The sequence below is a fragment of the Schumannella sp. 10F1B-5-1 genome, from assembly GCF_006517535.1.
Classification (GTDB): Bacteria; Actinomycetota; Actinomycetes; order Actinomycetales; family Microbacteriaceae; genus Schumannella.
This window is the reverse complement of record NZ_VHQH01000040.1, coordinates 164418-220473: the sequence shown is the minus strand read 5'-3', so window position 1 is coordinate 220473 and position 56056 is coordinate 164418. Positions and strand designations below refer to the sequence as shown.

Annotated in this window: 51 protein-coding genes (2 of these 51 only partly in view); 17 read left to right on the top strand and 34 right to left on the bottom strand. The window is 72.1% G+C overall.

The window, feature by feature from the left end; genetic code table 11:
• Window positions 1–468: the 5' end (the start) of a molecular chaperone DnaJ gene (gene dnaJ, locus FJ658_RS14520; RefSeq protein ID WP_141146100.1), read on the bottom strand. It extends 642 nt beyond the left edge of the window; 468 of the gene's 1110 nt are visible here — the first part of the coding sequence; it begins with the start codon at window positions 466–468; its stop codon lies beyond the left edge, outside the window.
• Between the two features lie 5 nt (window positions 469–473).
• Window positions 474–1508 carry a heat-inducible transcriptional repressor HrcA gene (gene hrcA, locus FJ658_RS14515; RefSeq protein WP_141146099.1) on the bottom strand — a complete coding sequence of 345 codons (1035 nt, stop codon included), beginning with the start codon at window positions 1506–1508 and terminating at the stop codon, window positions 474–476.
• Window positions 1509–1804: 296 nt separating this feature from the next.
• On the opposite strand from hrcA, the gene FJ658_RS14510 reads away from it, so the two are divergent.
• The gene (locus FJ658_RS14510) at window positions 1805–2389 is read left to right on the top strand and encodes a DUF4870 domain-containing protein (RefSeq protein WP_141146098.1); all 585 of its coding nucleotides are present in this window, start codon (window positions 1805–1807) and stop codon (window positions 2387–2389) included.
• A gap of 124 nt (window positions 2390–2513) precedes the next feature.
• A complete protein-coding gene (locus FJ658_RS16675) occupies window positions 2514–3038 on the top strand; it encodes a DUF4870 domain-containing protein (RefSeq protein WP_219995780.1) in 525 nt (174 codons plus the stop codon).
• 43 nt (window positions 3039–3081) lie between these two features.
• On the opposite strand, the gene hemW is transcribed toward FJ658_RS16675, so the two are convergent.
• The 6 genes from hemW to lepA form a co-directional block, all read right to left on the bottom strand.
• On the bottom strand, window positions 3082–4308 hold the full coding sequence (gene hemW, locus FJ658_RS14500) for a radical SAM family heme chaperone HemW (RefSeq protein WP_141146097.1): 1227 nt from the start codon (window positions 4306–4308) through the stop codon (window positions 3082–3084).
• The gene (locus FJ658_RS14495; protein WP_141146096.1) at window positions 4308–5012 is read right to left on the bottom strand and encodes a DUF1990 family protein; all 705 of its coding nucleotides are present in this window, start codon (window positions 5010–5012) and stop codon (window positions 4308–4310) included. Before FJ658_RS14495 ends, hemW begins: the two co-directional genes overlap by 1 nt.
• Window positions 5013–5129: 117 nt before the next feature.
• Window positions 5130–6575 carry a mechanosensitive ion channel domain-containing protein gene (locus FJ658_RS14490; protein WP_181408467.1) on the bottom strand — a complete coding sequence of 482 codons (1446 nt, stop codon included), beginning with the start codon at window positions 6573–6575 and terminating at the stop codon, window positions 5130–5132.
• Complete coding sequence (locus tag FJ658_RS14485; RefSeq protein ID WP_141146094.1) at window positions 6568–8802, bottom strand: adenylate/guanylate cyclase domain-containing protein; 2235 nt, start codon at window positions 8800–8802, stop codon at window positions 6568–6570. The genes FJ658_RS14490 and FJ658_RS14485 overlap by 8 nt, the downstream gene beginning before the upstream one ends.
• 160 nt (window positions 8803–8962) lie before the next feature.
• Window positions 8963–9406 carry an MmcQ/YjbR family DNA-binding protein gene (locus FJ658_RS14480; RefSeq protein WP_181408466.1) on the bottom strand — a complete coding sequence of 148 codons (444 nt, stop codon included), beginning with the start codon at window positions 9404–9406 and terminating at the stop codon, window positions 8963–8965.
• 55 nt (window positions 9407–9461) lie between these two features.
• Window positions 9462–11318, bottom strand: coding sequence for a translation elongation factor 4 (gene lepA / locus FJ658_RS14475; protein ID WP_141146093.1), 1857 nt, complete (start codon window positions 11316–11318; stop codon window positions 9462–9464).
• A 244-nt stretch (window positions 11319–11562) separates the two neighbouring features.
• On the opposite strand from lepA, the gene FJ658_RS14470 reads away from it, so the two are divergent.
• Both FJ658_RS14470 and FJ658_RS14465 read left to right on the top strand, forming a co-directional pair.
• The gene (locus FJ658_RS14470) at window positions 11563–12939 is read left to right on the top strand and encodes an LPXTG cell wall anchor domain-containing protein (protein ID WP_141146092.1); all 1377 of its coding nucleotides are present in this window, start codon (window positions 11563–11565) and stop codon (window positions 12937–12939) included.
• 171 nt (window positions 12940–13110) lie between these two features.
• The gene (locus FJ658_RS14465; RefSeq protein ID WP_141146091.1) at window positions 13111–15438 is read left to right on the top strand and encodes an FUSC family protein; all 2328 of its coding nucleotides are present in this window, start codon (window positions 13111–13113) and stop codon (window positions 15436–15438) included.
• 260 nt (window positions 15439–15698) lie between these two features.
• Here FJ658_RS14465 and FJ658_RS14460 read toward each other — a convergent pair whose 3' ends face one another.
• Window positions 15699–16646, bottom strand: coding sequence for a TIGR01777 family oxidoreductase (locus FJ658_RS14460; RefSeq protein WP_141146192.1), 948 nt, complete (start codon window positions 16644–16646; stop codon window positions 15699–15701).
• Window positions 16647–16711: 65 nt separating this feature from the next.
• Window positions 16712–17914 carry a pyridoxal phosphate-dependent aminotransferase gene (locus FJ658_RS14455; protein WP_141146090.1) on the bottom strand — a complete coding sequence of 401 codons (1203 nt, stop codon included), beginning with the start codon at window positions 17912–17914 and terminating at the stop codon, window positions 16712–16714.
• A 286-nt stretch (window positions 17915–18200) separates the two neighbouring features.
• On the opposite strand from FJ658_RS14455, the gene rpsT reads away from it, so the two are divergent.
• Window positions 18201–18461: a 30S ribosomal protein S20 gene (rpsT, locus tag FJ658_RS14450; RefSeq protein ID WP_141146089.1), complete on the top strand. Its 261-nt coding sequence runs from the start codon at window positions 18201–18203 to the stop codon at window positions 18459–18461.
• 108 nt (window positions 18462–18569) lie between these two features.
• Here rpsT and holA read toward each other — a convergent pair whose 3' ends face one another.
• From holA to FJ658_RS14420, 6 genes are all read right to left on the bottom strand, one after another.
• Window positions 18570–19595 carry a DNA polymerase III subunit delta gene (gene holA / locus FJ658_RS14445; RefSeq protein ID WP_141146088.1) on the bottom strand — a complete coding sequence of 342 codons (1026 nt, stop codon included), beginning with the start codon at window positions 19593–19595 and terminating at the stop codon, window positions 18570–18572.
• A gap of 119 nt (window positions 19596–19714) precedes the next feature.
• Window positions 19715–20920, bottom strand: coding sequence for an ADP-dependent glucokinase/phosphofructokinase (locus FJ658_RS14440; protein WP_141146087.1), 1206 nt, complete (start codon window positions 20918–20920; stop codon window positions 19715–19717).
• Between the two features lie 107 nt (window positions 20921–21027).
• On the bottom strand, window positions 21028–21894 hold the full coding sequence (locus tag FJ658_RS14435; RefSeq protein WP_141146086.1) for a ketose-bisphosphate aldolase: 867 nt from the start codon (window positions 21892–21894) through the stop codon (window positions 21028–21030).
• 95 nt (window positions 21895–21989) lie between these two features.
• Window positions 21990–22919, bottom strand: coding sequence for a carbohydrate ABC transporter permease (locus FJ658_RS14430; RefSeq protein WP_141146085.1), 930 nt, complete (start codon window positions 22917–22919; stop codon window positions 21990–21992).
• Window positions 22920–22922: 3 nt separating this feature from the next.
• The gene (locus FJ658_RS14425) at window positions 22923–23894 is read right to left on the bottom strand and encodes a carbohydrate ABC transporter permease (RefSeq protein WP_141146084.1); all 972 of its coding nucleotides are present in this window, start codon (window positions 23892–23894) and stop codon (window positions 22923–22925) included.
• 133 nt (window positions 23895–24027) lie between these two features.
• Window positions 24028–25308, bottom strand: a complete 1281-nt coding sequence (locus FJ658_RS14420) for a sugar ABC transporter substrate-binding protein (RefSeq protein ID WP_141146083.1) — start codon at window positions 25306–25308, stop codon at window positions 24028–24030.
• A 241-nt stretch (window positions 25309–25549) separates the two neighbouring features.
• Here FJ658_RS14420 and FJ658_RS14415 point away from each other — a divergent pair, with 241 nt between their 5' ends.
• From FJ658_RS14415 to FJ658_RS14405, 3 genes are read left to right on the top strand one after another with little or no spacing between them, the layout of a single operon-like run.
• Window positions 25550–26404: a DeoR/GlpR family DNA-binding transcription regulator gene (locus tag FJ658_RS14415; RefSeq protein ID WP_141146082.1), complete on the top strand. Its 855-nt coding sequence runs from the start codon at window positions 25550–25552 to the stop codon at window positions 26402–26404.
• 36 nt (window positions 26405–26440) lie between these two features.
• Window positions 26441–27430, top strand: coding sequence for a class I mannose-6-phosphate isomerase (locus FJ658_RS14410; protein ID WP_141146081.1), 990 nt, complete (start codon window positions 26441–26443; stop codon window positions 27428–27430).
• Between the two features lie 26 nt (window positions 27431–27456).
• Window positions 27457–28545 (top strand): DUF4432 family protein, encoded by a 1089-nt coding sequence (locus FJ658_RS14405; protein ID WP_181408465.1) that lies wholly within the window; start codon window positions 27457–27459, stop codon window positions 28543–28545.
• 19 nt (window positions 28546–28564) lie between these two features.
• Here FJ658_RS14405 and FJ658_RS14400 read toward each other — a convergent pair whose 3' ends face one another.
• The 4 genes from FJ658_RS14400 to FJ658_RS14385 all read right to left on the bottom strand — a co-directional run bounded on the left by FJ658_RS14400 (window position 28565) and on the right by FJ658_RS14385 (window position 36188).
• The gene (locus tag FJ658_RS14400; protein WP_141146079.1) at window positions 28565–30988 is read right to left on the bottom strand and encodes a ComEC/Rec2 family competence protein; all 2424 of its coding nucleotides are present in this window, start codon (window positions 30986–30988) and stop codon (window positions 28565–28567) included.
• Window positions 30989–31047: 59 nt separating this feature from the next.
• Window positions 31048–31776, bottom strand: coding sequence for a ComEA family DNA-binding protein (locus FJ658_RS14395; protein WP_141146078.1), 729 nt, complete (start codon window positions 31774–31776; stop codon window positions 31048–31050).
• Window positions 31777–31916: 140 nt separating this feature from the next.
• The gene (leuS, locus tag FJ658_RS14390; protein WP_141146077.1) at window positions 31917–34541 is read right to left on the bottom strand and encodes a leucine--tRNA ligase; all 2625 of its coding nucleotides are present in this window, start codon (window positions 34539–34541) and stop codon (window positions 31917–31919) included.
• Window positions 34542–34682: 141 nt separating this feature from the next.
• Entirely contained in the window at window positions 34683–36188 is a 1506-nt protein-coding gene (locus FJ658_RS14385; protein WP_255447753.1) for an anthranilate synthase component I family protein, read from the bottom strand.
• A 130-nt stretch (window positions 36189–36318) separates the two neighbouring features.
• On the opposite strand from FJ658_RS14385, the gene FJ658_RS14380 reads away from it, so the two are divergent.
• Window positions 36319–37248 (top strand): aminotransferase class IV, encoded by a 930-nt coding sequence (locus FJ658_RS14380; RefSeq protein WP_141146076.1) that lies wholly within the window; start codon window positions 36319–36321, stop codon window positions 37246–37248.
• Window positions 37248–37922 carry a DedA family protein gene (locus FJ658_RS14375; protein WP_141146075.1) on the top strand — a complete coding sequence of 225 codons (675 nt, stop codon included), beginning with the start codon at window positions 37248–37250 and terminating at the stop codon, window positions 37920–37922. Before FJ658_RS14380 ends, FJ658_RS14375 begins: the two co-directional genes overlap by 1 nt.
• 95 nt (window positions 37923–38017) lie before the next feature.
• On the opposite strand, the gene FJ658_RS14370 is transcribed toward FJ658_RS14375, so the two are convergent.
• From FJ658_RS14370 to FJ658_RS14350, 5 genes are all read right to left on the bottom strand, one after another.
• Window positions 38018–38926 carry an ABC transporter substrate-binding protein gene (locus FJ658_RS14370; protein ID WP_141146074.1) on the bottom strand — a complete coding sequence of 303 codons (909 nt, stop codon included), beginning with the start codon at window positions 38924–38926 and terminating at the stop codon, window positions 38018–38020.
• A 19-nt stretch (window positions 38927–38945) separates the two neighbouring features.
• Entirely contained in the window at window positions 38946–39671 is a 726-nt protein-coding gene (locus FJ658_RS14365; RefSeq protein WP_141146073.1) for an ABC transporter permease, read from the bottom strand.
• Complete coding sequence (locus FJ658_RS14360) at window positions 39668–40378, bottom strand: ABC transporter permease (RefSeq protein WP_141146072.1); 711 nt, start codon at window positions 40376–40378, stop codon at window positions 39668–39670. Before FJ658_RS14360 ends, FJ658_RS14365 begins: the two co-directional genes overlap by 4 nt.
• Window positions 40375–41235, bottom strand: a complete 861-nt coding sequence (locus tag FJ658_RS14355) for an ABC transporter ATP-binding protein (protein ID WP_141146071.1) — start codon at window positions 41233–41235, stop codon at window positions 40375–40377. Before FJ658_RS14355 ends, FJ658_RS14360 begins: the two co-directional genes overlap by 4 nt.
• Window positions 41236–41444: 209 nt before the next feature.
• Window positions 41445–42077: a TetR/AcrR family transcriptional regulator gene (locus tag FJ658_RS14350; protein WP_141146070.1), complete on the bottom strand. Its 633-nt coding sequence runs from the start codon at window positions 42075–42077 to the stop codon at window positions 41445–41447.
• A gap of 112 nt (window positions 42078–42189) precedes the next feature.
• Here FJ658_RS14350 and FJ658_RS14345 point away from each other — a divergent pair, with 112 nt between their 5' ends.
• The 3 genes from FJ658_RS14345 (at window position 42190) to FJ658_RS14335 (ending at window position 45701) form a co-directional block, all read left to right on the top strand.
• Window positions 42190–43224, top strand: a complete 1035-nt coding sequence (locus FJ658_RS14345) for an App1 family protein (RefSeq protein ID WP_141146069.1) — start codon at window positions 42190–42192, stop codon at window positions 43222–43224.
• Window positions 43225–43311: 87 nt separating this feature from the next.
• Window positions 43312–44082 carry a class I SAM-dependent methyltransferase gene (locus tag FJ658_RS14340; RefSeq protein WP_255447752.1) on the top strand — a complete coding sequence of 257 codons (771 nt, stop codon included), beginning with the start codon at window positions 43312–43314 and terminating at the stop codon, window positions 44080–44082.
• 515 nt (window positions 44083–44597) lie between these two features.
• A complete protein-coding gene (locus FJ658_RS14335; protein WP_181408464.1) occupies window positions 44598–45701 on the top strand; it encodes a winged helix DNA-binding domain-containing protein in 1104 nt (367 codons plus the stop codon).
• Window positions 45702–45728: 27 nt separating this feature from the next.
• Here FJ658_RS14335 and FJ658_RS14330 read toward each other — a convergent pair whose 3' ends face one another.
• Complete coding sequence (locus FJ658_RS14330; protein WP_141146066.1) at window positions 45729–46211, bottom strand: hypothetical protein; 483 nt, start codon at window positions 46209–46211, stop codon at window positions 45729–45731.
• A gap of 126 nt (window positions 46212–46337) precedes the next feature.
• Between FJ658_RS14330 and FJ658_RS14325 the strand changes: the two genes are divergently transcribed.
• Window positions 46338–47147: a UbiA family prenyltransferase gene (locus tag FJ658_RS14325; RefSeq protein WP_141146065.1), complete on the top strand. Its 810-nt coding sequence runs from the start codon at window positions 46338–46340 to the stop codon at window positions 47145–47147.
• Window positions 47148–47233: 86 nt separating this feature from the next.
• On the opposite strand, the gene FJ658_RS14320 is transcribed toward FJ658_RS14325, so the two are convergent.
• From FJ658_RS14320 to FJ658_RS14310, 3 genes are all read right to left on the bottom strand, one after another.
• Window positions 47234–48604 (bottom strand): DHA2 family efflux MFS transporter permease subunit, encoded by a 1371-nt coding sequence (locus FJ658_RS14320; protein ID WP_141146064.1) that lies wholly within the window; start codon window positions 48602–48604, stop codon window positions 47234–47236.
• Between the two features lie 44 nt (window positions 48605–48648).
• Complete coding sequence (locus tag FJ658_RS14315; RefSeq protein ID WP_141146063.1) at window positions 48649–49341, bottom strand: triacylglycerol lipase; 693 nt, start codon at window positions 49339–49341, stop codon at window positions 48649–48651.
• A gap of 70 nt (window positions 49342–49411) precedes the next feature.
• Entirely contained in the window at window positions 49412–50338 is a 927-nt protein-coding gene (locus tag FJ658_RS14310; protein WP_141146062.1) for an alpha/beta fold hydrolase, read from the bottom strand.
• A 69-nt stretch (window positions 50339–50407) separates the two neighbouring features.
• On the opposite strand from FJ658_RS14310, the gene FJ658_RS14305 reads away from it, so the two are divergent.
• Window positions 50408–51640 carry an FAD-binding protein gene (locus tag FJ658_RS14305; RefSeq protein WP_141146061.1) on the top strand — a complete coding sequence of 411 codons (1233 nt, stop codon included), beginning with the start codon at window positions 50408–50410 and terminating at the stop codon, window positions 51638–51640.
• Here the strand turns inward: FJ658_RS14305 and FJ658_RS14300 are convergent.
• Window positions 51633–52775: an LLM class flavin-dependent oxidoreductase gene (locus tag FJ658_RS14300; protein ID WP_141146060.1), complete on the bottom strand. Its 1143-nt coding sequence runs from the start codon at window positions 52773–52775 to the stop codon at window positions 51633–51635. The genes FJ658_RS14305 and FJ658_RS14300 overlap by 8 nt on opposite strands.
• 73 nt (window positions 52776–52848) lie before the next feature.
• Complete coding sequence (locus tag FJ658_RS14295; RefSeq protein ID WP_141146190.1) at window positions 52849–53730, bottom strand: EamA family transporter; 882 nt, start codon at window positions 53728–53730, stop codon at window positions 52849–52851.
• 53 nt (window positions 53731–53783) lie between these two features.
• Between FJ658_RS14295 and FJ658_RS14290 the strand changes: the two genes are divergently transcribed.
• Window positions 53784–54257: a MarR family winged helix-turn-helix transcriptional regulator gene (locus FJ658_RS14290; RefSeq protein ID WP_141146059.1), complete on the top strand. Its 474-nt coding sequence runs from the start codon at window positions 53784–53786 to the stop codon at window positions 54255–54257.
• A gap of 87 nt (window positions 54258–54344) precedes the next feature.
• On the opposite strand, the gene FJ658_RS14285 is transcribed toward FJ658_RS14290, so the two are convergent.
• The 3 genes from FJ658_RS14285 to FJ658_RS14275 form a co-directional block, all read right to left on the bottom strand.
• A complete protein-coding gene (locus FJ658_RS14285) occupies window positions 54345–54656 on the bottom strand; it encodes a YciI family protein (RefSeq protein WP_141146058.1) in 312 nt (103 codons plus the stop codon).
• A gap of 85 nt (window positions 54657–54741) precedes the next feature.
• Entirely contained in the window at window positions 54742–55356 is a 615-nt protein-coding gene (locus FJ658_RS14280) for a LysE family translocator (protein ID WP_141146057.1), read from the bottom strand.
• The gene (locus tag FJ658_RS14275) at window positions 55353–55793 is read right to left on the bottom strand and encodes a DUF4406 domain-containing protein (RefSeq protein WP_255447751.1); all 441 of its coding nucleotides are present in this window, start codon (window positions 55791–55793) and stop codon (window positions 55353–55355) included. The genes FJ658_RS14280 and FJ658_RS14275 overlap by 4 nt, the downstream gene beginning before the upstream one ends.
• Here FJ658_RS14275 and FJ658_RS14270 point away from each other — a divergent pair.
• Window positions 55792–56056, top strand: the 5' portion of a protein-coding gene (locus tag FJ658_RS14270; protein ID WP_141146056.1) for a DeoR/GlpR family DNA-binding transcription regulator. Its footprint extends 482 nt past the window's final position; only the first 265 of its 747 coding nucleotides appear in the window; it begins with the start codon at window positions 55792–55794; its stop codon lies beyond the right edge, outside the window. The two genes, FJ658_RS14275 and FJ658_RS14270, sit on opposite strands and share 2 nt — an antisense overlap.

Sequence of the window (56056 nt, the reverse complement as noted above, 5' to 3'; positions counted from 1 at the left end):
GCAGATGTCGCAGGTCTGGATGCTCGTGCCGGGCGCGGCGCACGCGCCGTCGCAGGTGGAGCAGCGCACGGCCGTGTCGATCTCGAGGTCGCGCGAGGTGCCGAAGACGACCTCGTCGAGGTCGACCTCGATGCGCAGCAGCGCGTCCTGTCCGCGCTCGGTGCGCGAGCGCGGGCCGCTCTGGCGCTGCGCCGCGTTGAAGAAGGTCTCGAAGATGTCGCCGAAGCCGCCACTGAACGCGCCCGAGCCGAACGACGCCGAGTCGCCCAGGTCGTAACGCTGCCGCTGCTGCGGGTCGCTCAGCACGTCGTAGGCGTGCGTCACCGACTTGAAGCGCTCGGCGGCGTCGTCACTCGGGTTGACGTCGGGGTGCAGCTCGCGCGCGAGCCGGCGGTACGCCTTCTTGATGTCCTCGGGCGAGGCGTCGCGGGCGACGCCCAGCACCTCGTAGTGGTCGGTCGTGGCCACGCGGGTCAGTCCTCTCCCAGCAGTCGCGACAGGTAGCGCGCCACCGCGCGCACCGCCGCCATGTTGTTCGAATAGTCCATGCGCGTCGGACCGAGCAGACCCACGTGCGCGAGGCTTCCGCCCGCGCTGTAGCCGCTCGAGACGACGCTCGTCTCCTCGAGGCCGGTTCCGGCGTTCTCGCGCCCGATGCGCACCGCCACCCCCGCCTCGTCGATCTCCATCTCGCCGAACAGCTTGAGCAGGGTGACCTGCTCCTCGATCGCCTCGAGCACCGGGAAGATGCTGCCGGTGAAGTCGCCCTCCGTGCGGGCGAGGTTCGCGGTGCCGGCCATGACCAGGCGGTCCTGCCTGCTGTCGGCCAGCTGCAGCGCGATGCCGCCGGCGATGCGCTGGGCGACCGCGCGGCGGGGCTCGGGGATGCTCTCGAGCAGCCTTCCGAGAACGCCCGGGGCCTCGCTCAGGGTCACGCCGATGAGCTCGGTGTTCAGCCGGGCGCGCAGCTCGGCCAGGTACTGCTCGTCGGCGGCGGCCTGCTCGCGCGGGTCGACGATCTCGATCAGCCGCTGGTCGACGCGGCCCGAGTCGGTGATGAGCACCGACATCAGGCGGCTCGGCGCGAGCGCCACGATCTCGACGTGCCGCACGCGCGACGAGCCGAAGAGCGGGTACTGCGCCAGGGCGACCTGATTGGTCAGCTGCGACAGCATCCGCACCGTGCGCGCGAGCACGTCGTCGAGGTCGGCCGCCTGGTCGAGGAAGGCCTCGATCGCGTGCCGCTGCGCTGAGCTGAGCGGGCGGAGGTCGGCGAGCTGGTCGACGAAGACGCGGTAGCCCTTGTCGGTGGGCACCCGGCCCGACGACGTGTGCGGGGCCGCGATCAGCTCCTCGTCTTCGAGCAAGGCCATGTCGTTGCGGATCGTCGCCGCCGAGACGCCGAAGGCGTGCCGCTCGACGATCGACTTCGAGCCGACCGGCTCGCGCGATTCGACGTAGTCCTGCACGATCGCGCGCAGCACCGCGAGGGAGCGTTCCGAGACCACGGGGCACCTTCCCTTCACGACGTCCTGATCAGCGCCGCGCTGCGCCCGAGACCCCGATGCTCGCGCGGCATCCCGACTCTCGCGGGGAGGCGCGCGGCGCGGGGCCCTGGCACTCCGGCACGACGACTGCCAAGTCTAACCGCCGCCACGCCGCCCTCGCCGTTGCACCGCCGCCGAGCGAGCCACTACCGTGAGTGCGCGCCCCGGCCCTCCAGTGTCATCTCAGGGCACGGGATGCGCACGACCCCATTCGGGGAGCCGCCCCCGCGTTCCCCCTGAGAAAGGCAGACGCCGCCATGACGGACCCCAACGCCCAGCCCGGTCAGCAGCCCCCCTACGGTCAGCCGCAGCAGCCCCAGCAGCCGCAGTACGGCGCCCCGCAGCAGCCCCAGCAGCCACAGTACGGCGCGCCCCAGCAGCCCCAGCAGCCACAGCAGCCCGCCTACGGCGCCCCCCAGGGCGGCTACGGCCAGCCCCAGCCCGGCCCGCAGTACGGCGCCCCGCAGCCGGCGCCCGTGCAGCCGCTCAGCCCGGCCGAAGACAAGCAGTGGGCCTCGTTCGCCCACCTCGGCGGCATCATCGGCTTCCTGCCCTCGCTGCTGATCTGGCTCATCCTCAAGGAGCGCGGACCGCTCGTCGCCCAGGAGGGCAAGGAGGCGCTCAACTTCCAGATCACGGTCGCCTTCGGCGGCGTCGCGGTCATCATCCTCGGCATCGTCTTCGGCATCCTGTCGGCGTTCGTGCCCTTCGTCGGATTCCTGCCGGGTCTGCTCTGGCTCGCGCTCTGGGTCGCCGACCTGATCTTCTCGATCCTCGGCTTCGTCAAGGTCAACGGCGGCGGCGCGTACCGCTACCCCTTCGCGATCCGACTCATCAAGTAGTCCTCGGGCGCCCTCGGGCGCCGCACGACGCAGGGCCGGCCTCCTTCGGGACGCCGGCCCTCTGTCATGGGTGGGCAGTCCTGCCCCTCGACGCCGTGCACCGGGGATGGTTCACTGGTTTTCCATGAGCGACGGTCAGACTCCTTCCCCCGCCGACGGCACGCCCGGATCCGTTCCGCCCGCCGGCCCCACGCCTCCGCCGCCCGCCGGCGGACCGACCCCGCCGCCGCCCGGCGGCCCCACGCCCCCGCCGCCCGGCGCCTACCCGCAGCAGGGCTACGCGCAGCCGCAGCCGGGCTACGGCCCGCCCCAGGCCGCGCCGCTGAGCCCCAGCGACGAGAAGATGTGGGCGATCCTGCTTCACCTCAGCCCGATCATCATCAGCTTCATCGGACCGCTGATCGGCTATTTCGTGCTGAAGGACCGCGGGCCGTTCATCCGCCACCACGCCATCCAGGCGCTGAACTTCACGATCACGATGGCGATCGGATACGCCATCTCGGTGGTGCTGATGTTCGTGGTCATCGGGATCTTCACCTACTTCGCCGTCGCGATCGTGAGCGTCGTGTTCGCGATCATCGCGGCGGTCAAGGCCAACCAGGGCGAGTACTACAAGTACCCCTTCGCGATCCAGTTCGTGAAGGCCTGACCAACAGCATCCCCCTCCACCGGATGCGCGGCCGCCGCATCGGTCAGTCGCCGAGCAGGCGGCGCACCACCGCATCCGCGAGCAGTCGTCCCGGCCGGGTCAGCACGACCCGGCCGGCGACGGCGGCCCGGCCCTCGACCAGGCCCTCCGCGATGAGGCCGGCGACCTCGCGTCGCCCCTCGGCGTCGAGCACCTCGGTCGGCAGGCCGTCGACGACGCGCGTCTCGAGCAGCACCCGCTCGACGCGGCGGGTCTCGGCATCCAGCGTCTCGCGTGCGTGCGCGGGCGAGATGCCCTCGGCGATGCGCCCCGCGTAGGCCGCGGGGTGCTTGACGTTCCACCAGCGCACGCCGCCGACGTGGCTGTGCGCGCCCGGGCCGATTCCCCACCAGTCCTGGCTCGTCCAGTAGGCGAGGTTGTGGCGCGAGCGACGTGCGGCGCCCTTCGAGAAGTTGCTGACCTCATACCAGTCGTAGCCGGCACCGGCGAAAGCGGCATCCGCCATGTCGTAGAAGTCGGCCTGCGCGTCGTCGGAGGGCTCGGGCACCTCGCCGCGCTTGATCTGCCGCGCGAGCTTCGTGCCCTCCTCGACGATGAGCGCGTAAGCGGAGATGTGACCGGGCTCCTCGGCGAGCACGGCGTCGAGGGTGCGCCGCCACTGGTCGGCGGTCTCGCCCGGCGAGCCGTAGATGACGTCGAGGCTGACCTCGAGGCCCGCCTCCCGCGCCCAGCGCACGACCTGCGGAACGCGGGCGGGGTCGTGCGTGCGCTCGAGCGTGGCGAGCACCTCGGGCACGGCCGACTGCACGCCGAAGCTCACCCGTGTGAAGCCCGCCTCGGCGAGCGCGGCGAGGTCGCGCGCATCCACGGAGTCGGGGTTGGCCTCGGTCGTGACCTCGGCCCCCGGCGCGAGCCCCCAGGTGTCGCGGATGCCGTGCAGCATCGCCGTCAGGTCGCTCACCGGCAGCAGGGTGGGCGTGCCGCCGCCGAAGAACACCGTCGACACGGGGCGTCCGCCGACGCCGGCACGGTCGAGAACGCCGCCGGCGAAGCGGATCTCGTCGAGCGCCTGGCCGGCGTAGTCCGACTGCTTCACGCCGCGGATCTCGCTGGCCGTGTAGGTGTTGAAGTCGCAGTAGCCGCAGCGCACGCGGCAGAACGGCACGTGCACGTAGACGCCGAGATCGCGCTCGGCGGCGCCCACGGCGGCGGAGCCCGGAAGCGATCCGTCGGCCGGTGCCGGGTCGCCCTCCGGGAGGATGCTCGGCATCAGCTCGGCTCTCGGGCCGGCCGGTCGGCCGTCGCGGCCGAGGTGGCGGTCAGCGGGCTCGACAGCGAACGCAGGTAGCGCGCCGTGTAGAAGCCCTGGGTGAGGCGCAGCACCGGGTTGACGAGCCACCAGAAGAATCCGCCGGGCCGCGAGAACGCGCGGATCGTGAGCCAGACCGAGCCGTCGTCGCTGCGCTCGACCACGAAGGCCTCCTCGCCGCGCTCGGCGTGACCGGGCAGCGTGCCGTAGGCGAAGCCACGGCGGTTGGGCTCGTCGACGACGTAGACCACGCGGGCCGGGAAGCCGAACCGCAGGGGGCCGAAGGGGATGCCGAGGCTGGCGGTGTCGCCGGGGCGCAGCAGCGGTCGTCCGTCGGCCGTGTAGACGCGCTCGCCGGCGTCGTCGACCGTCGCCGGTGCGACGGGGGCTCCGGTCTCGTCGAAGCCGACGGGCGTGTACGCCATGCGGTCGAACTCGGCCGGCGTCTCGACGACCTCCAGGTGGAACCCGGAGCGCTTCTGGATGCCCCAGGTCAACGTCTCGGTCCAGGCGTGCTCCCAGCGCGCATCCCCGTGACCGACGAGCGCGCGGCGCTCGAGCGGACGATAGCCCACCGGCGGATAGTCGAGCAGGTCGTCGGCGCGGGTCGCCCCGACGGCGGCGTAGCTGACGGCGCGCTCCCAGATCGGCGCGCGTCTCGACATGCCCGCCATGCTAACCCGGGCAGGGTCGCCCGGCCGATTCGCCGGAGCGCCGCTCGACGCGCCAGGGCGCAGCAGGTCGCTGCGCGGGAGCAGCGCCGGTCGTGGAACGGCGCCCGCTCAGCCGGCGAGGTCGCCGAGCTGCGTGAGCGCGTGCCCGCCGCGCGCCGACGACTCGGCCAGCACGGTGCGGGCGCGCTCCTTGCGCGCGTCGAAGATCGTGCCCAGGTCGCGGGCGAGCTGCGGGCGTCGACGCACGAGCTTCTCCAGCTCGTCGATCGGCAGCGACAGAACGGTCACGTCGTCGAGGGCCGTCGCATCCGAGGGATTGAGCTCCTGCGTGAGCGCCCCGATGCCGACCATCTCGCCCGCGTGCAGCACGCTCAGGGGCAGACTGCCGCTCCCGTCGATCGGCAGGGACAGCGCGACCGAGCCGACGGCGATCACGCGCAGCCCGGGCGAGGTCGTGCCCGCGTGCTGCAGCTTCTCCCCGGCGCCGAAGCGCTGCAGCACGACGCGGTCGGCGAAGGCCTCCGCCTCCTCCTGGGTGAGCCGCAGGCTCGGCGCGACCGACTTGAACAGCGCGAGCCGGCGCTCGGCCGTGTTGTAGTCGTCGGTCATGTCGCCGTCGAGATGCAGACCGGCGCGGCGCGCGGCGTACCAGAGCACCGTCTGGAAGGCGGCGACGGCCGTGCCCTCCGCGCCCGGCGAGGGCAGCGGCAGGTCGACCGTGTACTTGGCGCCGCCGACCGGGTAGGCGCTCGCGCGCTCCCCCTCGGCCAGCATCGGCAGATCGTCGGCGACCGCGCGCAGCAGGGCGAGGACCTCGTGCGGGGCGTCGTCGGTCGCGAACGGCAGGGTCAGCGAGACGACGTAGGCGCCGGGCGCCTTGCTCAGGTTGTCGAACGAGGCGCCGGCGAGCGTGCCGTTCGGGATGATGTGGATGCCGTTGCCGGTGTCGATGTGCACCGCGCGCCAGTTGACCTCGACCACGCGGCCGCGCACGCCGCCCGCGTTGAGCCAGTCCCCCAGCCGGAACGGCTGCTCGAACAGCAGGAACAGGCCCGACACGACGGGCCCGATCGCGTTCTGCAGCGCGAGGCCGATGACGATCGAGCTGACGCCGAGGGCCGTGAACAGGCCGCCCACGTCCGCATCCCACACCCAGGCGAACAGCACGCCGAGCCCGACCAGGATCAGCAGCAGCCGGAAGATGTCGATGAAGATCGACGGCATCCGCTCACGCCACGTGCCGGGCCGCGCCCGCGTGAACAGGGCCACATTGATGCCGTTGAGCACGACCAGGATGAGCGCGAAGCCGAAGAAGGTGGCCGCGACGCGCGTCCAGGTCACGTCCCTCTGACCGAGCTGCACCTGGCTGATCAGGATGAGCAGGGCCGCCAGGGGCACGAGGAAGTTGCGCACCAGCCGGATGACCTTGGCCGCCTGCGGGTGCCGGCGCGCCACGATCGCGTGCAGCTCGGTCAGCACGAGCAGCACGATCGGCAGGCCGATCACGACGCTCAGCGCGGGCCAGAACCACGGCTGGCCGAGCAGGTCAACCACGACGGGCCTCCAGGTCGACCTTCCAGACCCGCTCGTCGCCGAGCTGCTCGGCCTCGACCAGCGGGATCGTGTCGGGCAGCTGGTCGGCCACGCCCTGCGTGACGTAGATGCCCGACCCCTGGGCCGCATCCTGAACCCGGTGCGCCAGGTTCACGGCATCGCCCCACATGTCGTAGACCACGCTCGAGCGGCCGATGAGCCCGCTGGTCACGGTTCCGGAGTCGACGCCGGCGCGCAGCGTGAGGTGCGCGCCGTGCTGTGCGCCGAGCCGGTCGAGCACGCCCTGCATCTCGATCGCGAACTCGACCACGCGGCGGGCGTTGTCGACGCGCGGCACGATCAGGCCGCAGCTCGCCAGGTAGCCCTCGAGCCGGGTCGTGCGCACCCGCTCGACCCCGAGGCGGGTCGCCGCGTCGTCGAAGCCGCGCACGATGTCGTTCAGCAGAGCCAGGCTCTGCGCCGAGTCCATGCCGCGGCTGAAGTCGTCGAAGCCGACGATGTCGCCGAAGATGACCGTCACGTCCTGGTGGTCCTCGGCGATGGTCTCGTCGCCCTGCCGGTAGCGCTTCGCCACGGTCTCGGGCATGACGGTGTGCAGCAGCCGGTCGTATTCGGCGCGCTCCGCATCCAGCAGCTCGGCCTTGATCTCGAGGCTGCGGCTCATGTCGTTGAACGCGACGCCGAGGTCGGCGACCTCGTCGCGCGAGCCGGTGTCGACCTGCACGCCGAGCTCGCCCGCCGAGACGCGCTGCACCGCCGTCTGCAGTCGTCGCAGCGGACGCAGGAAGATCTGCGCGAGCAGCAGCGAGAGCAGACTCACCAGCAGCGCGATGGCCGCGGTCGAGAGCACCAGGTTGCGCGTGAACTCGGCCGCGGGCGCGTACGCCTCGGCGGTCGTGATGCGCGCCACGATCACCCAGTTGAGCCCCTCGATCTGCAGCGGGGCATAGGCCGCGAGCGACTGCCCGCCGACGTAGCTGGGCGCCTCGTTCGTCCCCGTCCTGCCCCGCAGCGCCTGCGTCACCGAGTCGTTGCGCAGCGGCTGCAGCAGGATCGTGGTCTTCTCGGCGACGACCTCCTTCGCCGTGCTCGACGGCGTGCCGGCCGCGATCGCGTCGCGCTCGTACTGCTTCGGATGCTGCACGAGCTCGCGCGAGATCGACCGCATGGTGCGGTCGTCGCCGGCCAGGTACACCTCGCCGGTGCCGCCGAGCCCCTGCTTCGACCAGCCCTGATCGCCCGTCATGACGTCGTTGATCGTGTCGGCCGGGATCTGCAAAGCGAGCACGCCCGTGACGCGGCCGTCGGCGTCGCCGATCGGCGACAGCGCCCACGCCGTCGGGCTGTTCAGCGACGGCACGTAGCGCTGGAAGTCGGTGAAGCGGGTCGCGTCGACGCTGTTCGTCGCGAGCACCTCGTCGTAGGCCTTCGCCAGGTCGGAGTCGCGGTACGGACCCGTGCGCAGGTTCGTGCCCAGGTCGGCGCCGAGGTAGGCCGAGTAGACGACGTCGCCGTCGGTGTCGAGCAGCAGGGCGTCCTCGAAGCCGATGCGCTCGACCAGGCTCGAGAAGAAGCCGTTGTACTCGGCGTTCGCCGCCGACCACGCGCTGCCGTCACCGGCATCCGCGAAGGCGAGCGCGCGGTCGTAGTCGAGGGCGAGCGGCGCCGTGTACTTCGCCTGAAGGTAGACGCCGGCCGGATCGGTCGGCGCGAAGGCGGTGTCGCTGAACTGCTCGCCCGAGCTCTTCTCGAGCGCGGGCACGAAGGTGTCGGAGTAGAAGTCGCCGACCGCCGACTCGTCGGCCGCGCTCGGCGTCTGCTGCTGCAGCTCGGCGAAGCCGGCGTTGAACGCCTCCGACGCGGCCACCGCGCTCTCGTTGCCCGAGGCGAGAATCGCCGTCGTGCGGATGTTCTCCATCGTGCGGGTGATCTCGGCTGCCCGAGCCCCGCGGATGCCGACCAGCTGGTCGAGCGCGGCCTCCTTCAGCGCTCCGGTCGCGCTGATGTAGCCGATCGCGCCGACGACGGCCGTCGACACGAGGCTCGTGGCGAGCAGCATGATGAGCAGCTTCGACTGGATGCTGATCCCCCGCCGCGCCCGGCCGCGCCGCGTGCCGATGGGCAGCCCAGTCGGCGGTGATCCCGTCGCACCGAGTGCAGGCGAGGCGGGCGCTGCCGCGTTCCCGTCGCCGTCGCCGTCGGTCGAACGGTTCGTCGTGTCGCTCATGCCGCCTCCCCTGGCCGCTGCCCGGCTCGACAGGCCTCAGCGGTGGGGTCAGCGGTTGGTGAGACTGTAGCCCCGCTTCAACCCGAGGTCGAGGGTTTCTCCGAAGCTCGCCGACCCGGGTAGACCGATCGGGTGCTCCGCCGGTGCCGCGGTCTGCCGATCAGGGGTGGGCGATGTCGCCGCCGAGCTCGGGATGCGCGTCCAGCCAGGCCCGTCGGGCCGTCGCCGGCGCGGTCGCCAGCCACGCCTCGATCACGAGCTCGCCGAGCAGCGCGGCGTCGAGCGCCTCGAGCACGCCGAGCACAGCCGGGAAGCCATCGAAGTGCTGGATCGTGAACAGCGCGCTCTCGCCGGCCAGCAGCGCGCGCTTCGTGTCGTCGTCGGCGACCCGGAACGCGACGATCGTGCCCTCGGGCGCCGGCCCGTCGCGTTGCACGTCGGCCTTCGAGAACGGGCGCACCCAGACGAAGCCGGTGCCGCCGGGCGCGGCGCGCCACACGACGTGACCGAACCGCACGCCCTCCTCGGCGCCGGGCATCTCGAGAGCGAGCGCTCGCAGCGCCGCGAGGCCGTCGCCTTCGGTCGCGCCATCGCCGCCGCTCATGCGCGGCAGGCTACTCCCCCGGTCGGCCGGCGCCACCGTCGACCGACGCCGACGGCTACTTCTTTTTGTCCTTCGACTCGACGTCGCCCGACAGCGCGGCGATGAACGCCTCCTGAGGGACCTCGACGCGCCCGACCATCTTCATGCGCTTCTTGCCCTCCTTCTGCTTCTCGAGCAGCTTGCGCTTGCGGGTGATGTCGCCGCCGTAGCACTTGGCCAGCACGTCTTTGCGCATCGCGCGGATGTTCTCGCGGGCGATGATGCGGGCGCCGATCGCGGCCTGGATCGGCACCTCGAACTGCTGGCGCGGGATGAGCTCGCGCAGGCGCGTCGCCATCATCGTGCCGTAGGCGTAGGCCTTGTCCTTGTGCACGATCGCGCTGAACGCATCCACCGTCTCGCCCTGCAGCAGGATGTCGACCTTCACCAGCTCGCCCGGCTCGTCGCCGGCGGGCTCGTAGTCGAGCGAGGCGTAGCCCTGGGTCTTCGACTTCAGCTGGTCGAAGAAGTCGAAGACGATCTCGCCGAGCGGCAGCACGTACTTCAGCTCGACGCGGTCCTCGCCGAGGTAGTCCATCGACTTCATCGTGCCGCGACGGCTCTGGCAGAGCTCCATGATGGCGCCGACGTAGTCCTTGGGGGCGAGGATCGAGGCCGACACCATCGGCTCGAGCACCTCGTGGATCTTCGCGCCGCTCGGGTACTCGCTCGGGTTCGTCACCGTGACCGTCTTCCGGTCCTCGGTCGTCACCTGGTAGGGTACGCTCGGCGCGGTCGTGATGAGGTCGAGGTCGAACTCGCGGCGCAGGCGCTCGGTGATGATCTCGAGGTGCAGCAGGCCGAGGAAGCCGCAGCGGAAGCCGAAGCCCAGCGCGACCGAGGTCTCGGGCTCGTACTGCAGTGCCGCATCCGAGAGCTTCAGCTTGTCGAGCGCCTCGCGCAGGTCGGGGTAGTCGCTGCCGTCGATCGGGTAGATGCCCGAGAACACCATCGGCAGCGGGTCGGTGTAGCCGGGCAGCGCGGCCGAGGCGGGCTTCGCCGCGTTGGTGACCGTGTCGCCGACCTTCGACTGGCGCACGTCCTTCACGCCCGTGATGAGGTAGCCGACCTCGCCGACGCCGAGACCCTTGGTGGGCTTGGGCTCGGGCGAGCTGACGCCGATCTCGAGGATCTCGTGACCCGCCTTGGTCGACATCATCTGGATGCGCTCGCGCGGGTTCAGCTTGCCGTCGACCATGCGCACGTAGGTGACGACGCCGCGGTAGCTGTCGTAGACCGAGTCGAAGATCATCGCGCGGGCCGGGGCGGCGGCATCGCCGACCGGCGCCGGAACCCGCTGCACGACCCGGTCGAGCAGATCCTCGACGCCCATGCCCGTCTTGCCCGAGACGCGCAGCACGTCATCCGGGTCGCCGCCGATCAGCTGGGCGAGCTCGCGGGCGTACTTGTCGGGGTCGGCCGCCGGCAGGTCGATCTTGTTCAGCACCGGGATGATCTCGAGGTCGTTGTCGAGAGCGAGGTAGAGGTTCGCGAGCGTCTGCGCCTCGATGCCCTGCGCCGCATCCACCAGCAGGATCGCGCCCTCGCACGCGGCGAGCGAGCGCGAGACCTCGTAGCTGAAGTCGACGTGACCGGGGGTGTCGATCATGTTGAGGGCGAAGGTCTCGCCGTCGAGCTGCCAGGGCATGCGAACGGCCTGGCTCTTGATCGTGATGCCGCGCTCGCGCTCGATGTCCATGCGGTCGAGGTACTGCGCGCGCATGTCGCGGTCGGCGACGATGCCCGTGATGCCGAGCATGCGGTCGGCGAGGGTCGACTTGCCGTGATCGATGTGCGCGATGATGCAGAAGTTGCGGATGCGCGCCGGATCGGTCGAGGCCGGCTCGAGTGGGGTCAGGGCGCGCGGGGACATCGCCGTCGATTCTCGCATCCCGCGCGGGTGCGCGCGGACAGGGTGTTCCGGGCGGCCGGCCGGGCAGATGACCCGGCCCGCCGGGCCAGCACGCACAGCCGCGCGGGATCGACCGCGCCGACCACCCCAGTCCGGGTGTCAAATCCTCAGGAAACGCTGTGCGACATCCGTCGGCTCGTTAGCTTGTGCGACGAGTGTCCTTGACGAGGACTGCTCACCACAGCCTCGACGAACGGAACCACGCGTGAAGATCACCCGCCTTCTCGCGGCCTCGACCGGGATCGCCATCGCCGGCGCCCTGGTCGCGACCGCGCTGCCCGCCACCGCCGCCCAGCCGGTGGGTGACGCCTACAAGCACAAGGCCGACATCGGCGCCGAGACCTCGCCGTACCCGACCTCCTGGTTCGCCGGGTCGCTCGGTTCGGGCAAGACGACCGACAGCGTCGCCGACACCGCCTCTGGCCTCACGGTCGTCGGCGACTACCAGCTGATGAACGGCGCGAACACCGGCGACGGCGCCGCGATCGCCGCGCTCGTCTCGAACGCCCGCGTCGTGGTGCCCCAGGGCGCCGCCGCGTTCCAGATCTCGCTGTTCGCCCACCCGGACGCCGCGACGGCTCAGGAGAAGGGCTTCACGACCCTGCGCCCGACCTCGTTCGCCGACCCGACGACGGCCTCGCTGCCCGCCCCGGATGCCGCCGGCGGCTGGACGACGAGCCAGAACATCGACGCGACCCACGTCAAGGACGGCGCCTACTCGCTGAACGAGCTGCTCGAGGCCATCGGACCCGACGCGCAGATCCTCGCGACGGGCGTCTTCCTCAACCGATCCACCGGTCCGAACTCGGTCGCCGCGATCACCTGGAACGGCCTCACGACCCGCTTCACGCCCGCCGGCACCGCGACGGTCGACAAGCCGAGCGTCTCGCAGAGCGAATTTGCCGCGACCGGCGTCACCTTCACCTTCAGCGGATTCGTTCCCGGTGAGAGCGTCTGGCTGACCAGCGACGGCGAGCGCAGCCCCGACGACTACCTGGCCGATGAAGACGGGATCGTCATCGTGACGCTCGGCGGCACCGGGGCGAGCGACGGACTCGTGGCGCCCGACACCTACTCGATCGACGCCGAGGGGATGCGCTCGGGCGTGGTCGAGGTCGTGAGCTTCACGATCACCGCCGACGAGAGCACCACTCCCGAGACCCCCGCCTACACGCCGACCGGTGACGAGAAGCTCGTGCTGAAGACCTCGGGCACGCTCACGGCCGGCAGCAAGCTGACGGTCGACGGTTCGGGCTTCCGCCCCGGCACCGTGGTCTCGTTCGAGCTGCACTCCGACCCGATCGCCCTCGGCAGCGCGGTCGCCGACCAGAACGGCGTGCTGAGCTTCGTGACGACCGTCCCTACCTCGGCCCCGGCCGGCTCGCACACGCTGGTCGCCCTCGTGAACGGACAGCAGATCGCGACCGCGGCGGTCCAGATCGCCGCCACGGCCCGCCCGGCCGCGCTGGCCGAGACCGGCGTCGAGGCGAACACCGGGCTGCTCGCCGCCGGCGCGCTCGTGCTCGCCGGTCTGACGATGGTGCTCGTGCGTCGCCGCGCGAACGCGATCGACGCCGCCTGATCCACCTGCCCCGGAACGGGTCGGCCGCCTCGTGCGGCCGGCCCGTTCGCTGCTTCCACGGCTGGTTCGCGGTGCCGCGATGACGTCGCTCGGGTCCCGGGCGCGAGATCGGCGTCGCCCGCCGCGAGTAGTCTGGCCCTCCACCGAGACGAGAGGATGGCGCGCGCCCGCATGGCTTCGCCGATGACGCAGGACGAGGCTCCGCGCATCCGCCCGCGCACCGCGCTCGCCCGTCTGGCCCAGCTGCTCGTCACCCGCGACATCGGCCTCACCCGCACTCTCGCGGGGCTGCGGGCGCTGGTCTGCTCCGGTGCCGGGATGCTCGTCGGCTGGCTGCTCGGCATGGCGCTCGGCCTCCCTCCCGTCGTCGGCGTGATGCTCGGCGCGCTGCCCGCGTTCCTCAGCTGCCTCGTCGTCTCCGACGCGCGCGCCCGCACCGAGGCCTGGCGCACGGCGCTCATGTTCGTGCCCTTCGTGGTGGCGCTGTTCCTCAGTCTCGAGCTGCACCGCTACCGCGTCGTCGAGCTCGTGCTGGTCGTCGTGCTGCTGGCGGGCCAGCTGCTGGCGCAGGGGCGCGGCGGCTGGGTCGCCGACGCGGGCGTCGGCGCGTTCGCCGCGTTCATCAGCGGACTGCTGCTGCCGTTGCCGGCGACCGACTTCATCGAGCTCGCGGCGCTGTTCGCGGCGTCGCTGGCGACGACGATCGTGCTGCGGCTGCTGTTCTTCCGCCCCGACGCGGCTCGGTCGCTGCAGCGCACGCGCGCCGCCGTCGGAGTGCTGGTCGACCAGGTCGTCGGCGGCACGGTCGAGCTGCTGCTGGCCTCCGCCGCGACCCGGCCCCGCCGCGAGCGCACGCTCCGCCGCCGCATCGACCGCCTGCAGGTGGCGGCGCTGCTGGCCGACGGGCTGATCTCCGAGGGAGGCCCCGGCGTGCGCGGCACGCTCGCGCACGCCCTGCACCGGGCGCTGTTCGACGTCGAGCTGGCGGTCGAGACGATCGCGGATGCGGCGGGCCGGCTCCCGGCAGCGCCGGCTGATGACGACGCCGCGGCCGACGGGCCCTCCCCCGCCGACCGCGCGAGCGCGGTCCTGCGCGGTCGCGTCGCCGCCGCGCTCGACGGCGCCGGCGCCGGGCCCTCCGCCGTCGTCGCCGCCGACCGTCTCGCCGCGCTGCGCGAAGACGGCTCGGCCGCGATCGCCGGCGACGCGGCGGCTCGCGAGCTGCGGCGCCTCGAGCTCGCCCTGCGCAACCTCGCCCGCGCGGTCGACGAGTGGCGCACGACGCAGCGCGACCTCGACCCCGAGGGCACCGCGATCCCGTTCGAGTCGGCCGTGAGCGTCATCAACGGCCGCATCTCGGGCCCGGGCGACCTGACCGACTCGGTCGTGGCCGATGCGACCGCGCGCGGCTTCTGGCGACGACTGCGGCTGACCGCCGCCGGGCGCACCGCCGTGCAGGGGCTCATCGCGGTCGCGATCGCCGAGCCGATCGCCGTGGTCATCGACCAGATCACGGGCGGCAACCGCTTCTACTGGGCTGTCATCGGGGTCGTCGTCGTGCTCTCGGGCACCACGACGACCCGCGAGCGCCTGCGCAAGACCTGGAGCCGCATCTGGGGCACCGCCGCCGGCGGCCTGATCGGCATCCCGCTGGCCGCGCTCACGGCGACCGCGCATCCCGCCTGGACCGTCGCGATCGTGCTGCTCTGTCTGGGGCTCGGCGTGTTCTTCATCTCGAGCGCCTATCCCGGCTGGGTCATCGCGCTCGTCGTGCTGCTCTGCCAGCTCTACTCCGCGACGCAGCAGCTGACGCCCGAGACGATCCCGCTGCGCCTGGTCGAGAACGGGCTCGGCGCGCTCGTCGCGGTCGGCGTGAGCGCCATCGTGCTGCCGCTGGGCACGACGTCGCTCGTGCGCCGGGCGGTGCGCGAGCTGCTCGAGGGCGTGGGCGGGTTCTCGGCGGCGCTGCGCGCCGGCGAGTCCGATCTGCGCACGTCGGCCCGCGCGGTCGACCAGGCGCTGTTCCGCGTCGAGGCGGTGCTCGGGCCGGTTCCGCGCTTCGCCGCCGGACGCGGGGACCGTCGGGACGGACGGCTGCGCCTGCTGGTCGACGCGATCGCGATCACCGTCGCGCGTCTCGCCGCGCAGACGGCGCCGCCCGAGGCTCCGAGCGGGGCCGACCGCCGCCGCACGGGCGAGGCGCTCGACGAGCTCGACGAGCGGGTGGATGCGCTGCAGACCTCGCTCGATGCGGCCGGGCATCGCGGAGCCCCGCCGACGCCGTCCGCCGCATCCGCCGCATCCACCGGCGGCGAGCAGGACCGCTCCCCCGAGCCCGACACCGTGACGGGACTGCTCAAGCTCGTCGTGCGCGAGAGTCCGCTCGAGGCCGACAGCCCCTGGACGCGCGCGCGCCTCGAGCTGATCGCCCGCCTCGACGCGGGTGTCGCCGCCGTCGGCCGCGAGCTGGTCGAGTCGCCGGGCGCCGCTCGCCGCTGACGCCGGACGCCCGCCGCCCGACGCGCCGCCCTCGAGCCCGCGCCGAGCATCCCGCGCCCCTGACGATGAGGTCGCCGCACGATCTCAGCGTCGCCGCGCCATATCGTGCGGCGAACCCAGGATCGCCGCGCGATCCGATCCCACGACCACCGAGACGAACACCGCGCCGACGAGGTCGCCGCACGATCTCGGCATCGCCGCGCCATATCGTGCGGCGAAACCAGGATCGCCGCGCGATCCCGCCGGAACGCGCGCCGCGCCTACGCGGCCGGCTTGTGCAGGATCTGCCGCAGCGCCGGCCCGAGGTGCGGGTAGTCGAACTCGAATCCGGCCTCGAGGAGCCGCTCGGGCAGCACCCAGCGGCTCTTGAGCACCAGCTCCGTCTCGGTGCGGATCAGCCGCGACCCGAGCTCGAGCATCCACCCGTAGAGCGGGATTCCGAACGGCACCCCGAGCACGCGGCGCAGCACCGCGGTGAACTCGCGGTTCGTCGACGGGAACGGCGAGCTCACGTTGACGGGGCCGTCGAGGTCGCTCTGCTCGAGGAAGCGGATCGCGCGGTACGCGTCGTCGAGGTGCACCCAGCTGAAGCGCTGGTTGCCGCCCGGGGTCTTGCCGCCGATGTTCGGCCCGCCGAGCCCGAGGCGCGCGAGCCGCACGAGCGGCTGCAGCGCCGAGCCGTCGCCGAGCGTGATCGCGGTGCGCAGCGCGACCTGACGCACGCCGGGCCGGGCCGCGGCGAAGAAGGTCTGCTCCCAGCTGGTGGCGACATCCACCGAGAAGCCCTCGCCGATGTCGCCCTCGCTCTCGGTCATCGGGCGGTCGTCGGCGTGACGGTAGATCGTGGCGGTCGAGGCGTTCATCCACACCGGCGGGGGCGTGGATGCGCGGCCCACCGCGGTTCCGAGCTCCGCCGTCGTCTCGAGCCGCGAGCGGAAGATCTCGGCCTTGTTGGCCTCGTTGTAGCGGCAGTTGACGCTCTTGCCGGCGAGGTTGAGCAGCAGGGCGCTGCCGTCGATCGCGCGCACGATGTTCTCGGTGTCGCCCCAGGTGACGTCGGCGCCGGCACGGCCGATCGTGACGACCCGGTCGCCCTCATCGCGGAACAGCTGCGCGAAGCGCCGACCCATGAAGCCGCTGGCTCCCGCGATCACGACCGTGCGACCGCTCGGCGGCACAGCGGCCGGCTCGAACGTCGGCGCGGCCATCGGCTGGGCCGTTCGCGCCGATTCGTCGGCCGACTCGGTCGCGGGCTCGGGGATCGTGGGGTCGCTCACGCGGTCTCCTCGGGTGTCGACTCGGCTGCCGGCGCGGCGGCGAGGTCGGAGGCGGGATCCGGCAGGCGCCCGATCCCCGTCAGCAGGTCGGCCTCGGTCGCGGCCAGGCACAGGCGGATCCAGCCCTCGCCGCTGCGTCCGAAGGCGCTGCCGGGGGCGACCGCGACTCGATGGTGCAGCAGCAGGCGCTCGGCCCAGCCGGCGACGTCGCCGTCGCTCGCGTAGCTCACATCCACCCACAGGTAGAAGGCGCCGCCGGGCGCGAGATAGCGGATGCCGCGCGCGTCGAGCGCGGACGTCACGACCTCGAGGTTCTGGCGATAGTGCGCCGCGGCGTCGGCGACGTGCTGCTGGTCGCCGGTCAGCGCGGCGATCGCGGCCCGCTGCGCGGGCGGCGCGACGCAGCTGATCGTCGCCTCCTGCAGCGTGCGCAGCGTCGCCGACAGGCCCGGCGGCGTCACGAGGTAGCCGACGCGGATGCCGGTCATGGCATAGGTCTTCGAGAAGCTGAAGGCGCTGAGCACGCGGTCGTCGCCCTGCTCGGCGGCGAGGGCGGCGATGCTGATGTGCGGGCCGGTCCAGGTGAAGGCCTCGTAGACTTCGTCGCTGAGGATCCAGAGGTCGTGCCGGCGCGCCAGGTCGAGCAGTTCACGCAGGGTCGACTCGGGGAACACCCGGCCGAGCGGGTTCGACGGCGAGTTGACGATCAGCACCCGGGTGCGGTCGGTGATCTGCGCCTCGAGCTCGTCGATCGAGGGCAGGAACTCGCGCTCGGGCGTGAGGGCGTAGGGCACCGGTACGGCGCCGAGCATGCAGGCGCCCATCGTGAACGTCGTGTAGCCGGGGTCGGGCACGAGCACCTCGTCGCCCGGCGCGAGCGTCAGCTGCATCGCCAGGTAGAGGGCCTGCGTGGCGCCGATCGTGACCCAGACCTGCTCGGTGTCGACGTGCATCCCGTTGCGCTCGGCGAGCTTGCCGACGATCGCGCGACGCAGGTCGAGCAGGCCGCCGTTCGGGTTGTAGTCGGTCTCGTCGCGCTGCCAGGCGGCGATCGCGGCGTCGCGGATGTGCGGGGCGATCGGCACGTCCGGTTCGCCGACACCCAGCGAGACGACATCGTCGAGCTCGGCCGCGATCTCGTAGATGCGGCGGATGCCCGAGCCCGGAACCGCGGGGATGTGAGGCGCGAGCGAGGGCACGGGTCCACGCTATCGCGGGTCGGCGCGCGAGCTCCGGATGCGGCGCGCGGCCGGGCTGCGCCGCGCGGGCGGGCGTCCCCCGGTCGCGGTTCTCGCGGGTCTCGCATCCGGCTGGATCGGCGGCGGCGAGCCTGGTAACGTAGACCCTTGGTTTTGCGTGTGGTTCCCACCACGCGACTCGCCGGTGCGCGTCCCTCTACCGCGGCGCCGGCAGCCGCTCCGGCGGCGGGCGTCGACCGGCGCCCTGACAGAACACACACGATCCCGTCAAGGAAAGAACACACGCATGGCGAACATCAAGTCGCAGATCAAGCGCATCGGCACCAACAAGAAGGCGCAGGAGCGCAACAAGGCCGTCAAGAGCCAGCTCAAGACCGCCGTCCGCAGCACCCGCGAGGCCATCGCCGCGGGCGACAAGGAGAAGGCCACCGCCGCTCTGCTCGTCGCGACCAAGCGTCTCGACAAGGCCGTCTCGAAGGGCGTCATCCACAAGAACCAGGCCGCGAACCGCAAGTCGGCCATCGCGTCGCAGGTCGCCGCGCTCTGAGCTGAGCCGGCTCTGGTCTGAACCAGATCGCACGAAGGCCCCGTCCGTTCGGACGGGGCCTTCGTCGTTCCCGGGGGCTTCAGCTCCCGGCCGGATTCCGCGGCTCGCTCAGTACCGCGGCTCGCCGCGGGCGGCGATGACCTCGATCATGCGCTCGAGCGCGTAGACGGGGTCGCGGCCGCCGCCCTTGACCTGCGCATCCGTCTCGGCCAGGAAGCGGATCGCGCGACCGAGGCCCTCGTCGCTCCAGGCCTGCACGTCGCGGCGCGCGCGGTCGACCTGCCACGGCGCCATGCCGAGCTTGCCGGCCAGCTCGCCCGACGAGCCGCGCACGCCCGAGACCCGGGCCATCGAGCGCAGCTTCATCGCGAAGGCTGCGACGACCGGCACGGGGTCGGCTCCCGAGGCGAGCGCGTGCCGCAGCAGGCGCAGGGCCTCGCCGTGGCGGCCGTCGATCGCCGCATCCGCGACCGCGAACGCCGTGGTCTCGACGCGGCCGCCGTAGTACTTGGCGACGACCTTCTCGTCGATGTCGCCGTCGGTGTCGACCAGCAGCTGCTGGCAGGCGGCGGCGAGCTCGCCGAGGTCGTCGGTGAAGGCGCCGACGAGCGCCCGCACACCGCCGGGCGTGATGCGCCGCTGCGCGGCGCGGAACTCGGCCGTCACGAAGTCGACCCGATCGGAATCGCGCTTGACGGCGGCGCAGACGATCTCGATCGCGCCCGCCGCTCCCCCGCGGATCGTGTCGAGCAGCTTCTTGCCGCGCGTGCCGCTGCTGTGGCGCAGCGCCAGATAGGTCTCGTCGGCCGGGGCCGCGAGGTAGGCCAGCGCCTCGTCGAGGAAGGCGTCAGTGCACTTCTCGACGTTCGAGACCCGGATGAGGCGCGGCTCGCCGAACAGCGAGGGGCTGGCGAGCGTCAGCAGCTCGCCGGGCGCGTAGGCGCCGGCGTCGATGTCGCTGACCTCGAGGCTCGGATCCTCGGCGCGCAGCACGTCGCGCAGCAGGCGCAGCGCGCGGTCGGCGAGCAGACTCTCGGGCCCCGAGATGAGCACGACCGCGGCGGGACGCACCGCATCCCAGCTCAGCTGCGGGATGGCGGTCTTCGCGCTGCGCGCGGCGGGCCTGGCCGGCATCCGCACCTCCGTTCGGTCGTCCCGAGTCTAGGTGCGGCCGCCGACGCGGGATGCCGTGGGCGTCCCCGCCGGAGGCGGCGACACGAACAGCGGGTCGCGGCGAGACCGCAGCCGCCGCCTCACCCGGCGAGCGCCGCCACGAACCCGCCGACGAAGGTGTCGCCGAGCCCGATCGTGGTCGGGTTCGGCACCTCGAGGCGGAACGCCGGAACCGCCACCCGCTCGAACCCCGGATGCGCATCCCTCGCCGCCGGCAACGCCGCGAGCTCGCGCGCGAACGCCGCGCCCTCGGCGTGCCGGGCCAGCTCCCGCGTCGCGGCGTAACGCTCGGGCGTGATGCCGTCGCCGAGCCGGAACCGAGTCGCGGCCATCGTCACGCCGCCGTCGAGCGCGGCGCGGAAGCGGCCCGCGCCGACCCCCGCGGCGGCGGCCCAGTACTTGGTGTGCACGAGCACGACCGGCGCGACGACGGCCGCGCGCACCTCGTCGAGCGCGCGCGCGACGTCGGCCGGGTCGAGCAGGTCGACGGGGCGGCCGATGTAGTCCTGCAGCTCGTCCTCGTTCATGCCGTGCACGGCCGCACGGCCCGCGAGCCGCGTGCGTACGAGGGCGCTCATGGCCGGCACGTGGAAGCCGGCGTCCTCGTAGAGCACGACGGCCTCGGCGGGCAGCCGGTCGAGGGCGGCGTCGAGGTCGTCGAGCCGCGCATCCAGCTCGCCCTCGTGCTGCATCGAGTTGAAGCCCGACACCAGGAACAGCGAGGCCGAGGCGAGCGCATCGCCCAGCTCGGGGCTAAGCACGAGGTGCCGGTTGGGCGGGTCGTTGGAGTAGATCAGCCGGTTGGGATGCGCGGCGACGACCTCTCCGTCGCCCACCCGCACGCGGGCCCCGGCCGGGAACTGCACGATCAGATGCGGGTCGAGCGTGTCGCGCTCGGCGCTGCAGACCCAGTCGATCTCGGGCGGCAGCAGGCGCCGCACGTTGTCGTCGATGCTCACCAGGTGCTGCGTCGACGGGATGCCGAGCCCCGCCATCGCGAGACCCGCCCGCACGCCGGTGCCGCCGAGCGTCACGCGCGTCGGGAAGTGCGCGGCGAAGTCGAGCACGACCTGCGACGACTCGACGAAGCGCTCCCCGCCTCCCCCGCCGCCGAGGAACGCCAGCACCGTCACGACCAGGTCGCGTTCGGTGCGGATCGGGATGCGCGCATCCAGCTCGTCGAGGGTGATCGCATAGTCGGCGGCCAGCCGCTCGAGCACCGCCGCATCCCAGTCGATCTCGTAGTCGACGGTGCCGCCGAGACCGAGCACGAGCGGATGGGTCATGGGCGGGTCACTCCGGTGTGATCGACGGGTGCCCCCGCAGGTGCGCCTGCGGGGCGGGAGGAACAGGGAGGCGGGCCGGCGTCACGCTGCCGGCCCGCCGGTCTGGATCAGTACAGCGCAGCCTTGCCGGCCGCGTCGAACAGGTCGATCTTCTGGGCGGCCGTGACCTTCATCGCGGCGATCGCCGCGGGCTGGATCGCGTTCGGCTCACGCAGCTTGCGGTCGGTGCCGAGGATGCCGCGCATGGCCTCGTGGTACGACACCTTGATGTCGCTCGAGATGTTGATCTTGTTGACGCCGAGCTTGACCGACTTGCCGATCTCGTCATCCGGGTTCGACGATCCGCCGTGCAGCACGAGCGGGATGCCGAGGGTCGCCTTGAGCTCCTCGAGCAGGTCGAGCTTGAGCGCGGGGCTCTTCTCGGCCGGGTAGAGGCCGTGCGAGGTGCCGATCGCGACGGCGAGGCTGTCGACGCCGGTCTCCTCGACGAAGCGCTTCGCGTCGGCAGGGTCGGTGTAGATGATCTCGGCCGCACCCGACTCGCCGTAGCTGTCGTTCGCGCCGATCGTGCCCAGCTCGCCCTCGACCGAGACGCCGACGGCGTGCGCGGTCTCGACGACCTTCTTGGTGATCGCGACGTTCTCCTCGAAGGGCAGCATCGACGCGTCGATCATGACCGAGGTGAAGCCGGCCTGGATGGCGGTGATCATCTGCTCGTAGGTGCCGCCGTGATCCCAGTGGATGACCACGGGCACGTGCGAGCGGTGGGCGCGGTGCGCGATCGCCGGGATCAGGTCGGTCGTGACGTGGCTGACCTCGTCGGGGTGGATCGCGATGATGACGGGAGCGTTCTTCTCCTCGCTGATGTCCATGATGCCGGTGAACATCGCCCAGTCGCTGATGTTGAAGGCGGGCACGGCGAAGTCGTTGTCGTTGGCGACCGCGAGCAGGTCCTTGCCGGTGATGAGAGGCACAGTTCTCCTTGTTTTCCTTGGTGGGGTCTGGATCGACCGTGGGGTCGGGGTCGACCGCGCGCACGACGACCGGGCGCGCGGGGGTCGGGCGCTGGTCAGCTCTTGACGGATCCGGCCGTGAGGCCGCCGATGAAGAAGCGCTGGAAGAAGAGGAACAGCAGGAGCACGGGGATGGACCCCAGGATGCTCATCGCCATCATCTCGTTCCACTCGTACGAGTGCTGACCCATGAGCAGCTGGATGCCGATGGGCACCGTGCGCATGTCGTTCGTGCGGGTGAGGGTGAGCGCGAAGAGGTACTCGTTCCACGCGATCATGAAGGTGTAGATGCCGACCGAGACGATGCCCGGGATCGAGATCGGCACCAGGATGCGCCACAGCGCGCCGAAGCTGGAGGAGCCGTCGACCTTCGCGGCCTCGTCGAGCTCCTTGGGCAGGGTGTTGAAGTAGCCCGTCATCATGATGATCGCGTAGGGCAGCGTGAACACCATGTAGGTGAGGATCAGCCCCGCGTAGGTGTTGTAGAGCCCGAGCGTGACCATGAGGCCGAAGTACGGGATCAGCAGCGTGATCGGCGGCACCGCCTGCACGCTGACGATGACCACATTGAGCGGCTTCTTGAACGGGAACTCGTAGCGGCTGAAGGCGTAGGCCGCCAGGATCGCGACGATCAGCGTCGCGATCGTGACCGCGAGCGACACCGCGTAGCTGTTGATGAAGAAGCGCACCTTCTCGGGGTCGGTCAGGATGCGCACGTAGGCGTCGAAGCTGAACCCGGCCGTGATGAACGACGGCGGCGAGGCGAAGATCTCGGGGTTCTTCTTGAACGAGCTCGACAGCATCCACAGAACCGGGAAGCCGGCGAAGACGGCGCCGAGGCAGAGGGCGATGATGACGCCGACCTTCTCGATGCGGCGGCGCACGGGTGAGCCGGCGTACTCGCTCGGGGCGTGGCTCTCGGCGCGGCGACGGCTCACGACCGTGCTGCGGGCGGCGCGGGATGCGCGGGGTGCGGTGGTGGTCATCTCTCAGTCCCTCGCTCGCTGGTGGCGCACGTAGAACACGGCCAGGATCATCGACAGCGCGAGCACGATCACGGCGCTCGTCGAGGCCATCGAGAACTCGTAGCGGCTGAACGCGAGCTTGTAGGTGAAGGTGCTCAGCATCTCGGTGACGTTGATGGGGCCGCCGCCGGTCGTCATCCAGATCAGGGCGAACTGCTGCGACGTCCAGATGAGGTCGAGCAGGCACATGCTGATGATGATCGGGCGCAGCTGCGGGATCGTGACGCTCCAGAACTGCTGCCAGCGGCTGGCGCCGTCGACGGTCGCGGCCTCGTAGAGGTCGCGCGGGATGCCCTGCAGACCGGCGAGCAGGCTGACCATGAAGAACGGGTAGCCGGCCCAGATGTTGATGAACGTGACCGCGGCGAGCGCGAGCGACGGGTCGGCGAGGAACTCGACGCCCTTGTCGCTGAGGCCCAGCGTGACGAGCACGTAGTTGATGACGCCGTTCGGGTTGAGCAGCAGGCGCCACAGCACCGCGACGATCGCGACGGTGAACAGCCACGGCAGGAAGTAGATGGTGCGGAAGACGGCCTTCGAGGCGTTCGACAGCAGCGGGGTGTTGAGCAGCATCGCGAAGACGAGGCCGAGCACGAGGTGGGCGGCGACGCTCGTGAGCGTGAAGATCAGGGTGTTGCCGAGGGCGGTGTGGAACCGCGGGTCGGTGAGCACGTCCACGTAGTTGTCGACGCCGACGAACTTCGGGTTGTGGTTGGTGATCACGTTGTTCATGAACGAGTAGCCGATGACCATCCCGATGGGGATGAGCATGAGCACGATCATGAGGATCGCCGTGGGCGAGATGAAGGCGTAGGGCTCGAGCCGGCGGAGGCCCGAGGAGCTGAACCCGCGGCGCCGGGGCGGGCGCGGGGCCGACCCGGCGGTGCGGGTGACGCGCTCGGTCGCCGCGGCGGCGATCGGAGGGGCGGAGGTCATGGGTGGCGCGACCTTTCGAGTGGACGGGGATGCGACGGGGTCGACGAGCGTCGACCGACGTCGGCGGGTGGGGTCGCGCCGCGGCGTGATGAGCCGCCGCGGCGCGACCGTTCGAGTCAGGGGTGCGGAGTTCCTAGAACTCCTGCTCCCAGCTCTTCTGCGTGGACTCGAGCGTCGTCTTGACGTTCTGATCGCCCGACAGCAGCTTCTGGAACTGCTCGTCGAACTGGCGCATCAGGTCCTCCGAGACGGGGAGTCCGACGAACTCGTTCGCCGGGGTGCCGGCCTTGTAGATCTCGAAGGCCTGCTCGAACAGCGGGTCGGAGTCCGAGAAGTCGGGCGTCGAGTCCGTGTTGCCGGGGAAGGCGTTCGCGAGCGTCGAGAGCTCGGAGTTCGTCTTCTTGCTCATCAGGAACTCGACGAGCTTGAAGGCCTCCTCCTTGTGCTTCGAGCTCTCGGAGACCCCGATACCCCACGAGGCGTAGGGGATGCCGCGCGGGCCGTCGTAGCCGTCGACCGCGGGCAGGGCCGAGATGCTGAACTTCAGGTCGGGGTTGTTCTGACGGATCAGGTTGATGTGCGCGAGCGAGTCGATCATCAGGCCGACGCGGCCATTCGTGAACTCCTCGACCTTGTCCTGCTCCTTCTGGGTGAAGGATCCCGGGGCGATCGAGCCGTCATCCCACATGCCCTTGATGAACTCGACCGCGCTCGTGACGTCCTTGTTGGTCACGTCGGGCTTGCCCTTCTTCAGCATGCTGCCGCCCGAGGCCCAGACCCACGACATGACGTCGTTCTGGATGCCGTTGGGCGCCTCGCTCGAGAGGGGCAGCACCCAGCCCGAGGTGTCGCCGCCGAGGTCGGAGACGGCCTTGGCCGCATCCGCGAACTCGGTGCGCGTGGTCGGCGGCGTGCTGACGCCGGCCTGCGCGAGCAGGTCGTCGTTGCTGAACATCGGGTAGACGAAGTTGACGACGGGGATCATGTAGGTCGAGCCGTCGATCTTGACCTGGCTGGCCAGCTTGCTGTCGTCGTAGTCGTAGTCCTTGAAGAGCTGCGTCAGGTCGGCGAGCGAGCCCTGCTTGGCGAAGTCGCTGACCCAGGCGCCGTCGAGGCCGACGACGTCGGACATCGTGCCCGCAGCCGAGCCGGCGAACAGCTGCTCCTTGGTCGAGGCGTAGGGGCCCGAGAGGAGCTTGACCGTGATGTTCGGGTTCTCCTTCTCGAACTCGTCGATCAGGCCCTGGAAGGCGCCGTCGGGGAGCTCGGGCTCCCACCACTGCGCGAGTTCGATCGTGACCTTGCCGTTGCTGTCGGCGGGGGCGCCCGACGAGCAGCCGGCGATCATCGAGACGGCGGCGACGGCGGCGATGCCGGTCGCGGCGACTCGACGGATGCGAGCGACGTTGCTCATGTTTCTCCGTTCGGAAAGCGGATTTCGCGGTGTTGGTGATGTGGGTGGTGCGGGATTCCGTGGTGCAGGAGTGCGGTTACCCGACACCCGTTGCAGGTTGGTGCGTTTGCTTGCGCTTTTCTGCGCGTTTCGGATGCTAGCCCGCCGTTCACCGTCCGTCAATGAGACGAATCCGGGAAGAAATCAGCATCGGATCGCACAACCCGGTCTCAAAGCCGCAGAAGTCTGCTAGAAAAGCCCCGTGACCACCACGACCCCCGATGCCGCGGGCGACGAGCAGCCCCGCCTGCCCGCCGGACGAAAGGCCCAGCTCGCCGCCTACGTGGCCGAGGTGGAGCAGGTCACGGTCGCCGCCCTCGCCGCGCGCTTCAACGTCTCGGCCGACACCATCCGCCGCGACCTCGACCAGCTCGATGCCGACGGACTCGTCGTGCGCACCCACGGCGGCGCGGTCAGCCCCAGCGCCGTGCGGGCCGTCGAGCAGAAGCTCGACATCCGCCTGCAGCTGCAGACCTCAGCCAAGGAGAAGATCGGCGCGCTCGCCGCGACCCTGGTCGAGAACGGCTCGGTCGTCATGATCAACGCCGGCACCACCACGCTCGCGCTCGCGCGGCATCTCGCCGACCACCGCGAGCTCACGATCGCGACCAACAACCTGCGCATCCCCGCCGAGATCAGCGACCGCGCCTGCCGCGACCTGTACTTCTTCGGCGGCGCCGTGCGTCTGCGCGGCCAGGCGACCGTCGGGCCGGTGTCGTTTCAGCTCGGCGCCGGCAACACCGAGATGGACCTGCGCTGCGACGTCGCCGTCGTCTCGGTCGGCGCCGTCTCCGCCGACGGCGGATTCTCGACCAGCAACCTCGCCGAGGCCTCGATGATGAGCGAGATGATCTCGCGCGCCTCGCGCGTCGTCATCCTCGCCGACGCCACCAAGTTCGACCGCACGCTGTTCGCGCAGGTCGCCGAGCTGCGCCGCGCCGACTACCTCGTCACCGACGAGGCGCCGCCGGCCGCGCTCGCGGCCGCCCTCGAGAAGGCCGGCGTGCGGGTCATCACGCCCGACTCGTCGAGCGGCGCGGTGCCGCGCATCCACTAGCTCGCGCCGTCCCCTCCTCCACAGAAAGCGACGACGATGACGCTCACGCCCCTGCGCCTCGCGGCCAACCAGCCGCGCGCCCGCTTCTACGACGGCGGTGCGCGCATCGCGCGCTTCCGCGGCGACGGGCCCGCCGAGCCCTACACGCCCGAGGACTGGGTCGGCTCGGTCACGAGCGTGCGCGGGGCGGCCCCGGTCGGGCAGACGCGCCTCGACGACGGCACGCTGCTCGCCGACGCGATAGCGGCCGACCCCGAGGGCTGGCTCGGCGCCGCGCACGTGAGCCGCTGGGGCGCCGACGCGAAGCTGCTGGTCAAGCTGCTCGACGCGGGTCAGCGCCTGCCCGTGCATGCGCATCCCTCGGGCGACTTCGCCGCGGCGCACCTCGGCGAGGCGCACGGCAAGGCCGAGGCCTGGTACATCCTCTCCCCCGGCACCGTCTACCTCGGGCTGCGCGACGACGCCGACCCGGCCCGGCTGCGCGAGCTCGTGGATGCGCAGCGCACGACCGAGCTGCTGCAGCTGCTCAACGCGATCGAGGTCGAGCCGCACGACACCGTCTACGTGCCGCCGGGCACCCTGCACGCGATCGGCGCGGGAATCCTGCTGGCCGAGGTGCAGGAGCCCGAGGACCTGTCGATCCTGCTCGAGTGGCACGGCTTCGAGCTCGACGGCGTCGCCGACGGACACCTCGGGCTGGGCTTCGATCGGGCGCTGAGCGCCGTGCGCACGGCCGGCGAGACGGCCGACGACCTCGCGCGCCTCGTGCGGCGCGACCACGATGCGACATCGAGTCTCGCGGCCGACGCCGCCGACTATTTCCGACTCGAGCGATTCGGCAACGGCGCCGAGCTCGAGTCGGGATTCAGCGTGCTGATCGCGCTGGAGGGCGAGCTGACGCTCACGACCGAGACCGGCGCGCTCGCGCTGCCGGCCGGGTCGACGACGCTCGTGCCGGCCGCGGCCGGCGTCGCGCGGCTCTCGGGGTCGGGACGGGTGCTCGCGGCGCGGCCGCCGAAGCCGTGAACTCGCGTGCTGGAGAGCCGCCGGCCGTGACTCGAGCCCGCCGGCTGCTCGATGCCGGACTGCTCGCGCACGACCGCGCGGCCGTCGCCGTGACCGAGCGGCTCGGGCTGCCCGGATCGGCGGACCCAGCCCGCGTGATCGGCGTGAAGCTGCTCGACGGCCTCGACCTCGAGGTGCTGCCTGATCGAGGTTTCGACGTCGGCGATGTGCGCCTCGGCGGTGCGCCCCTGTCGTGGATCTCCCCGGTCGCCGACGCGCGACCGCTTCCGGTGCCCGGCGGCGGCGCGTGGCTCGATCGCTTCACGGGCGGACTGATCGCGACCTGCGGACTGCGCAACATCGGCCCCGCCCGCGACGGCCAGGGCCTGCACGGCGACCTCGGCCAGCGCCCCGCCCGCGTTCTCGGCATCGAGCGCGGCGTGGATGCGGCTGCCGACGGCGGACGGGTCTGGGCCCGCCTGCGCGCCGAGATCGACGACGCCGCCGTGTTCGGCGCGTCGCTGCGGGTGCATCGCACTCTCACCGTGAGCAGCGCCGTCGGGGCCGACGGACGACCGGAGCACCGCGTCGAGCTGGTCGACGAGGTCGAGAACCTCGGCCCGGTCGCGACGCCGGTGAGCCTGCTCTACCACGTGAATGTCGGGGCGCCGGCGGTGCTGCCCGGCACGCGGATCGACGTGGCGGCGTCGCGTGCTGTCGCGCGGGACCCGCATCCCGAGGTGCCGGACTGGTCGACGCTGCCCGATCCGGTCGACGCGCTGACCGAGGCGGTGTTCGAGCATCATGAGGTCGAGGCCGACGACGAGGGCTTCGCGCACGCGCGGGTGCTCGCGGCCCCGGATGTGCTCGCGGCCCCGGAGGTGCACGGGCGACCGGGCGCTGATGACGCTCGCGCTGACGGCACCGCCGTGCGCGAGATCGACGTGGCCTGGAGCGCCGCGACGCTCCCCCGGCTGTTCCAGTGGGTGCTGCCGACCCGCGGACGCTGGGCTCTGGGCATCGAGCCGGCGAACGCGCCCCTCTTCGGCCCGGACCGCGACGTTCCCCACGCCGGCGCACCCGTCCTCGCCTCCGGCGAGCGCCGCCGTCACGAGCTGCGCATCACGTTCCGCTGATCAGGCCCGCAGCTCGCCCTCAGTCGTCGGGCGGGGCGCGCTGGGTCCAGACGCGCAGGTGGTCGCCCGAGCCGGCGAGCAGCACGAGGCCGGTCTGATCGCTGCGCAGGGGCAGCGTCCCGGCGTCGGCGAGCGTGCCGAGCAGCTCGGACGTCGGATGCCCGTAGTCGTTCTCGCCGACGCCGATCAGGCCGACGCGCGCCCGGATGCGGGCGTAGACGTCGGGGTCCTGGTCGGCCGAGCCGTGGTGCGCGACCTTGACCACGTCGTATCGGCCGGGATGCGCGACACCGCTCATGCGCGCCTGCGCCACCTCGCCGAGGTCGCCGAGCAGCAGCGCGCTGAGTCCCGCCGCCCCGTCGACCGGGCGCACCGACAGTGTGACGCTCGCGCCGTTGCCCGGCTCGACCCCGCGCTCGGGCGGCCAGAGCACCTCCCAGGCAAGGTCGCCGAGCCCCCCGCGCTCCCCGCGTTCGACCTGATCCACCTCGGCGCCGGCGTCCCTGAGGCGGGCGTCGAGCCGGTCGGCGTCAGCGCCGTCGGACGGCCCGACCAGCACGCGGTCGACCCGGCCGATCACCGCATCCGCGCCGCCGACGTGGTCGAGGTCGTAGTGGGTCAGCACGAGCAGCTGCAGCCGATCGACGCCGAGATCGGCGAGGCAGTGGTCGAGCAGCTCGGGGTCGGGTCCGGTGTCGACGAGCGCGACGGAGCCGGCGCTGCGAAGCACGGTCGCGTCGCCCTGGCCGACGTCGCAGAGCGCGACGCTCCAGTCGGCCGGGCGTCCGGCCCGCGCGGCGAGCGCCGCGCCGCCGACGCCCGCCGTCGCGAGCACGAGCGCCAGCACGGCGAGACCCGCGGCGGCCGAGCGCAGCCGCCCGCGGCCGAGCACGGCGACCAGCACGACGACGATCGCCACGGCCACGGCGATCGCGCCGATCGTTCCCGGAAGCCACGGCAGGCTCGCGGCGGGCAGGCTCGCGGCGAAGCGCGCGATCGCGGCGATCCAGGCCGACGGCACCCAGGCGAGCGCGCAGAGCAGGTCGCCGAGCGGCGGCGCGAAGGGCAGGACGAGGCAGGCGATCAGCCCCAGCACCGTCGCGATCGGCGCGGCCGGCTCGGTGAGCAGGTTGGCGGGCACGCCGTACAGCGGCAGCTCGGGCTGCAGCAGGATCAGCACCGGCTGGCAGAGCAGCTGCGCCGCGAGCGGCACCGCGACGGCGAGCGCCAGCGAGCGCGGCATCCACCGGGCCAGCCGTCGCGCGAGCGGCGGGGCCAGCACGAGCAGTCCGGCGGTGGCGAGAACCGAGAGCACGAAGCCGTAGCTGCGGGCGAGTGCGGGCTGCGCGACGACGAGCAGCAGCACGGCGGCGCCGAGCACCGGCAGCCCGCGCACGGGACGCCCCAGCGCGAGACTGAGCAGCACGATGCCGGCCATGACCGCCGCGCGCACGACGCTCGGCTCGGGCGTGACGAGCGCGACGAAGCCGAGCAGCGCGATGCCCGACCCGATCACGCGCAGCAGCCGCGAGGCCCCAAGGAGCCCGAGGAGCCCGAACACGAGCGCGACGACGACCGCGCAGTTCGCCCCCGAGACCGCCGTCAGGTGGGTGAGCGACGCGACCTTCATCGCCTCGTCGAGCCCCGGATCGAGCTCGGCCGTGTCGCCGATCGCCAGCCCGGGCAGCAGGCGGCCGCCGTCGCCCGGCATCCGCGCCGCGGACTCGCGGAAGCCCGCCCGCAGGCCGTCGAGCAGCTCGTCGCCGCCTGCCGGCGCTCCGAGCACCTCGGGCGAGCCCCGCGCGAACAGCAGCACCGCCGCGTCGTCGCCGGGCTCGGTCGAGGTCGCACGGGCGGTCACCGCGAGCGGGGTTCCGCGCGGCACGGCGTCGAGGTCGCGGGCGAACAGCACCGCCGTCGTGTCGAGGTGGATGCGCGCATCCCGCTGCTCGACCGACCGCACCTGCACGGCGACGCGCCCCTCGCTCACGGCTCCGCTGGTCTCGAGCGTCCACCGCGCGGTGGACTCGGAGTCGGCGATGACGGCGAGTTGCGGGGGCAGTCGATGCCGCTCGGCCAGCGACGCCGTGGTCGCGGCGAGCGCGCCGGCGCCGAGCGTGACCGCGGCGAGGACGAGCGCGGCCGAGGCGAGACCGCCGACGAACCGTCGTGCGGGCAGCGAGGTGCGTCGCGCAGTGCCCAGCGAGCCGGCGGCGACGTCAGCGGCCCGCTCGCGTCGTGACGCAAGCACGGCCGCGACCACGGCCGCGGCGAGCGCCGCCGCCGCTCCGACCGCGAGCACGCCCGCCAGCACGACAGCGCCGTCCGCGCCGAGCCCGGTCGCGACGATCGCCACGAGCCACGCGCCACCGGCGATGACCGGCAGACGCAGGTCGCCACGGCGCACGCGCCCCGCCTCGGCCAGCATCCCGCCGGCGCTCACGCTCGAGCCCGAACGCCCTCGGGCTGCAACGGTCGCGGAGTCGCGCAGCGTCGGCGCGCTCACACGGTCACCAGCGGCTCGAGCTGCGCGAAGGTCTTCTCGCCGATGCCGCTCACCTCGCGCAGGTCGTCGACCGACGCGAAGCGGCCGTTCTGCTCACGCCAGTCGAGGATGCGCTGCGCCAGCGCCGGGCCGATGCGCGGCAGGGTCTCGAGCTGCGCCTGATCGGCCGAGTTGAGGTTCACGATGCCACCGGCCGCGACGCCGCCCGAGCCGCCCGTCGATCCGCCGCCGGCGCTCGCGCCTCCCGCGCTCCCGCCGGCGGCGGGCGCCTCCCCGACGGCGGGCACGTGCAGCTGCTCGCCGTCGTCGACCCGGCGCGCCAGGTTGATCGCGGCGGCATCCGCCTCGGGCGTGAGTCCGCCTGCGGCGCCGACGACGTCGATCACGCGCGAATCCGGGGCTACGCGATACAGGCCGGGATGCGCGACCTGCCCGGTCACGTGCACGTAGAGCTCGGCCGTCCCGGTGTCAGAGCCCGCCGCATCCACCTCACTGCCGTCGCCGGCGCCGGATCCGCCCGCGGAGCCCGCATCCGATGAACCCGCAGAACTCGACGCCTCCTCGCCCGGCGCCCCGCTGGCCGCGAGCTCGACGGTCGCCCCGCCCGGAGTCAAGGCCGCCGCGGCGGCCGCCACGCCGCCCGCGAGCAGGAGCAGCACGAGCCCGGCCCCGATCCCGAGCCGCACGCGGGCGCTGCGCGGGCGCGGGTCGAGGGCCGGGCTCATGCCGACACGCTAGGAAGCGCGACGAGCATGCGAGACGGCCGCCGCCCGATCTGTGAACCGGGCGACGGCCGTCGCGTCTGGGGAGGAGAGTCGAAGCAAGCGAACCGGGAAACGGCGCGCCGAGAAAGCTCCGAGCTCCCCTAGCTCTGCGGCTTCGTCGCGATCGACACCACGCGCGGCGCGCGCACGACCACGTTGACGATCTCGCGGTCGCCCACCGAGCGCTGCACGGCGGCCGAGTCGCGGGCCAGCTTCTCGAGGTCGTCGGTCGAGATCGTGGGCGCCACCTCGAGGCGGTCGCGCACCTTGCCGTCAACCTGCACGACCGCGGTCACCGACTCCTCGACCAGCAGGTCGGGGTCCGCCTTGCGCAGACCGGCGAAGGCGACCGTCTTCTCGTAGCCGAGGCGGTGCCACATGTCCTCGGCCGTGTAGGGCGCGAAGAGGCTGAGCAGCACGGCGACGACCTCGGTCGCCTCGCGCACGGCGGGGTCGCCGGCGCCCGGGCCGTTGTCGATCGTCTTGCGGATGACGTTGACGAGCTCCATGAGGCGCGCGACGACGACGTTGAACTTGAACGCCTCGACCAGGCCGGGCGCGTCGGACAGCAGGCGGTGCGTGGCGCGACGCAGCGTCGCATCCCCGCCCTTCCACTCGACCTCGGGCGCGCTCGTGACCTCGCCCGACAGGCGCCAGGCGCGGGCCAGGAACTTCGCCGAGCCGGTCGGCGACACGTCGGCCCAGTCGATGTCGTCCTCCGGCGGGCCGGCGAACGCCATCGTGAGGCGGATCGCGTCGCTGCCGTACTGGTCGAGCTGCTCCGAGAGGCGCACGATGTTGCCGCGGCTCTTCGACATCGCCGAGCCCTCCATGATCACCATGCCCTGGTTCAGCAGCGCGCTGAACGGCTCGGTGAACGAGATGTAGCCCAGGTCGAACAGCACCTTCGTGATGAAGCGCGCATAGAGCAGGTGCAGGATCGCGTGGGTCACGCCGCCGACGTACTGGTCGACGGGCGCCCACTTCTCGGCCTCGGCCGGGTCGAAGGCCTGCGTGTCGTCGTTGGGCGACAGGAAGCGCAGCGGGTACCACGACGAATCGACGAAGGTGTCCATCGTGTCGGGGTCGCGGCGCGCGGGCGAGCCGTCGCGCGGGTCGGGCACGTTGACCCAGTCCTCGGCCGCGCCGAGCGGCGAGGTGCCCTTCGGCTGCAGGTCGAGTCCCTCGGTCGACGGCAGCTTCACCGGCAGCTGCTCCTGCGGAACCGGGATCAGCTCGCCGTCGGCGCCGTGGATGATCGGGATCGGCGTTCCCCAGAAGCGCTGGCGCGAGATCAGCCAGTCGCGCAGGCGGTAGGTCTTGGCCGCGCGGCCGGTCCCCGCATCCTCGAGCAGCTGGATCATGCGCCCGATCGCGTTGGTCTTGCTCAGACCGTCGAGCGGGCCCGAGTTGATCATCCGGCCGTCGCCCGACAGCGCCGTCCCGGTCGACGCGGGATCGAGCTGCGGGATGTCGCCCGACTCGAGCATCTCCTCGGTGATGACCGGGATGGCGCCCGTGACGGGCGCGTTCGTGTCGACGACCACGCGCACCGGCAGGCCGAACGTGATCGCGAAGTCGAGGTCGCGCTGGTCGTGGGCGGGCACGGCCATGACGGCGCCGTGGCCGTAGTCGGCCAGCACGTAGTCGGCGGCCCAGATCGGGATGCGCTCGCCGTTCACCGGGTTGATGGCGTAGCGGCCCAGCGGCACGCCGGTCTTCTCGCGCGTCGCATCCTGGCGGTCGATCTCGCTCGTGCGCTGCGTCCGCTCCAGGTAGTCCTGGAAGCGCATCCGGGTCTCGGCGTCGGCGCCGGCGGCCAGCTCGGCCGCCAGGTCGCCGTCGGGCGCGATGACCATGAAGGTCGCGCCGAACAGGGTGTCGGGGCGCGTGGTGAAGACGGTGACCTTGGCGTCACGGCCCTCGACGACGAAGTCGACCTCGGCGCCGCGCGAGCGGCCGATCCAGTTGCGCTGCATGGCCAGCACCTTCGACGGCCACGAGCCCTCGAGCTGGTTCAGGTCGTCGAGCAGGCGGTCGGCGTAGTCGGTGATCTTGAGGTACCACTGCGTCAGCTGCTTCTTGGTGACCAGGTTGTCGCAGCGCTCGCAGCGGCCGTCGACGACCTGCTCGTTCGCCAGCACGGTCTGGTCGAAGGGGCACCAGTTGACCCAGCTGGCCTTGCGGTAGGCGAGGCCCTTCTCGAACATCTTCAGGAACAGCCACTGGTTCCACTTGTAGTACTCGGGGTCGCTCGTGTGCAGCACGCGGTCCCAGTCGAAGCTGGCGCCCAGCCGCTTCATCGACTGCTTCTGCTGCTCGATGTTGGCGTAGGTCCACTCGCGCGGGTCGATGCCGCGCTTGATCGCGGCGCCCTCGGCGGGCAGGCCGAAGCTGTCCCAGCCGATCGGGTGCAGAACGCGGAATCCCTGCTGACGCCAGTAGCGCGCGATGACGTCGCCGAAGGTGTACGCCTCGGCGTGACCCATGTGCAGGTCGCCCGAGGGGTAGGGGAACATGTCGAGCACGTACTTGCGCGGACGCTTGTCGTCGGGGTCGTCCGTGCGGAACGGGCGCTGCTCCTCCCACACCGGAAGCCAGGTGGCCTCGATGCGGGCGAAGTCGTACTCGTTCTCGTCGGGCTGGGTCGCGCGGTCGTGCTGGGTCACGGAGCTCTCATTCGGTGGGGTGTCGGATGCGAGAGCGGCACACGAGGGCCTGGGCATCCGCCTTACAGAGTAGTCAACGCCCCGCACGCTCCTGCGCTTCCCCGGCAGGGGCGGGTGCGGGAGGCGGTCGGGCCCCTCGATCGGTCGGGCCCGGGATGCTCGGCCCAGGTCGGCTCAGGATGCTCGGGTCAGGTCGGCTCAGGCCGGCTCGGCCTGCTCGACCGCTCCGAGCGCGGCGAGCAGCGGCGCCGCCTTGACCCGGGTCTCGGCAAGCTCCTCGTCGGGGTCGGAGAGCGCCGTGATGCCGCCGCCCGTGCCGATGCGCACCGCGGTCCGGCCGGCCGCATCAGCGTCGGCCGCGTCCGTATCGGTCGCGTCGCCGCCCGCGTCCTCGATCACGATCGTGCGGATCGTCATCGCCAGGTCGGCGCCGCCGTCGACCCCGAGGTAGCCGAACGCGCCGGCGTAGGCGCCGCGGGCGCGCTGCTCGAGCGCGTCGAGGATCTCGGTCGCGCGCCGCTTCGGCGCCCCGGTCATCGACCCGGCCGGGAAGCAGCTCGCGAGCGCGTCGACCGCATCCAGCCCGGGCCGCAGCCGCGCCCGCACCGTGCTGACGAGCTGGTGCACCTGCGCATAGCTCTCGACCTCGAGCAGCGCGGTCACCTCGACCGAGCCGGGCTCGCCGATGCGCGTGAGGTCGTTGCGCATGAGGTCGACGATCATCAGGTTCTCGGCGCGCTCCTTGTCGCTCGCCAGCAGCTCGGCCGCGAGCCGCGCGTCGTCGGCCGGGTCGGCGGAGCGCGGGCGCGTTCCCTTGATCGGGCTCGTCGACACGACGCCGTCGGGCGTCACGTCGAGGAAGCGCTCGGGCGAGGCGCTCACGAGCGTCGTGCCGCCGACGCGCAGCAGGGCCCCGTGGTGCGTCGGACTCGCCGCGCGCACGCGGCGGTGCAGCTCGATCGGGTCGGGGCGCGCATCCACCCGCACCTCGGTCGTCAGGCACAGCTGATAGGCCTCGCCGTCGCGGATCGCCGCCTGGCAGGCGCGCACCTGGGCGAGGTAGTCGGCGTCGGAGGTCGCACGCACGGCGGTCGCCGGCGTCGGCCAGACAGGGCCGGGCAGTGGATGCGCGGCCGCCCGATCCGCGATCAGCTCGCCCGCGAGCGCATCGCGCCAGCGCGCGAGCTCGGGCGTCCAGGCGGCGCCGAGCGCCAGCAGCTCGGCCGTGCCGTCGGGATGCACGGCCACGGCGCGGTCGACACGGAGGAAACCGGCCGGCACCCCCGCGGCGGGGTCGGCGTGCGGCACGGCGGCGCCCGTGGTCTCGCCGCGCAGCTCGTAGCCGAGCCACCCGATCAGGCCGAGCGGGGTGCGCGATGCGGCATCGGGGCGCGAGCTCGACGCGCTCGACGCGGGCTCGTCGTCCGGGTCCTCCGCGCGGCTGATCTCGCCGCGGTCGAGGCCGACGCCGTGCCGCTCCCGCATCGCCGCCAGCTCGGCCGCCAGCTGAGGCAGCACCGGCGCGCCGGCGTCGAGCTCGACCCGCTCCCCCGCGGCGATCCAGGCCGGTCCGTCGGCGCCGCTGTCGAGCCAGACCCCGTCCGGCCGCTCCGCGATCGGCAGCCGCTCGCCGAGCACGAGGGCGGCGACCCGCTCGGGATCGAATCCGTCTCCGAGCGGATGCCGCAGGAGTCGGTCGCGCATACCGTGATCCTAGGGAGGCGAGGGCCGGACGACCGGGCGCGTGCGGCTCGCCGCGGCCCCCCGCCGCCGCCCACCCCGACTCCCGCCCCGCTCCCGACGCGCTCCCGATCTGCTCCCCTACGGTGAACCCATGACCACGACGTACCGCTGGCAGCGCGGCCCGCTCGCCCCGGCCGACGACTGCGACGTGGTGCCGAGCCGGGTGCTCGCCGCCGACTCCTGGCTTGTCGTCGACGGGCGCGTGCGCGGCCTCGGTCTGCACCGTTCGCGCTTCGCTGATGCGGTCGCCGCGGCGAGCGCGATCGACGCCGGCACCGCCGATGTCGACGCGGTGCTCACGGTCGTGCCGGATCCGCTGGTCGACGCGGCCGACCTCGACGACTTCTGGGATGCGGCGCTCGCGCTGATCCCCCGCGAGGGCTCGTGGTTCCCGCGCGTCGAGCTCGTGGGGCCCGCCGAGGGCAGCGAGCGCGCCCCGGAGCTGCGCTTCCGCCTGCGGCCGGCCCCCGAGCTGCGCTCGAGCGTCCGCCTCGTCACCGCGGCGCGCGACCCGCGCACGCAGCCGCGCGTGAAGGGCCCCGACCTCGCCGCGATGACCGCTCTGCGCGCGGCCGCGCAGGGTCTCGGCGCCGACGAGGCCGTCGTGCTCGAAGCCGACGGTGCGGTCGCCGAGGGCTCGACGACCTGCCTGCTGTGGTGGCGCGGCGACATGCTCTGCGTGCCCGAGGACGACATCGCGCGCGTCGACAGCGTGACGCTGCGCAGCATCCTCGCCCTGGCGACCGCGCTGGGCCTCGACGTGCTGCACGAGCGCGCGACGCCGAGCGAGCTCGACGGCCTCGAGATCTGGGCCGTCAACGCGGTGCACGGGGTGCGCATCGTGACCGAGTGGATCGACGGCCCCGCGCCCGCCGAGCTGCCGGGGCGCCGCGCCGAGTGGCAGGCGCGCCTCGACGCGCTGCGCCGCCCGCTGCCGCCCGCGCCCGTGCTCGATCGCGACGCCGAGCCCACCGACGCCGACGCCGACGCCGAGCCCACCGAGGCCGGAGCCGAGCGCTGATGCTCGCGCAGCTCGCCGTCGCCGCGGCCGCCGGATCGGGCGATCCCCTCAGCTGGATCCTCGACCTGGTGCAGTCGGTCGACCCGGTGCTGCGCATCCTGCTGTCGGCGGTCGCGATCTTCTGCGAGACGTCGATCCTGATCGGGCTCATCGTGCCCGGCGACTCGATCGTGCTCGTCTCGGGCACGGCGACCGGGAACACCGTCGAGTACCTCGCACTGCTCGTCGCGGTCATCGTCGGCTCGCTCGGCGGCGAGAGCGTGGGCTTCCTGCTCGGGCGGCTGTTCGGTCCGCGGCTGCGTCACTCGCGGCTCGGGCGTCGCGTCGGCGAGCGCAACTGGATGCGGGCCGAACGCTACCTCGAGCGCCGTGGCGGCCCGGCTGTGTTCCTGTCGCGGTTCCTGCCCGTGCTGCACTCGCTCGTGCCCGTCACGGTCGGCATGAGCGAGATGACCTACCGCCGCTTCCTGTCGTGGACGGCCCCCGCCTGCGTGCTGTGGGCCGGCGCCTACGTCACGGTCGGCTGGCTCGCCGCCGGCAGCTACCGTCAGCTCTCGGCGCAGCTGCACTGGGCCGGCTACCTCTTCGTCGGCGTGATCGTCGTGTTCGTGATCGCCGTCGCGGTCATCAAGAAGCTGATCGAGCGGGCCGAGCGCCGCCACCTCGGCGACTGAGCGGACGCCCGCCGCCACGGGGGCTCGCGCCGCCGCGAACGCGGAACGGCCGCACCCCGGGTGGGGCACGGCCGTTCGACGGGATGCGGCAGCGGCTACTTCAGGAAGCCGTTGTCGGTCAGCCACTTCTTGGCGATGTCGGCCGACGACTTCTTGTCGTCGACGCTCTCGACGTTGAGCGCCACCAGGCCCTCGGCGGTCAGCTTCGCGCTGATCGGGTCGATGACCTTCTTGATCGCGTCGGCCTTGTCGGCGTTGACGATCGGCACCACGTTCGACGACAGGAAGAGCCCGTCCGGGTCCTCCAGCGTCACGAGGTTCTTCGACTTGATCGACGGGTCGGCGCTGTAGATGTCGGCCACGTCGACCGTGCCGGCGACGAGCGCGTCGACCGTCGTGTCACCGGTCGGCTGGAAGGAGACGGTCACGTTGTAGACCGACTTGAGGCCCTCGGGACCGTAGGGGCGCTTCTCGAGCTCGGGCGCGCCGCCCAGCTTCACGTCGCTCACGTTCGCGAGGTCGGCGATGCTCGTCAGGTTGTTCGCCTTCGCGTAGTCGGCGGTCACGTTGTAGGAGTCCTGGTCGGTCGCGGGCGAGTACTGCAGCGCCTCGAGATTCTTCGGCAGCGCCTTCTGCAGCGCGGCGAAGACCTCGTCGGGCTTCGTCTCGGTCGCGTCCTTGTCGTAGTACTGCAGCAGGTTGCCGGTGTACTCGGGGAACAGGTCGAGCTCGCCGCTCTCGAGCGAGGGCATGTAGGCGTCGCGCTGGCCGATGTTGAACTGGCGCTTCACCTTCTGGCCGTCGGCCTCGAGGGCCTGGGCGTAGATCTCGGCGATGATCTCGTTCGAGTAGTAGGCCTGCGATCCGATGACGATCTCGTCGGAGTCGCCGCCCGATCCCGAAGAGAGCGGATCGCTCGAACCGCACCCTGCCAGGGCCAATGCCGCCCCGACCGCGACCGCCGCCAGAGCGGTCAGCCGGCCCTTCTTCCGTGCTGTGAACATGTCGATTCCTATCGGTGATTCAGGTGGTGGGGGTGTCCACCGCCGCGGCCGGGCGGGATGCCCGGGAGCGGGTCTTGCGCGTGTCGAGCCCCTTCGGCCGCACCGCGTTCGCGAGCAGGCCGAAGACGGCGTCGAGCAGGAAGGCGAGCACGATGATGAGGATCGCGCCGCCGAGGATCTGGGAGTAGTCGCGCAGCGGGATGCCCTGCACGATGAAGAAGCCGAGCCCGCCGAGGTTGACGTAGCCGGCGAGAGCGACGGTCGCGACGATCTGCAGCACCGCGCTGCGCAGGCCTCCGACGAGCAGCGGCAGCCCGAGCGGGATCTCGACCTTGGTCAGGATCTGCCACTCGCTCATGCCCACCGCGCGGGCCGCATCCACGGTGCGTCGATCGATCGCCTGCAGTCCCGAGTACGCGCCGGCGAGGATCGACGGGATGCCGAGGATCACGAAGGCGATGAAGGCGCCGACCGCCGTGCGGGTCACGCCGAGCACCAGCACGAGCAGCAGGATGAGACCGAACGACGGCAGCGCGCGCGCCGCGCCCGAGATGGCCACCGCCACCTCGCGTCCTCTGCCGGTGTGCCCGATCAGGTAGCCGACCGGGATCGCGATGGCCGACGCCACGAGCACCGACACGAAGGTGTAGTAGAGGTGCAGCAGGATCGCGCCGCCGATCGAGCTCGAGCCCTGCCAGTTGGCGGGGTCGAGGATCCAGCCGAAGGCCTCGCCGAAGAGGTTCATGAGCCGCCTCCGTCAGGGCTGATGCCGGTCGACACCGCGTTCGGCACCGGCGAGCGTCGCGAGACCTTCGTCGGATGCCCCCGGGTCCACGGCATGAGCGCCCGCCCGAGCAGCACGAGCAGGCCGTCGATCACGAGCGCGACGACCATCGTCATGACCACGCCGGCGAGGATCTCCTCGACGATGCGGCGCTGGAACCCGTTCGTGAACAGGTAGCCGAGGCTGTCGATGCCGAGCAGCGCACCGACCGTGACCAGCGCGATCGTGCTGACCGCGACGACCCGCAGGCCCGCGAGCAGCACGGGTCCGGCGAGCGGGAACTCGACGCCCCAGAAGCGACGCCAGGGCGAGTAGCCCATCGCCGTGGCCGACTGGCGCACCCCCGCATCCACCGAGCCGAAGGCGTCGGCGGCGGCGCGGGCCATGATCGCCACGGCGTAGATCGTGAGCGCGATCGTGACGTTCGACTCGCTGAGGAAGCTCGTGCCGATCAGCGGCGGCAGCAGCGCGAAGAGCGCGAGCGACGGGATCGTGTAGAGCAGCCCGGTGACGGTCAGGATGAGGCCGCGGGTCAGCTTGTAGCGCCAGGCCAGCCAGCCCAGCGGGATCGCCAGCACGAAGCCGACCACGATCGGCAGCACGCTGAGGCGCAGGTGCTCGAGGCTCAGCGATCCGATGAGCCCGAGGTTCTCGAGGACCCAGGTCATGAGCCGCCCGCCCCGGCGCCGCCGACGCCCGCGTTCGCGCCGGCGCTCTCGTCGAGCACGCCGGCCGGGTGCCCGTCGGCGTCGACCACGATGCGGCGCCCCTCGACCTCGCGCACGCTGAGGCGGCGCTTGCCGCGGTCGGCGCCGACGAAGGTGCGCACGAAGTCGTTCGCCGGGTTCGCCAGGATCTGCTCGGGCGCGCCCACCTGCACGATGCGGCCGCCCGGCTCGAGGATGACGACCCGGTCGCCCAGCAGGAACGCCTCGTCGATGTCGTGGGTGACGAACACGATCGTCTTGCCCAGCTCGCGCTGCAGGCGCAGCACCTCCTGCTGCAGCTCGTCGCGCACGATCGGGTCGACCGCGCCGAAGGGCTCGTCCATGAGCAGGATGTTCGGGTCGACGGCGAGGCCGCGCGCGACGCCGACGCGCTGCTGCTGCCCGCCCGAGAGCTGCGAGGGGTAGCGCTCGGCCATGTGCCGGTCGAGGCCCACCGTGTCCATGAGGGCGAGCGCCCGCTCGCGCGCCTCGCGCTTGGGCACGCCGTTCAGCAGCGGCACGGTGGCGATGTTGTCGACGACCTTGCGGTGCGGCAGCAGGCCCGAGTTCTGCATGACGTAGCCGATGCTGCGACGCAGCTTCACCGGCTCGATCGTCGCGACATCCTGCCCATCGATCTCGATCACGCCCGAGGTCGGGTCGACCATGCGGTTGATCATGCGCATGAGCGTCGTCTTGCCCGAGCCGCTCGAGCCCACCAGGACGGTGATCTCGCGCGCGGGGATCTGCAACGAGAAGCCGTCGACGGCGACCGTGCCATCCGGGAACTGCTTCACGACGTCGCGGAACTCGATCATCGGGTGTCTCCTCGCGTCGCGGGGCTCGCGGTGGTGCTCTCGGTGATGGTCATCGGCCCCGCCGACGCGGCGGACCCGACTTGAAGTCAAACACTAGTGACGACCACCGACACGGGCAGGATGCGCGAGAGACCCCGCACACAGCGAACGCGCAGGTGCCTGAGCACCCGCGCGTTCGCGAGGAGGTTCGCCCGAGACGGGCGCGAGGATCAGTGGCGCGGCGGCTCGACGATCGCGTGCAGCAGCTCGCGCGCGCGCTCGATCAGGGTCGCGTCGCCGGCCGGGTCGGCGATGAAGGCCCGCGCGACGAGCGCGTCGGTGACCTCGTATCCGGTCTGCACGGCGAGGCGCATGCGCTCGTCGACGACGACGTTCTCGAAGCGGGCGGCGAGGGCGTCGACGATCTGGTCGGCCACCACCGAGTTGACGGGCTCGCCCTCGGCGGGGCGCAGGTCGATCACGTCGCCCACGCGCAGCGAGGCGAAGCCGGGCTCGGTGCGCACCGCATCCACCATCGTGTCGAAGATCGCGTCGATCGCCGAGATCGAGTCGGCCGAGCCGTCGATCGCGGTCCTGATGCGCTCGACGACGCGCTCGAAATTGCGGGCGGCGAGGCTCTGCAGCACGGCGATGCGGTCAGGGAAGTAGCGGTAGACGGTGCCGATCGAGGCGCCCGCGCGCTCGGCCACCATGGCGGTGGTGAGGCGCTCGTAGCCGATCTCGTCGATGACCTCGGCGGCGGCGTCGAGCAGCGCGGCCAGGCGCGCGGTGCTGCGAGCCTGCACCGGCTCGTTGCGGATCAGGGTGGCGGTGCTGCGCGCCGCGGCAGTGGTCTGGGACATCGGAACTCCTCAAGCCGAGATGATTACTCGGAACTCCTAAGCTGAATCGCCGTCAGTGTAGCCACTGATGTGCGGCGAAAGCTCGACTTCCACCCCGTGACACACTGGGAATATGCCCGAATCGCCACTCCAGTCCGGGGGTGCTCGCCGCGTTCCACACCTCGCGGCGAGGGCAGAAGACGCGTTCCACGCGTTCCGCGAGCGCTGGGGCCGCCGCCGCGGCCTCGTGCCGCGCGTGATCCCCTTCGCCGGCTACGGCGGCGACGGCTGGGTGCGCGTGCTCGCCCGCGTCGTGCTCGCGAAGCCCGACAGCCCGCGCGGCGACCTCGTGCAGGGCGCGCGCGGCTGGCGCAGCTTCACCTCGATCCCGCTCTCGCACGCCGTCGTCACGGTCACGGCGGGCGGACGCACCCACACGCTCACGGCCGATCGCGGCGGCGTCGTCGACGACCGCATCCCCGTCGATCTGCCGCCCGGGCGCACGACGATCGGCATCGCCGCCGAGGGCGACCAGCCGATCGAGGCGACCGTCGCGATCATCGACTCCTCGGCGCGCTTCGGCATCGTCAGCGACGTCGACGACACCGTCATGGTCACGGCGCTGCCGCGCCCCTTCCTCGCCGCCTGGAACACCTTCGTGCTCAACGAGCACGCCCGGCGGCCGGTTCCCGGGATGTCGGTGCTCTACGAGCGGCTCACGAAGCAGCATCCCGGCGCGCCCGTCATCTACCTGTCCACGGGCGCCTGGAACGTCGCGCCGACGCTGACGCGCTTCCTCGGCCGCAACCTCTACCCGAAGGGCGCGCTGCTGCTCACCGACTGGGGGCCGACGCACGACCGCTGGTTCCGCAGCGGGCAGGCGCACAAGCGCGGCAGCCTGCGCCGGCTCGCCGAGGAGTTCCCGAACGTGCGCTGGCTGCTCGTCGGCGACGACGGCCAGCACGACGAGGAGCTCTATGCCGAGTTCGCGCGCGAGCACCCCGAGTCGGTCGCCGCGATCGCGATCCGCCAGCTCACCCCCGGCGAGGCGGTGCTCGCGGGCGGCCGCAGCGCCGCCGAGGAGCGCGGCACCGCCGCGCAGTGGATCTACTCCCCCGACGGCGCCGGTCTCAGCGATCAGCTGAGCGAACTCGGCATCCTGCGCTGAGACCCCGGATGCCGGCGGGGCGCGGTCCCGGATCCGATGCCGCGTCATACAGGCGTCGTTCACGGGCGCGCCCGCTACGGTGAGGCCGTGCCCCGTTTCTCCGACGGCTCCGCCGGCGACGCCGACTACGGCGTCATCGGCGCGGGCTACGCCACGATCCGCCAGCCCGACCCGCGCATCGAGGCGGTGATCTGGGAGGCGCTCGGCGACGCGCGCACCGTCATCGACGTCGGCGCCGGCGCCGGCTCGTACGAACCCCGCGACCGCTACGTCACCGCCGTCGAGCCCTCGGCGTCCATGCGCGCCGAGCGCCCGGCCGACCGCTCCCCCGCGATCGACGGCACCGCCGACCACCTCCCGTTCGACGACGACAGCTTCGACGCGGCCATGGCGACCGTCACCATCCACCAGTGGCCCGACCTCGAGGCCGGCCTCGCCGAGCTGCGTCGCGTGGCCCGCGGCCCGGTCGTGCTGCTCACCTTCACGCCCGAGGTGCCCGAGGACTGGTGGATGCCGCACTACGTGCCCGAGCTGTTCGCGGTCGAGGCCGCGCGCATGCCGGGCATCGACCGCATCGTCGCGGCCCTCGGCCCCAGCACCACGGCCGACATCGTGCCGGTGCCCAGCGACTGCATCGACGGCTTCGGCCAGGCCTTCTACGCGCGCCCCGAGCGTACCCTCGACCCCGAGATCCGCCGCGCGATGTCGGCGTGGACCTTCGTCGAACCCGAGGTCGCCCAGCGCTACACCGACACCCTCACGGCCGATCTCGCCTCGGGCGAGTGGGAGCGCACCTGGGGCGAGTTCCGGTCGAAGGCCGTGTTCGACGTCGGCCTGCGCCTCATCGTCGCCCGCTGACGCCGGGCGCCGCGGCGCGCCCGCCTGAGGCGCTCATGCGAGAGGCCTGACCGCGGGCCGGTAGACCCGTCTGTCCTCCTTGACGGGGATGCGATGCGCACGGTGTCATGGTGCGGTTCCGTCGATCCCCCCATCGGCGGACGCAGGCGCCGGATCTCGATCCGGTTGCTGCTCCTTCCCCCGAGAGGATCAGCCGTGCAGTGCTTCGTGCATCCCGGCTCCCCGTGCGCCGCGAGCGCGCAGGGAGCGCACGAAGACCAGGACGTCCTCGTCGGAGCTCCGCTCCGCGAGGGGTAGGACTCCACCCTCGGGCCGCCCATCCCCCCAACCGGCGGCCCGGGGGATGGAGGCCGCGACCCGTCGCGCTCACGATTCCACCCGCACGCCGGCGAATCCGCCCATCCCCCCAACCGGCGGCCCGGGGGATGGAGGCCGCGCCGTGCTTCGCATCACGCTCGGATGGTGGCCATGCCCCCTGCTCCCCCGCCGTCGGAGGCCGCGGCCATACTGACGGCATGAGCCTCACGAGCGATCGGCGCCGCATCGCGCAGTTGCGGGAGACCGCGCTCGGCCTCGGCTCACCGCGGCCGGCCACCGCATCCGCCGCCGTAGGAGACCTGCTCGCGATGCAAGCGCAGGACCTGCCCGGCGCGCTCTGGTCGATCGGCGTGCGCACGGGCCTCACGGCCGACGAGGTGCGCGCGGCGCACGAAGCCGGCGACCTGGTGCGCAGCTGGCCGATGCGCGGAACGCTGCACCTGCTGCGGCCGGCCGACCTGAGATGGATGCTCGCCCTCACGGGTGAGCGCCAGCATCGGTCGGCGGCGGCGCGGCATCGCGACCTCGGGCTCGACGAGGCGCAGTTCGCCCGCGCCGCCGAGATCGCGCGGGCCGAGCTGGAGGGCGGCGGGCGCCTCGACCGCGCCGACCTCCTGGCCGCGTTCGTCGCGGGCGGCGTTCCGATCGACGGCCAGCGCGGCGCGCACCTCATCGGCGCGCTCGCTCACCGGGTCGCGATCGTGCTGACCGGCCCGAGCGAGTTCGCGTGCGCCGACGACGTGCTGCCGGCCGCCGACCCGCTCGACCGCGACACCGCTCTCGCTCGATTGGCCGAGCTCTATCTCGCGGGCCACGGCCCCGCCGACGAGCGCGACCTCGCCTGGTGGGCGGGCATCCCCCTCGGCGACGCGCGCCGCGGAATCGCCGCCGCGCGGGAGCACCCCGAGTCGGTCGAGCTCGAGGAGATCGCGATCGGCGAGCGTCGGCTGCTCGCCCGCGTCGGGCTCGAGCCGGCCGCATCCACGCTGCGACTGCTGCCGGGATTCGACGAGCTGCTGCTCGGCTACACCGATCGCACCGCGACCCTGCACGAGCTGCCTCTCGAGGCGGTCGTGCCCGGGCGCAACGGGATGTTCCTGCCGACCGTGGTGATCGACGGCCGGGTCGTCGCCACGTGGAAGCGCACGGCGACTGCGCGGCGCGTGCGCGTGGCGGTCAGCGTGCTGACGAGCATCCCGAGCTCGAAGCGCGCCGCGCTCGAGCGTGCCGCGCGTGGCTACGTCGAGCATCTGGGCCGGCCGGCTGATCAGCTCGAGCTGACGGCGGTCGACGGCGGCTGAGATCGCCGGCGCGGACGCGCCCGGTGATCAGGCGGGGATGTGGTCGAGCCAGCTGAGGCTCGCGAACTCCTCGACCGTGATGCCGAGCTTGTCGAGGTCGGCCGCGACCTGGCTGCGCAGCTCGTCGATCTCGACGCCCTCGCGCACGAGCAGGTCGACGCCCGCCGGCGTGACGGCCGAGCGCTCGAAGCGCAGGGCGATGATGTCGCCGTCGATGCCGGTGACCTGCCAGCGGCTGCTGAGCAGGCCGAGAACGCCGCGCCCACGCCACACGAAGCCCTCGCCGCGCTGGCGATCGGTGCCGAGGATCGTGCGGGGCACGCCCTTGCGCTCGTCGCGGTAGTGCACGGTGTCGCGCAGCCGCAGCGGGTCGCTCGCGATGAGCTCGTACTCGAACACCGGATCGCGGTTCTCGGGCTTGAGCCACATCGGGAAGTTGGTCGCGCGGAGCGTCCAGCGCCCGGGCAGGGCGTCCGCCAGTTCGGCGGTGCTGGGAGCGTCGATCGTCATCGGGATTCAGAGTAGTCGCGCGGGGCTGAGCGACAGGTGAAGCCGCGCCCGGCGCGGGCCGAGTGCCGGCTGTGTCGCGCGCGCCGCTCGCGCCGCGAGATCGACCGCGCCGCCTACGCTGACCGCATGCCCGCCGCCGCCCCGCTCGCGCTGCTGCGGTCGAGCCATCCGGGCCCGACCGTCGTGGTCACCGCGGTGGCGGCAGGACTCGCGGCGGCCGCCGGAGCGGCACCGCTCGATGTCGGTCTCGTGGCGGCGACCGTGCTCGCGAACCAGCTGTCGATCGGCATCGCCAACGACGTCGTGGATGCGCCCCGCGACCGTGCCGCCGGCCGCCGCGACAAGCCGATCGCGGCCGGCGCCGTCGGCCGCCGCACGGCGCTGATCGTCGCGCTGGTGCTGGCTGCGGCATCCCTCGCCCTGGCGGCGCTCGTGTCGCCGCTCACGCTCCTCGCCGCCGGCGTGCTGCTCGTCGCGGGCTGGGCCTACGACCTGCTGCTCAAGGCGACCCCGGCGTCCCTGCTCTGCTATCTCGCCGGCTTCGCCGCTCTGCCGACGATCGCGACCGGCGCGCTCGCCGAGCCGCGGCTCGCCGCCTGGTGGGCCGGACTCGCGGCGGCGCTGCTCGGCGCGGCGGCGCATTTGGCGAACGTGCTGCCCGACCTCGACCACGATCGGGCGGCGGGGGTGCGCGGGCTCCCCCAGCGGCTCGGTCGGCGCGGCAGCCGGGTCGGCTGCGCCGTGCTGCTGGTCGCGACGGGGGCCGCGCTGCTGGGCGCCGGCGCGCATCCGGCCGTCATCGTGGCGATCGCGATCGCCCTGGTCGCGGCGCCCTTCGCGCTGACGCTGCCGGGGCGCGCGGCGTTCCGGCTCGTGATGGGCGTGGCGCTCGTGCTGGTGATCGCGCTCGTCGCGGCGGGCGCCGGGAGGCTCTGAGGTCGAGAACCCGACCAGGACGTCGACCGCGCCGCCCGCTCGACCTGCTCGACCTCGACCGACCTCGACCGACCTCCTCGACAGACCTACTCGACCGCGGCCGGCTTGCGGTCGCGGATGCCGATCGCCGACACGACCCCGCCGAGCGCGAGCAGCACGGCCGAGACGATCACCCCGCGGCGGAAGCCGTCGAAGTCGAGCTGGCCGCCGACGATGACCGAGAGCAGCGCGATCGCGACGAGGCCGGCGACGCGGGCGATCGCGTTGTTGACCGCCGAGGCGATGCCCGAGCGGCCGGGCTCGATCGCGCCGAGCACCGCCGAGGTGAGCGGCGACACGGTCAGCGTGAGGCCGATGCCGAACACGAGCACGCCCGGCAGCAGCTGCAGCCAGTAGTCGCGGCCGAAGTGGAAGTCGGGCGTGATGAGCAGATAGAGCAGCGTGCCGCCCGCGGCGAGGATCGGGCCCGCCGTCATGAACCAGCGCGAGCCCCAGCGGCCGGCGAGCGCGCCGACGCGTGAGCTCAGCGCGATCATGATGATCGTCGACGGCAGCGAGGCCAGACCGGCGAGCGTCGCCGCGACGCCGAGCCCCTGCTGCAGGTAGACGCCGATGAGGAAGCTGCTGAGCGAGAGCGCCGCGTAGATGAAGGTCGTCGCCAGGTTGCCCCAGGCGAAGTCACGCACCCGGAACAGCGAGGGCGGCATCATCGGCTGCTTCGCGCGGAACTGGTGCACCAGGAATCCGATGAACGCCGCGGCCCCGCCGATCGCGGTCACCAGGATGAGCGGGCTCCCCCAGCCCAGGTTCGGCTGCTCGATGAGCGCGAAGACGATGCCGGCCAGGCCGAGCGTGCCGAGCACGGCGCCCAGCACATCCACGTTCGCCTCGGGCGTGCGCTCGTCGCGCCGGTGCAGGCGCACGAGCAGCACGAAGACCACCGCGATCGGGATCACGTTGATGAGGAAGACGAGCCGCCAGCTGAGCAGGTCGACGAACACGCCGCCGATCACCGGTCCGGCGATCATCGCGACCGTCGTGAGGCCGGTCCACAGTCCGATCGCCCTCGACTGGGCCGCGCCGCTGAAGGTCGAGGTGATGAGCGCGAGCGAGCTCGGCACGAGCAGCGCGCCGCCCACGCCCTGCAGCGCGCGGGCCACGATGAGGAACTCGACCGTCGGCGCCGCGGCGATCGCGACCGAGGTCACGCCGAAGACGATCAGGCCGACCCAGAGCACCCGGATGCGGCCGTAGACGTCGCTGATCGAGCCGGCGACCAGGATGAGGGCGCCGAGCGTGATGAGGTACGCATCCACGATCCACTGCTGCGCCGCGAGCCCGCCGCCCAGCTCCTCGCGGATGTGCGCCAGGGCGACCGTGACGACGGTGCCGTCGAGGAAGGAGACGAACGACGCCAGCACGGCGATCGCCAGCACCAGCCGCTGCTCTCGGGTCATGCCCGCACACTATTGCGGGTCACCGACGTCGCGCTCGCCCGCGCTCAGACGTCGGGCCGCGCGGCGCCGTCGACCGCGTCGACCACGGCCTGGATGCCGCGCTCGTCGAACAGCAGCTGGAAGTGCCCGGCCATGCGCAGCGGCACGTTCACGGCGCCCTCGAGTCGGCTGCCCTCGGGCACGTGCGGGTCGACGACGGGGTAGATCGAGGTGATGCGGGCGTTGACGCGCGACTCCGCGGCGAGCGCGGTCAGCAGCGGGTCGCCGATGCGGAACTCCTGCAGCGCCCGCTGCGGCATGAACCGCGCCATGCGGGAACCGCCGAAGGGGCTCGCCATCGTCACCATCCGGTCGATGCGCTGCTCGGTGTCGTCGATCGCCAGCAGGTGCTTGCCGATGATGCCGCCCTTGGAATGCGCCACGAGGATGACGTCGCGCAGGTCGCGCTCGACGATCTCGCGCCAGACCTCGGTCGCCGTCTCGGGGATCGGGCCCGAGTTCCAGCGCAGCGAGGGCAGCGCGATGACCGGATGCCCGGCCCGGGCCAGGCGGTCGCCGACGGCCTCGAGGTAGTTCCACGTCTCGTAGACGCCGGGGATGAGCACGATCGGCGCGCGGTCGCCCTCGGCCCAGCGGCTCGGCACCGGCACGTGGAGTCCCCGCGCCCGCGCGCGCAGCGCCCAGGGGTAGTCGCGCAGCAGGAAGCGCACGCGGCGGCCGGGCGAGGCGGCGGTCATCGCGGGCGCACCGCCCACGAGCGCGCTGTCGACGGGACGCGCATCTCCTCGCCGCTCATCGACGTCGCCATCACCTCGCCCACTCCGCGATGTGCTTCGCGATCTGCCTCGGGTCGGTGTGCATGACCACGTGGGGGCCCTTGACCGTCCGGTACTCGCCGTCGCGCAGGCCCTCGGCGAACTTCTGCCCCCACGCGACGCTGACGATCACGTCGCGGTCGCCGCAGATGACGAGCACGCGGGCCCGAAGATCCGGCATCCGCAGCTCGGGCTCGTCGGCGAGCAGGTGCGGCGTCTGAGCGAGCATGTAGCGCAGGCCGCACCGGATGAGGTAATCGGTCAGCGCGATGAAGAACACGGTCGGCGTCTCGCGCGGCGCATCGGCGAGCAGACGGCCCAGTGCGGAGCGGAACCGGCGCCGTACGGGTTCGAGCGTGGGCGCCATGAGCACGATGCGTTCGGCGACGTCGGGTTGCCGCTGCGCGAGCAGCGCGACCACGTTGGAGCCCATCGAGTGGCCGACGACGATCGGCGGTCCCGCGGCCGGCCACCGGTCCGCGATGTGCGCGATGACGGCGCCGAGCGCGTCGGCGTGGTCGCCGAGCCCGACATCGCGTCGCGGATCGGGTGCCGCGCCGTAGCCAGGAAGGTCGACGAGGTACACCCTTCCGACGGCCGCGAGCTCGGCAGCGAGCGGCTGGAAGTAGCGTGACGAGACGCCGAGCCCGTGCACGAGCACGAACACGGGCGCGGTGACGTCGTCGACACCCTCGCGCACGGGGAAACGCTTCAGCACGACGGTCAGATCCTGGTGGCCGACGCGGCTCGTGAAGAAGGTCGCGCCGCGGTATCGGCGAGTGCGGTAGAGGTCCTCCTCAGCGGGACCGCGACGTCCGCGACGACGCCAGCGGCGCACCCGCCGAGCGGGCGACGGGGCCTCGGCGGGATCCTGCTCCGACCCGGCGGGCGAGTCGGAGTGCGGCGCCGTGGCGGTCATGCTCCGACTGTAGTGCGGGCGGGAGAGCGGGATCTGCGTCGCCCGAGGTCGGCTGTCTACGCTGAATGCATGGCCGACGAGCTCAACTGGGGACGCAACCTCGTCTACTCCGCCCGCGAACTTCACTGCCCGACCTCGATCGCGCAGCTGCGCGGCATCGTGGCCGCCAGCCGCGGCCTGCGACCGCTCGGCACCCGGCACAGCTTCAGCTCGATCGCCGACACGACGGGCGACCTGATCGACATGACAGCGCTGCCGCGGGTGTTCGAACTCGATCCCGACGCGCAGACCGTGACCGTGGATGCGGGGGTGCGCTACGGCGAGGTGGCGCCGCGCATCCACGCCGCCGGCTTCGCGCTGAAGAACCTGGGTTCGCTGCCGCACATCTCGGTCGGCGGAGCCACCGCGACGGGCACGCACGGCTCGGGGGATGCGAACCCGCCGCTCAGCGCGTCGGTGAGCGCGGTCGAGCTGGTCACGAGCGACGGCGGCACGACCCGGATCGCCCGCGGCGACGACGGCTTCGACGGCGCGGTCGTGTCGCTCGGCGCGCTGGGACTCGCGACGCGCCTGACGCTCGATCTGCTGCCGACCTTCGAGGTGCGGCAGGACAGCTACGAGACCCTCCACTGGGGCGATGTGCTCGACCGGCTCGACGAGCTCTTCGGCGCCGCCTACAGCGTGTGCGCCTTCACCCGCTGGGTCGGCGACGACTTCGGCTCGGCGCTCGTGAAGTCGACCGAGCGCGAGCTGCCCGAGGAGCTGCTGGGCGCCCGGCGCGTGCCCGTGGCGCCCGCCGAGCCGGGGGCCGAGCCCTCGTCGTCGACCGAGGTCGGCGGCGTGCCCGGCCCCTGGCACCTGCGGCTGCCGCACTTCCGCATCGACGCGACGCCGAGCGTCGGCGACGAGCTGCAGTCGGAGTGGTTCGTGCCGCGGGCGCGCGCCCGCGAGGCGCTCGAGCTCGTGCGCGAGCTCGGCGAGGCGATCGAGCCGCACCTGCACGTGGCCGAGATCCGCACGACGGCGGCCGAGACCCAGTGGCTGAGCGGCGCATCCGCAACGGACACGCTCACGATCGGCTTCACCTGGAAGCACCACCCGGCCGAGGTCGGCCGCCTGATCCCGCAGGTCGAGGAGCGGCTCGTGTCGCTCGGCTCGCGCCCGCACTGGGGCAAGCTGACGGCGCAGCGCGACCTCGAGGCGCTCTATCCGCACCTCGACGACTGGCGTGCGCTCGCCGACCGGATGGATCCGCGCGGCAAGCTGCGCAACCGCTGGCTCGACGAGCGCCTGTTCAGCTGAGCGCCGGCGCGGCCGTGGGCTCGGCCGCCAGGATCTCCTTGACGCGCGGCACGACCTCCTCGCCATAGAGACGCACGGCCTCCATCAGGTGGCGGTGCGGCACCGGGCCCGAGGTGTACTTCAGGTCGAAGCGCTGGATGCCGAGCCCCTGCACGGTCGCGGCGATCTTCGCGGCGACCGTCTCGGGCGATCCGACGTAGAGCGAGCCGTGCTCGACCTCGGCCTCGAAGCGGTCGCGAGTGATCGGCGGCCAGCCGCGCTCGGCGCCGATGCGCGCGTTCATCACCTGGTAGTGCGGCCAGAGGATCTCGCGGGCCTGCTCGTCGGTCTCGGCGATGAAGCCGGGCGAGTGCACGCCGATCGGCAGGGGCGCGCTCTCGAGCTGGCCGAGCGCGCGGCGGTAGAGCTGCGCGTAGGGCGCGAAGCGCATCGGCTCACCGCCGATGATCGCGAGCATGAGCGGCAGGCCGTAACGGGCCGCGCGGATGACCGACTCGGGGCTGCCGCCGACGCCGATCCAGGTGCGGATGCGTCCCGACTCGGTCTTGGGGAACACCTCCTGCTCGCTCAGCGGCGGGCGCACGGTGCCGCTCCAGGTCACCGGCCCCTCCTTGAGCAGGTGGGCGAACAGGTCGAGCTTCTCCTCGAACAGCACCTCGTAGTCGGTGAGCGGGAAGCCGAACAGCGGGAACGACTCGGTGAACGAGCCGCGACCCAGCTGCACCTCGGCGCGGCCGTGCGACAGCGCATCCACCGTCGCGAAGCGCTCGAAGACCCGCACGGGCTCGTCGGAGCTCAGCACCGTGACGCCGCTGGCGAGACGGATGCGCTCGGTGCGCGCGGCGATCGCGGCCAGCACGACCTCGGGCGCCGTGATGGCGAAGTCGTCGCGGTGGTGCTCGCCGATCGCGATCGCGTCGACGCCGACCCGGTCGGCGAGCACGGCCTGCTCGACGACGTCGCGGATGACCTGGGCGTGCGGCACCGGGCTGCCGTCGTCGTCGGCGCTCACGTCGCCGAAGGTGCCGAGACCGAACTCGACGGCCTCGAATCCGGCGGGGATGCCGGACTCGGCGGTCGCGGCGGCGTCCGCCGAGTCGGTGCCGGCGGCGGTGTCGTTCGTGCTGTCGCTCATGATGGCTCCATCTTCATGCGTTTGCATCGACATGCGCAACGCCGAGTCACTGTGCGGCATTCCCGCCGGCGACTCATGGAGAGGCCAGGCCACCCCCGTCCGCGCGCCGCGCACGCCTCGCGCGCCCCGACACGGCGACGCCAATGGCTCCGACGACCAGCGCGACTCCGAACCCCTGGGCCGCGACGAGGCGCTCGCCCGCGATCGAGATGCCGATCGCCAGGGCGACGATCGGACTCAGCAGCCCCAGAAACGACGGCGCTCTCGCCGGCAGCGCCGCCAGCCCGCGAAACCAGATGACGTAGGCGAAGGCGGTCCCCGCGACGGTGAGGTACGCGAAGCCGAGGACAGTGCCGGGTTCGAGGTGGAGCTTCGGGAGCGGCTCCGCCAGCGCCGCGATCACGGCGAGCATGAGTCCGCCCGCGACGAGCTGCCATGATGTCGACACGAGCGGAGGCACCTCGCCGGCCCAGCGCTTCGAGAGCACCACCCCGAGAGCCATCGATGATGCCCCGAGGAGCGCGGCGACCACGCCGACCGCATCGAGAGCCGCAGCCGGACGCAACACGATCAGCGCCACTCCGACCACACCAGCTGCGCCGCTCACGATCACACGCCGACTCAGTCGTTCGCCGAGAAGTCTCGACGCGAGGACGGCGACCAGAATCGGCTGTATCCCGCCCACGACCGCGGCGACGCCGCCCGGCAGGCGTCCGGCGGCGATGAAGAGACACGCGAAGAAGGCCGCGATATTGAGTGCGCCGAGCACCAGGGAGCGCCACCACCACGCTCCGTATGGCAGCCGACGCGCGAACACGAGCAGGATGAGGCCCGCCGGCAGAGCCCTCATGGTCGCGATGAGCAAGGGATGCCCGGCCGGGAGGAACGTGCTCGTGACGAAGTAGGTGGTCCCCCACAGCGTCGGCGCGAGCGCTGTGATGGCGATGATCGACATTTTGCTTAGCACGAAGCTACTCTAGCTTAGCGCCAAGATACTAAGGTCGACGCATGGATCACGTGGATCGCATCCTCGAACAATGGCGATCGGAGAGACCCGATCTGGATCCCTCGCCGATGGCGGTGATCGGTCGACTCTCTCGCGTGACGGCGAAGGTCGACGCCGAGCTATCCACCACGTTCAAGAAACACAGCATCGACGGATCGACTTTCGACGTCCTCGCCACGCTCCGTCGACAAGGTCCGCCGTTCCAGCTCACGCCGGCCGAACTCGCCGCCGAGGCGATGATCACGACCGGCGCCGTCGCACAGCGACTCAACCGGCTCGAGTCAGCCGGACTCATCCGTCGGCGACCGGACCCGGAAGACGGACGCGGCAAGCTCGTCGACCTGACGGAGCAGGGACAGGCCCTCGTCGACCGCGTGCTGCCAGATCATCTCGAGACAGAGCATCGACTTCTTCAGGATCTGACGGATGCCGAGCGAGCCGCCCTCGCAGCATTGCTCGCACGCCTCGATCTCTGAACCGGCGAGCATGCCTGATCGGCCAGCTGGCCGACACGGGCCCCCGCGACGACGCCGGAACCGGCGGCAGCCGACCAGCCCGATCGGTCACACGGCAGGCGCTGCGAGCGACTCACGCACGGAAGCCGAATCGAACGCACCAGCGAAGCGGCTCGGATGGAACTCGATCACGGTATGCGTCGCGATCCCGCGAGTCGCGAAAGGGTCCGCAGCGACGGCTGCGGCGACGGCCGCCGCAGAACCAGCAGCGAAGATCACGCCGCCGACCCGAGGGCTTCGGCGTCCCGATGCGAGGAACAAGCCGGTCGCGTAGTGCTCATCGAGCCATTCAGCGTGAGCTTCCAGCGCGGCATCGACCTCGTCGAGCGGCACGACGTAGTCCAGAACCACCACGAACACGTCGCCACGATACGGCACGTGGAGCGCGTCACCGCCGGAGCGGGATGCCGACGTCGACGCCGACCAGCAGACCCTCGGTCGCGCCTCAGCGGCTCTCGATCGCGAGGCGGCCCGCGAGGAGCACGTACGTCGCGGCGAACGAACGACGAATCCACACTGTCACGCGCGGCCGGCGGACGATGTGCTTCCGCACTCCCGCAGCGAACGCTCCATAGAAGGCGAAGACGATGAAGGTCGCGAGCATGAACACGAGGCTCAGCCCGATCATGTGCAACGACTCGTTCTCGGTGCCGGCGGGGACGAACTGCGGGAGGAACGCGAAGAAGAAGATCGTCAGCTTGGGATTGAGGACGTTGATGAGCACCGCGGTGCGGATGATCCGCCAGGGCGACGCGGGCGCCGCGGCGTCACCCTCGAGTGCGATCGCCGAATCGTCGCGGGCAGCTTGCCAAGCCAGGAACAGCAGATAGGCGACGCCGAACCACCTCACGCACTCGAAGGCGATCGCCGAGGCGTTCAGCACGGCGGCGAGGCCGGTGATCGCCGCGATCATGTGCGGAACCACCCCGATCGCGCAGCCGAGCGCGGCGACGACACCGGCGCGGCGCCCCTGGGAGAGGCCGGTGGCGATGCTGTAGATCGCGCCCGTTCCGGGGGTCATCACGACGACGAGCGTGGTGATCATGAACGCGATGCTCATGCGACGACCGATTCGACGCCGGGGATGTGGTCGAGCGCGAAGTACACAGGAAGCCCGCGCTCTCGGGCGATCGCGACGTCCTGGTCGGCGCCGCGCGATTCGCCCGGGAGACGCAGGACCGCGTCGCAGTGCTGGAGCAGTCGCGCCGCCGTGGGGTACATCACCTGACCGGCCAGCGCACCCGCATCGGCCGCCGCGACTCCGTTGGCGCTCGCGCTCGCGAGGATCGGGAGCGCGGCCCATTCGCCGATCATCGGAACGTGCCCGGCGAGGAAGATCGGCCATGCCGCCTTCTCGAGCCGAGCCAGATTCTGCGCAATCAGCGACTCGTCTCCTCCGGTACCGGAGGAGTAGGGGCCGGCGATGAGGATCATCATAGGGTGGGACACCATCGTCACAATACACACAAACGTGCAACAACGGGAAGGATCGTGCATGCTGGCAGCGGCGCGGAAGGAACTGATTCTGCAGAGGTTGCGCACAGCGGGCCGGATCATCGCCAAGGAGACCGCCGTGGAGTTGGGCGTGTCCGAAGACAGCATCCGACGGGATCTCCGCGAGCTGGACGCAGCCGGCCTCGCGGTCCGTGTCTACGGAGGCGCGCTCCCGGCTTCCCCTGCCGTCGCGGACTACGCCACGCGGACGACGGTGGCGACGGAGAGCAAGCGGCGCATCGCCACCCGGGCCATCGAGCTGATCG

Excerpts from the sequence above, each read along its gene's own strand:
- FJ658_RS14410 (WP_141146081.1), top strand. The coding sequence starts at position 26,441 with ATGACGCTCACGCCCCTGCGCCTCGCGGCCAACCAGCCGCGCGCCCGC.
- FJ658_RS14495 (WP_141146096.1), bottom strand. The coding sequence starts at position 5,012 with ATGTCGAGACGCGCGCCGATCTGGGAGCGCGCCGTCAGCTACGCCGCC.
- FJ658_RS14295 (WP_141146190.1), bottom strand. The coding sequence starts at position 53,730 with ATGTCGATCATCGCCATCACAGCGCTCGCGCCGACGCTGTGGGGGACC.
- FJ658_RS14380 (WP_141146076.1), top strand. The coding sequence starts at position 36,319 with ATGACCACGACGTACCGCTGGCAGCGCGGCCCGCTCGCCCCGGCCGAC.
- hemW (WP_141146097.1), bottom strand. The coding sequence starts at position 4,308 with ATGCCGAGCATCCTCCCGGAGGGCGACCCGGCACCGGCCGACGGATCG.
- FJ658_RS14360 (WP_141146072.1), bottom strand. The coding sequence starts at position 40,378 with ATGACCTGGGTCCTCGAGAACCTCGGGCTCATCGGATCGCTGAGCCTC.
- FJ658_RS14350 (WP_141146070.1), bottom strand. The coding sequence starts at position 42,077 with ATGTCCCAGACCACTGCCGCGGCGCGCAGCACCGCCACCCTGATCCGC.
- FJ658_RS14290 (WP_141146059.1), top strand. The coding sequence starts at position 53,784 with ATGGATCACGTGGATCGCATCCTCGAACAATGGCGATCGGAGAGACCC.
- FJ658_RS14325 (WP_141146065.1), top strand. The coding sequence starts at position 46,338 with ATGCCCGCCGCCGCCCCGCTCGCGCTGCTGCGGTCGAGCCATCCGGGC.
- FJ658_RS14300 (WP_141146060.1), bottom strand. The coding sequence starts at position 52,775 with ATGAGCGACAGCACGAACGACACCGCCGCCGGCACCGACTCGGCGGAC.
- FJ658_RS14370 (WP_141146074.1), bottom strand. The coding sequence starts at position 38,926 with ATGTTCACAGCACGGAAGAAGGGCCGGCTGACCGCTCTGGCGGCGGTC.
- FJ658_RS14355 (WP_141146071.1), bottom strand. The coding sequence starts at position 41,235 with ATGATCGAGTTCCGCGACGTCGTGAAGCAGTTCCCGGATGGCACGGTC.
- FJ658_RS14375 (WP_141146075.1), top strand. The coding sequence starts at position 37,248 with ATGCTCGCGCAGCTCGCCGTCGCCGCGGCCGCCGGATCGGGCGATCCC.
- FJ658_RS16675 (WP_219995780.1), top strand. The coding sequence starts at position 2,514 with ATGAGCGACGGTCAGACTCCTTCCCCCGCCGACGGCACGCCCGGATCC.
- FJ658_RS14305 (WP_141146061.1), top strand. The coding sequence starts at position 50,408 with ATGGCCGACGAGCTCAACTGGGGACGCAACCTCGTCTACTCCGCCCGC.
- FJ658_RS14365 (WP_141146073.1), bottom strand. The coding sequence starts at position 39,671 with ATGAACCTCTTCGGCGAGGCCTTCGGCTGGATCCTCGACCCCGCCAAC.
- FJ658_RS14345 (WP_141146069.1), top strand. The coding sequence starts at position 42,190 with ATGCCCGAATCGCCACTCCAGTCCGGGGGTGCTCGCCGCGTTCCACAC.
- FJ658_RS14280 (WP_141146057.1), bottom strand. The coding sequence starts at position 55,356 with ATGAGCATCGCGTTCATGATCACCACGCTCGTCGTCGTGATGACCCCC.
- lepA (WP_141146093.1), bottom strand. The coding sequence starts at position 11,318 with ATGTCCCCGCGCGCCCTGACCCCACTCGAGCCGGCCTCGACCGATCCG.
- holA (WP_141146088.1), bottom strand. The coding sequence starts at position 19,595 with ATGCCGGCCAGGCCCGCCGCGCGCAGCGCGAAGACCGCCATCCCGCAG.
- FJ658_RS14480 (WP_181408466.1), bottom strand. The coding sequence starts at position 9,406 with ATGAGCGGCGGCGATGGCGCGACCGAAGGCGACGGCCTCGCGGCGCTG.
- FJ658_RS14460 (WP_141146192.1), bottom strand. The coding sequence starts at position 16,646 with ATGGCCGCGCCGACGTTCGAGCCGGCCGCTGTGCCGCCGAGCGGTCGC.
- FJ658_RS14420 (WP_141146083.1), bottom strand. The coding sequence starts at position 25,308 with ATGAGCAACGTCGCTCGCATCCGTCGAGTCGCCGCGACCGGCATCGCC.
- FJ658_RS14310 (WP_141146062.1), bottom strand. The coding sequence starts at position 50,338 with ATGACCGCCACGGCGCCGCACTCCGACTCGCCCGCCGGGTCGGAGCAG.
- FJ658_RS14395 (WP_141146078.1), bottom strand. The coding sequence starts at position 31,776 with ATGAGCCCGGCCCTCGACCCGCGCCCGCGCAGCGCCCGCGTGCGGCTC.
- FJ658_RS14465 (WP_141146091.1), top strand. The coding sequence starts at position 13,111 with ATGGCTTCGCCGATGACGCAGGACGAGGCTCCGCGCATCCGCCCGCGC.
- rpsT (WP_141146089.1), top strand. The coding sequence starts at position 18,201 with ATGGCGAACATCAAGTCGCAGATCAAGCGCATCGGCACCAACAAGAAG.
- FJ658_RS14510 (WP_141146098.1), top strand. The coding sequence starts at position 1,805 with ATGACGGACCCCAACGCCCAGCCCGGTCAGCAGCCCCCCTACGGTCAG.
- FJ658_RS14335 (WP_181408464.1), top strand. The coding sequence starts at position 44,598 with ATGAGCCTCACGAGCGATCGGCGCCGCATCGCGCAGTTGCGGGAGACC.
- FJ658_RS14485 (WP_141146094.1), bottom strand. The coding sequence starts at position 8,802 with ATGAGCGACACGACGAACCGTTCGACCGACGGCGACGGCGACGGGAAC.
- FJ658_RS14330 (WP_141146066.1), bottom strand. The coding sequence starts at position 46,211 with ATGACGATCGACGCTCCCAGCACCGCCGAACTGGCGGACGCCCTGCCC.
- FJ658_RS14425 (WP_141146084.1), bottom strand. The coding sequence starts at position 23,894 with ATGACCTCCGCCCCTCCGATCGCCGCCGCGGCGACCGAGCGCGTCACC.
- FJ658_RS14430 (WP_141146085.1), bottom strand. The coding sequence starts at position 22,919 with ATGACCACCACCGCACCCCGCGCATCCCGCGCCGCCCGCAGCACGGTC.
- leuS (WP_141146077.1), bottom strand. The coding sequence starts at position 34,541 with ATGCCCAGGCCCTCGTGTGCCGCTCTCGCATCCGACACCCCACCGAAT.
- FJ658_RS14385 (WP_255447753.1), bottom strand. The coding sequence starts at position 36,188 with ATGCGCGACCGACTCCTGCGGCATCCGCTCGGAGACGGATTCGATCCC.
- FJ658_RS14320 (WP_141146064.1), bottom strand. The coding sequence starts at position 48,604 with ATGACCCGAGAGCAGCGGCTGGTGCTGGCGATCGCCGTGCTGGCGTCG.
- FJ658_RS14315 (WP_141146063.1), bottom strand. The coding sequence starts at position 49,341 with ATGACCGCCGCCTCGCCCGGCCGCCGCGTGCGCTTCCTGCTGCGCGAC.
- FJ658_RS14440 (WP_141146087.1), bottom strand. The coding sequence starts at position 20,920 with ATGACCCATCCGCTCGTGCTCGGTCTCGGCGGCACCGTCGACTACGAG.
- FJ658_RS14275 (WP_255447751.1), bottom strand. The coding sequence starts at position 55,793 with ATGCACGATCCTTCCCGTTGTTGCACGTTTGTGTGTATTGTGACGATG.